Raw genomic sequence first — 57,671 nt, forward strand, 5'->3', positions numbered from 1 at the left:
CTGCAGGCTGTCGCGCACGTCGTCCCCGGCGTCCGAGGCCGGCACGTCGGCCAGATCCTCGATCGCCGCCTCGCAGTGCCCGCGGATCACCGCCAGCGGCGCCTTGAGGTCGTGCGCCACCACCCCGGCGAACACGGCCAGGTCGTTCTCGTAGCGCCGCAGCTCGGTGATGTCGTGGAAGACGGCGACGGCACCGCGCTGGCCGGCGCTGATGTGCAGCGGGCGCCCGTCGACGCTGAGCAGGATGCCCTCGGGCCGGCGCGGATTCTTGATGATCATCTCGACGCCGTCGGACGATTCGCCCCGCAGGGCGCGGATCAGCGGTAGCTCGTCGAGCGGGAACACGGTGCGCCCGTCCGGCTTGTAGATCCCGTAGTGCTGCTGCCAGTTGTCCGGCCCGTCGACGTCGTCCATCCCGCCCAGCAGTTGCCGGGCCGCCGGGTTGTGCAGCAGGAAGGCGCCGTTCTCGTCGACCACGCCCACGCCGTCGCCGATGCTGTTCATGATCGCGCCGAGCAGGCCGGCCTGGCGCCGGCTCTCCGCCTCGGCCTCACGCAGCTCGGCCGTGCCCTCCTCGACCTGGGCCAGGGCCCGGGCCCGCCCGGTGGCCAGGGTGTACACCAGCCCGGACAGGATCAGGGTGACGGCGATGCCACCGAGCAGAACACTGAGCGGGAGCGGGCTGGTCGCGCCGGGCAGCAGCTTGGCGTCGGCCTGGGTGATCAGCGTCCACTGCCGGTCGGCGACCTGGAAGTCACCGCGCCGCTCGAGCTCGGTGTCGGCGCCGACGGAGTAGTCGGCCACCACCGGGCGGTCGCCGTCGCGGTCGGCCGCCAGCAGGGTGGCGTCGAGCTGGCCCTGACTGGCCGTGGCCAGCACGCCGCTGAGGAAGTCCTGCCCGCGCAGGCCGAGCACCACCCAGCCGCGGAAGCTGGGGAACGAGGTGCGGGCCCAGACCGGCGCGGCGAAGACGAACGAGTGCTGCCGCTGGGCCTCGGGCAGGTTGCGGTCGCGCAGCAGGACGTAGGTGTCGGAGACGCTGGGCTGGCCGATCCGGCGCGCGTCCTCCAGCGCCGCGGCGGCCTCGGGCGCGGCCGACACGTCCAGGCCGTTGAGGGCCGGGCCGGCCGAGTTGAGCGTCCGCGTGTAGACCGAGAAGTAGTGCTCGCCCTCGCCGGCCGGCTTGAGCTGGAGCCCGTCCGAGCCCCGGCTGCGCCACAGCTTCTGCACCGCCGGGATCTCGGCCGTGGTGGCCGGCACGACGAAGGCGAGCGAGGCGGCGCCGATCAGGTTGGCCGAGGACAGCGGCGCGGTCGCCGCGTCGAAGTCGGCCCAGGTGAGCTCGTCGTCGGTGCCGAGGCCGGCCGCCGTCGCCTCGGTCAGGGCGCGGAACCGCTCGGTCTCGGTCTGCACGGCGGCCTGCGCCATGGCGGTGCGCTGGTCCATGACGCGCTCGGCGGTCTCGGCCTGGTCGGAGCGCATGCCGGCGTACACCAGACCGAAGATGACGAGGCCGACCAGCGCGACCGAGACGGCCAGAGCGAGGCCCCTCTTGTCCGCCGCCAATCTTGCCACAAATGTGAGCTTAAAACGCAAATCACCCCGGTCGGCCAGGTTCGGCCGACCGGGGTGAGGCAAGCTCACTTCCAGGTGTCGTACTGGTACAGGTTCCGCTGCGCCATCAGGGTCGTGATCTTGGTGTAGTAGTTGGGGTCGGTGGCGTAGCCGGCCTTCCACACGTTCCAGATGAACTTGTTCGCGTCCTTGGTGTAGGTGAAGGCCGGCTTGTAGCGGCTGTTCACCCGCAGGAAGCTGCCGTGGTCGCGGAACGAGTGCGCCATCGAGGCGTACGTCCGGAAGCTGGCGACCGTGGTGAAGCAGGTGCCGGCCTTGGTGCACTCCTGGGTCGTGTAGTTGTGGCAGCCGCTGGCCAGCGTCCCGTACCGGCCGCTCTGGCACTTGATGCCGAAGTAGTTCTTGTCGACCGAGGCCAGGCCGCTCTTGCCCCAGCCCGACTCGAGGATGGCCTGGGCGATCGTGACCGACGCCGGGACGCCGTACTCACGCCAGCCGCGCTGCGCGCCCGGCACGGCCGCGGCCAGGAACTGCTCCGGGGTGACGACGGTGGCCACGGGCGTCTTCACAGTGCCGGGACATTGCGCCAGGGCGGCCGTGACGACGTACGCGTGCGAGATGTAACTGCCGTCGGAGAGCTTGTTCCATTGCGAGGTGGTACGGACGGTGCCGCTCACCGTGGTGCCGACGACGCCGCAGATGCCGTTGACCTTGGCGCCGGTCGTCACCGAGCGCTTGACGGGCGCGGTCGTCGACGGGGCGGTCCGGATGTTGACCTTGCCGTCGGAGCTCTTGACGGTGCCGACCTTGTAGGTGGTCTTCACCGGCGTCTTGGTCTTCACGGGCGTCTTGGTCTTCACGGCCGACGCCTGCGGCGACGCGGTCGCGCACTTCTTGATCGTGGCGCTGCGCAGGTACGAGTGCGTGACGTACCCGCCGGTGCTCAGGCGGTCCCACTGGGTGGTGGTGCGGACGGAACCGCGCACGCTCTGGCCGGTCACCGAGCAGGCGACGGTGACCTTCTGGTTGTCGCGCAGGGAGCCGACGACCTTCGCGGCCAGCGACGGCGCGGAGCGGACCTTCAGCGTGCTGCGGACGTCGACCGTGGCCGTCACCCCAGCCGCGTAGGCCGCTTGGGGTACGGCGAAAAGGCCGGCCCCCACGGCGAGCGCGAGCATCGGCCCGGCGAACCGGCGGGTGTACTGCCCCATGAAAAGATCCCCCTCGTTTCGGTCGTCGTCCGTTTGAAGGTCCCGGCGCGGCGTTGCGGGCCAAGAGCGATCTGGGGTGCAGGAACGTTGCCGAGGTGTCCTGCTGTGGCGAGAATGTGCCGCAGGTGACGTTGTGCCGGATGGTGCGAAGGCTTGAAAATTCGATCGGCTGGGAAATGCGCGTACCGCCGTTGACCGCGACTCGCAGAAGGGCAGCCCGCCGATGACGGCCCTGGCGTCCCCGTCGTTACCCGACACCCGCTCCCGGGGTGCCGGCCATCTGGTCGCGCCGCTGGCCACATTCGTGCTGGCGGTGGCCGCTCTCTACGCGGTGTGGCGTGTCGCCATCCGCTCGTCGCTCGGGCAGCGGGCCGACACGGCCGCGATGAACGGCGCCGACGTGGGCCACCCGAGGGTGGTGGAGGTGCTCGACCGCACGCTGAACGGCACGACGCTGGCCACGCTGGTGCTGGTGTGCCTGTTCGCGGCGGTGTTCGGGGTGTTGCGCAAGCGCGCCGACCTGGCGGTCGGGGCGGCGCTGATGGTGATCGGCGCGAACGCGACGGCCCAGCTGCTGAAGATGGGCCTCTACCGCCCGGACCTGGACGGCACGGACATGCCGAACTCGTTCCCGAGCGGCCACACGGCGGCGGCGGCGTCGGTGGCGTTCGCGGTGATCCTGGTGCTGCCGCAGGCGCTGAGGGGAACGATCGCGCTGGTCGGTTTCGCCTACGTGACGGTGATCGCGGTGGCGACGGTCTGGGCCGAGTGGCATCGCCCGAGCGACACCGTGGCGGGTTTGCTGGTCACGCTGGCGTGGGGTTCGCTCGCGGTTTTCGTCGTACGCCTGTGGCGGCTGCGCACGCCCGGGGCGCCGCGCCGCCCGAGCAGGGTGGCAACGGTCCCGCTGATCCTGGCCGGCGTGGTGGCGGCGATCGCGGCGGCGTTCGGCATCGCGGCGGAGGCCATGCTCGACGACCTGCCGGGCCGTTTCACATTCTTGTCCGGCTCAGCGGCGATCACGGCCGCGGCGGCCGGAGCATTTCTCGTCTGGGTGTGGCTGACGGCCTCGCCCGGCGCCATTCAAGGAGGCACCAAGTGACCACACCAACCACCCCCGAGAATTCCGGAGTGCCTTCGGGCCCGTCCGGGGTGCCCACATTGCCCGCCCAGAACGTGGCCGCCGGCCCGACCCCCACGGTCGTGGTGGGCACGTTCCCCGAGTACGCGCTGGCCCAGCAGGCGGTGGACCTGCTGTCGGACAACAAGTTCCCGGTGGAGCGCACAGCCATCATCGGCACCGACCTGCGCCTGGTGGAGAACGTCCTGGGCCGTCTGACGGTGGCCAGGGCGGCCCTGGCCGGCGCGGCCTCAGGCGCATGGTTCGGCTTGTTCATCGGCTTGCTGTTCGGCTTGTTCAGCGACTCGAACTGGTTCGCCGTGATCCTCTCCACGCTGCTGATCGGCGCCGTCTGGGGCGCCATCTTCGGCGCCATCGCCCACGCGGCAACCGGAGGCCGCCGCGACTTCGCCTCCCGGAGCTCCCTGCAGGCAGGCCAGTACGCCGTGACGGCCGACGCCGAGGTGGCCGCCCAGGCCCAGCAGCTCCTGGTCCAGCTGAACTGGCGAGCCTCAGGCGCCCAGTAGCCCCACGAAGCGGAGGCCCCGGACCACCGGTCCGGGGCTTTTCCTTCGTACCGAGCAGGATCTCCCGCCGCCCCGACCCCGCGCATTCCTACGACCAAGCCTTCCCCCATGCAGCCCTCCCCCATGCAGCCTTCTCCCACGCGGCTTTCTCAGCCCAGCCTTCCTCTCCGGCCGCCCCTTTCCCCAACGGGCCGTTTGCCGGCCGGAACCTCCGAAAAGCTGCATTACACCAACTTGTTTCCGCCCACGCTCCCCGAGACCTCCTTTGCCGTCAGGGCCTTTTCCACCCGACCCGACAGCAATTCGCGCAGTCCAGGATCCGAACAAACGCAAGTCGGCCGACACGCAAAAGACAGCTCGCGGCAATCCCGGCTTACACGGCCGACAGTTTCTCGCCGCCCAGACGACAGCCGCCGAGCAACCTTCATGAGCAGCACCCGAGCGTGAACACCGGCCACCCCGCCCCGGCACGGTCAAAGCAAGCCGGCCGCCCGACCCGTCCTTCCACCGCGAGACTTGCGCAAGCGGGCGCTCCCCGTCAGCGCCGCACCCCAGGGCAGCCCTTCCAAGCACGACTTCCTCGAACGCGGCCCGCTCGGGCGCAAGCGACGGCGCGGATCGCAGCAGTGCGGCCTCCTCGAGTGCTTCCTTCGCCGACGCGGCGCGCTGTGCCGTCGGCGGCATGGGCATGACTGGCTGCGGGCTGATCCGGGCCGCTTCAGCGACCGAGGCTGTCGCGGCGACCGGGGCGGTGACGGCAACCGGAGCCGTGGCGGCAACCTGCACGGTGTCGCCAAGCGAGGCTGCGGCTGCGGCGGCTGGGTGGTCTGGCGCTCGCTCTGTGGTGATCTGCCTCGCCTGGGGCGACTGCGGCGGTGGGATCAATTTTCGCTCGGCGGCTTGCAGGCGGAAATGGGCTTCAGCGGCCTCTACGCTGCCGAACAGACGTCGCAGCTTCTGGGCGTGGCGTGCCTTCAAGCCCCAGTATCGGCGGGTTTCGTGATCGCGACGGAATTCTGCGCGGCTGGCGGAATAGTTCCTCGCCTTGGTCGGGTCACGCATTTCGGCCACTTTCGCCCGGGTGAAGAACTGCAGCTGCGCCATGAGCAATTCTCTCGCGAACCGGATGACTCGCGTCAGTTTCCGATCATGCCAACTTCGGTCGATTACCGACGCCGGTCAACCGCTGATACCAGAATGGAAGGCCACACTCCAGTCCTTATGGCGGTTTCACAGGGAGAGCACAGTTGATTTTCCGGGCAACGCTTCATCTCTCGGATGGATCATGCCGGACCGCATAAAAGGCTGGCCGAGAGCCGGGACAGCGGGCCAGGGCCGGGGAACCTTACCTGGTAGGGACCGCAGGGCGAGGACAGGGAGCTCACAAGGCCGGAAAAGACGGGCCCCAGGCTGATCGCCTGAGGCCCGCACGCGGATGTCACGGGCAGTTCGAGACGTTCTCGCCGGTGGTGCAGATGTCGGTTCCCGGGCCGCCGTCGATCTTGTCGGAGCCGGGGCCGCCGACGAGGGTGTCGTTGCCGGGGCCGCCGTAGAGATTGTCGTTGCCGTTCTCGCCCTGGACCGTGTCGGCGCCGGAGCCGCCGTAGACGGTGTCGTTGCCGCCGAAGGCGTTGACGGTGTCGTTACCGCCGAGCAGGCAGATCACGTCATTACCGGGGCCGCCGGCCAGGATGTTGTTGCCGGCGGTGCCGATGATGGTGCAGCCGTTGGCGTTGTTGACCGCCGTGGTCTGGGCGGCCGTGTTGTCAGCCGGAAGCGGGTCGGCGGTCGTCGTCTCCGCCGTGGCGGTGGCCGTGATCGTGCCGGTGGCCTGTGGCTCGACGGTCAGCGTGATGGTCGCGGTCGCGTTCCGGGCCAGGTTGCCGACGGCGCAGGTCGCGACGGCGCCGGCGATCGTGCACGTGCCCTGGGTGCTGGTGGCGCCCAGGATGGCGCTCGCCGCACCGGTCAGCGTCACCTTCGCCGTGACGGCACCGGCCTGGTCCGGGCCGGCATTGGTGACCTTGCTGGTCGCGACGAACGTGCCGGCCAGGGCGATCGGGTCGGCCGAGTCGGTGACGGTCACGCCGAGGCCGGCCGTCGGCAGCGGGTCGATCGTGGTGCTCTGCGTGCCGGAGTTGTTGCCCGCCGCCGGATCGTCCTGGTCCGCTGAGACCGTGGCCTCCGCCGTGATCGTTCCGGCCGCTTGCGGCCTGACCGTCACGAGGACTGTGGCCGTCGCGTCGCCGCCCAGGTTGCCGATCGTGCAATTCACCGCCGGCGCGGTGATCGTGCAGAAGCCGCCGGTGACCGTGGCGCTCTGGATGATGTGGTTCGCCCCGGACAGCACGACCTTGGCCTTCGCCTCGGTCGCCGTGTTCGGCCCGTCGTTGTCGACCAGCGCTCGGTACGTATAGGACGTGCCGGCTTCGACCGGGTCGGCCGAGTCGGTGACCGTCACGCCGAGATCGGCCGACGGCCTCGGGTCGATCCTGGTGCTCTGTGTGTCGGAGTCGTTCCCCGGAGTGGAATCGGGCCGATCCGACGACACGGTGGCCTTCGCCGTGATCGTTCCGGCCGCCAGCGGCTTGACCGTGACGATGACCGTGGCCGTCGCGTTCCCGGCGATCTCGCCGATGGTGCAGTCGATGACAGGCACTTCCACCGTGCACGAGCCGCCCGCGGCCGTCGCGCTCTGGATGGTGTGGTCGGCGCCGGACAGCTCCACCTTCGTCCTGACTCCGGTGGCCGCGTCCGAGTCGCTGTTCCTGACCTCAGCCCGGTACGTGTAAGCGGTGCCGGCTTCGGCCGGGCCGGGAGAGCCGGCGAACGACACTCCGAGGTTCGTGGGCTGCGGCTCGATCGTCGTGCTGTCCGTGCCGGAGTTGTTGTCCTGCACAGGATCGGCCTGATCGGCCGAGACGGTGGCCTTCGCGGTGACGGAGCCGACCGCCTTGCCCCGGTAGTTCACGGCGATCGTGTTTGTACCGTCCCGGCCGAGGCTGCCGAGGTCACAGGCGATGTTCGACCCGTCGATGGTGCAGGAGCCGGCGTTCACGATGGCGTACTCGATGGTGCGGTCGACGCCGGACAGGACAATGGCGGCCTTGACCCCGGCAGCCGTGTCCGGCCCGTTGTTCCTGACGTCGATCTGGAAGGTGGTGGTGTTGCCGACCTGGGCCGTGTCCTCGCTCCCGGCAACGGTCACGCCGAGGTCGGCCGCCGGCGGCGCCGTGATGGTCGTGGTCGCGGTGTCGGTGTTGTTGAGCGGCAGCGGATCGGGCTCGCCGGCCACGACGGTCGACTTCGCGGTGATCGTCCCCGCGGTCTGCGGCTCGACCGTCACCTCGGCCGTGACTTCGGCGTCCTTGGCCAGGGCGCCGAGGGTGCAGGTGACCTCCGGCGCCGCGACGGCGCAGGAGCCGCCGGGGACGGTCGCGCTCTTGATGGTGTGGGTGGCGCCCGACAGCGCGACAGTGACCTTGGCGCCCGTGGAGGCGTCGGGCCCGTTGTTCTTGACCCGGGCGTTGTAGGTGACGGGAACGGTGGCCGCGACCTGCGCGGCCGAACCCGTGATCGTGGTGAGCAGATCGGTCGAGGGTGTGGTCACCGTGCCCAGTGCGACCGCGTAGGTCGTGTCGAGTCCGGTGTTGACCGCGGCGATCGAGTTGTCCGCGGTGGCGAGGACCCGCGTGCCGCCGAGGCCGGTGAGGTAGACACGTGAGCCGTCCGCACTGACCTCCGCGTCCAGGAATCCGGGGCTGGGGATGGTGACCCGGGCGCCGGTCGAGATGGTGTGGACGGTCACATTGCCGCTGCCATGCCCGATGTAGAGGCGGGCACCGTCCGGGGAGATGTCGATCGCCTGCGGACCCGGGCTCTCGGCGATGGGGCTGTCGAGGGTGAGGGTGGCGGCATCGATGACGGCCACCTGGTTGCCGCTGATGCTGGTCACGTAGGCGCGCGAGCCGTCGGGCTTGATGGCCACGGCGAACGGATAGGTGACCGGGAGCGTCTTGACGACGGTCTCGGTGCCCGTGTCGATCACCGAGACCGTGTTGTTGCCGGCGCTCGGCACGTAGGCCAGACCATTCGGCGCGACCCACACTCCTTGCGGGTTGCCCCCGACGGGAATGCGGTTGGTGATCTCGTCGGTCGCGGTGTCGAGCACGACCACCGTGGCCCCGGTGGGCACGTACAGCTTCTCCCCGTCGCGACTGAACGCGGGGCGATTCGGGGACGGGCCGACAGTGATCGTCTTGACGATGGTGTTGGTCGCCGTGTCGATCTTCGACATCTCCGAGCTGCTGTAGCCCGGGACGTAGACCGTTTTCCCGTCGGGTGCGATCGCGATGCCCTGCGGGCCGGCGGCGACCTGCCCGATGGTGTCGACCACGGTGCCGTCAGCGGTGTCGATCACTTTCACGGTGCCCTTGGCCTGGCCGTTCATCCGGCCGGTGACATAGGCCAGAGTCCGGGTCACGGCTGCGGCCGGGCTGGCGGGCAGTACGGCCACCATCGTGCCGGCGAGTAGCGCCATCACTGCGATGAGCGGCGTTCGCCGCCGCCGAGCTGTATCGCTGTTAATCACATAGCCCCCTCATTCGGAATTGCCCCAAAACCTACTTAAAGGGACATAATTCCGGCGGTACGTCTTCAGGCGCGACCGCTTGCGGGTGACAGGAAAAGCCCCGGGCGCGAGCCCGGGGCTTTCGGAGGGGACCAACAGGATCACAGGCCGGCGCGCAGCTCCTGGCGCAGCTTGGTCAGGGCCTTGGTGAGCAGGCGGGAGACGTGCATCTGGGAGATGCCGACCTGGTCGGCGATCTGCGACTGGGTCAGGTTGCCGTAGAAGCGCAGCGTGAGGATCTTCTGCTCGCGCTCGTCGAGGGTGGCCAGGGCCGGGCCCAGGGCGACGCGGGTCTCGGCCAGTTCGAACTCGTTGTCCTCGCCGCCGAGGGTGTCACCCAGCTCGGTGGTGCCGTCGGCCGAGATCGGGGTCGACAGTGAGGTGGCGTTGTAGGCGCGGGCGCCCTCGAGGCCTTCCAGGACGTCTTCCTCGGTGACGCCCAGGTGGGCGGCGACGTCGGCGACCGTCGGGGAGCGGCCCAGGCTGTGGGTCAGGGTGCTGTTGGCCTCGGTGATGGCCAGGCGCAGCTCCTGCAGGCGGCGCGGCACGCGGACCGACCAGGTGCGGTCGCGGAAGTGGCGCTTGATCTCGCCGATGATGGTCGGGATCGCGTAACCGGCGAAATCCACTCCGCGTGAAGGGTCGAACTTGTCGATCGCCTTGATCAGGCCGACGTTGGCGGTCTGCACGAGGTCGTCGGTGGGCTCGCCGCGGCCGGAGTAGCGGTGGGCGAGGTGACGGGCCAGCGGAAGCCAGGCCTCGATCGCCCGGTCGCGGGCATGAGCCCGGGCCGGATGGCCCGCGGGAAGGTCGGACATCGCCGCCAGCAGGTCGGCTGCGGTCTCCTGGGCAACTGCCTGGTCTGCGTACGACAGGGTCATCGGTGTGGTCCTCCATCACAACGGGCAGAGAGCCGTGCCCGCTAGCGGCGACCGTTCAGTTATTCCACGCTAGCCGATGAGGTGACGGTTGCCTAGCCGAACGTACGAGTGACGCTCGACAAGCCCGGACCCGCGCGGCAGGTGGGTGACGCGGCGGGGATTTAATGTCGGTCCCCCGTGGTAAACAACGGGAAACACACGAAGTCTCCAGACGGGAAACAGGGATGGCCATTCTCGGCATCGACATCGGCGGCTCCGGAGTCAAGGGCGCGCCGGTCGACACCGTCAGGGGCGAGCTGCTCGCGGAGCGGTTCCGCGTGCCCACTCCGCAGCCCTCCGACGTGACCAGCGTCGTCGAGGCGGTCGCCCAGGTGGCGGCCCAGTTCGACGGGTTCGACCGGGTCGGCGTCACCTTCCCCGGCGTCGTGGTCGACGGCGTCACCCGCACCGCGGCGAACGTGGACAAGTCCTGGCTCGACGCGCCCGCCGCCCAGCTGTTCAGCGATCGGCTCGGCATGCCGGTCAGCGTGCTCAACGACGCCGACGCGGCGGGTGCGGCCGAGGTCGCCTTCGGCGCCGGCAAGGACCAGGCCGGGCTGGTCATGATGCTGACTTTCGGTACGGGCATCGGCAGCGCCCTGTTCCTCGACGGCACCCTGATCCCGAACACCGAGTTCGGCCACCTCGAGCTCGACGGGCACGACGCCGAGAGCCGGGCCTCCGACCGCGCCCGCGAGACCGAGGACCTGAGCTGGGAGAAATGGGCCAACCGGGTCGGCAACTACCTGCGTCACGTCGAGATGCTGCTCTCGCCGCGGCTGTTCATCATCGGCGGCGGCGTCAGCAAGAAGGCCGACCGTTTCCTGCCGCTGATCGACATCCGTACGCCCATGGTCCCGGCCACGCTGCTCAACAACGCGGGCATCATCGGCGCCGCGGTGACGGCCGAGACCGACGCCAAGGCGGCCTCCCCCGGCGGCGTGACGCCGCACGAGGCGGGCGCGCGGGTGGCCGGCTGATGGCCCGCACGATCGCCACCAACACCCAGGTCGGCCGGGAGGAGCTGCTCGAGTTCCTGCGCCCGCGCCACCGGGCGATCCTCATGACGACCCGCCGTGACGGCCGGCCCCAGGCCTCGCCGAACACGTGCGGGGTCGACACCGAGGGCCGCATCGTCATCTCGACCTACCCCGAGCGGGCCAAGGCGCTGAACATCCGGCGCAACCCGCTGGTGTCGGTCCTGGTCGAGTCCGACGAGTTCAACGGGCCGTGGGTCCAGGTCGACGGCACGGCCGAGGTGATCGACCTGCCCGAGTCGGTCGAGCCGCTGGTCGAATACTTCCGCGTGATCTCGGGCGAACACCCGAACTGGGACGAATACCGTCAGGCCATGCGTGACCAGGGCAAATCCCTGATCCGCGTCACGATCGACCGGTGGGGCCCGATCGCCACCGGCGGCTTCCCGGCCCGGCTGGCCTGATCGGGTCCGCATGCCAGGCGGGCCGGGGCTCAAGAACGCCAATCGGTGAGGCGGTCGGCCGCGGTTTCGGCCAGGGCGTCGACCGACGAGCGGATCGAGCCGGCGTTCTCCCAGCCACTGGTGTCGAGCAGCGTGACGGCGTCGCCGGAGCGGATGGCGACGATGTAGGTGATCTGGCGTTCCGCGTTCGGGTCGGGCTCGCCCGTCCCGGCGCGGCCCACCTCCGAGCGCTCGATCATCAGGGACTCGTCGCCCAGGCCCGGCGAGCCGAGGGAGCGGTACCGCGGCGGCGGGCTGCCTTCGACGCCGGCCGGGCAGGCTCGGGCCGCGTCGCGGAGCTCGTCCAGGAAGTCCTGGGCCCCGCTCCCCCGGTACACCGTGACCGTGTTGTGGACGACGTCGTCGGGGACGTATTCGGCGCCCAGCTCGGGCCGTTTGTAGGTCAGGCGCACGGAGGCCCGCACGGCCGCGTCGCCCGCGCTGGGGAAGCGGGCGCCGTCGCAGAGGCCGGTGGGGTCCCAGATCTCGGTGAGACGTGCGAAATCGCCCGTGTTGCCGTCGGCCTTGTTCAGCATCGCCCGCGCCGGAATCGACTTCGGCAAGGCGGGCGGTGGGCTGGAGGTCCGGGCCGCGCTCGACGTCCGAGCCGCGCTCGAGGGAGAAACCGGCGGCGCGGAGACCGGCTTCGAGGGCAGGCTGGTGATCGACGGTGACGGCGGAACGCTCTGTACCGGGACGATCGGCCGCTGACCTCGATCGTCACCCCCCAGGGCCCACCCCGTGCCGAAGGCGCCGGCGATCAGGACCGCGGCTGCGGTCACCGTGAGTACGCCTCGGCGTACCGCCCGGCGGTCCGACTGGTGACGTACCTCGGCCGCCGGCAGCAGGCGGCCCCGGCCCGTGTCCGCCGACAGGGCCGCGAAGGCGTTCCTCAGCTCATTCGACATCGGTGGCCTCCGGCAGGCGGGTGGACGCGAGAATGCCGGCGAGCTCGGCCCGGCCCCGGTGCAGCCAGGACGTGACCGTGCCGACGGCGGCGCCCGTCTCGGCCGCGATCGCCGAGACCGGCAGGTCGAACAGGTAGTGCAGGGCGACCGCCTGGCGCAGGTTCGGTGACAGGCGGCGCAGCGCGGCCGTGAGCACGACCGCGTCCTCGCTGGGCGGGGCCACCGGCTCCGGCGGGCCCGCCCGGCGTACGGCCGCACGCCAGCCCGACAGCCGTCGCCAGCGGTCGGTGGCGAGCCGGGCCACGACCAGGCGCAGCCAGCCCTCGGGGGCCGGGTGCGCGGAGACCGTGCGCCAGCTGCGCCAGGCCCTGGTGTACGCCTCCTGCACCACATCCTGGGCTTCGGTGAGGTCACCGGTCATCGCGTAGCCGTAGCGCAGCATCCGCGCCGAGGTGTCCCGGTAGAACTCGTCGAAGCCGTCCGCGTCCCGCATCCGCGCACCCTGCTTCCTGAAGAAGTTATGCACCCCTAACGGCCCGCATGCCCAGAATGCTGCATACAAAAATGGCCGGCACCCCCGAAGGGGTGCCGGCCGGGCGCTGAAGGTCAGACAACAGGCGTCGTCTGCTCCGCATCGAGCAGGTAGAGCAGGGTGTCGCGGTGCATCTCGGCCACCGGCTCGAGCAGGTCGGGGTGGCGCAGCAGCACGGACGCCTCACGGTCGCGCTGGTCGGGCTCGATCAGGCGGCGGAACTCGTTCGGGGTGCCTCCGGCACGGCGGGGGAACGGGAGCGGCCGGTTGTCGGCCAGCGGGACCGCCGCGGCCACCGCGTCCACCGCGCGGCGGGCCAGCGCCGGGTCGGCCAGCAGGCAGGCGGCCCAGCTGACGACGACCTCGTCGACCCACGTACGCCAGCCCTCCTCCTCGGCCTCCTCGTCCTCGGGCTCGCTGCCGACGCGCCAGTCGAGCACCGCCGAGCCGCCCGGGCCGGCGATCGCGACCAGCGCCGCGTCGACCTCGGTCGGGTATCGCAGCCACGCGGCCACCGTCACGGCCTGCCGGGCCTGAAGCTCGGACAGGGTGTGGGCGATGGTGTCGGGGCTACCGGCGGGGTAGGCCCGGGACAACCAGTGGGTGCTGGCCGCGATGACGGGCGACAGCTCGACAGACGGTCCGGCCACGTGGGGTGCTCCTCCGTTAACGGCGCCGGCACCAGGGCGGTGCGGCGTCACGGGGTACCTCTCGGCGGCCGGAAGGGGCAGTCTGAGCGGGGTGACCGGAGTGGGACCGGCCGGCAACCAAGGCACTACCGGAACAGCCGTACGGGAAATTCGATTTTGCCCACCGGTAACGTCCCGATGATCAAAGTCGGTAAGCATGAGCGACGGGCGCAACCGCCTCGCCTGGATGAGGCGGCCGGGCCCGGCTCCGGTAGGTTGAGTCGCATCGGCACGTGACCGTTTGCGGCGCCTCCACAGCGGAGAAGTATGCCCTGACGGCGGTCTGGTTTCGCCGACCCCGCCCGCGCCCTTCTGACTACGGTGGAGATCATGACCGGTCGTTTTCCCATCGAGGACGTCACGCCCTCGGTGTCCTGTGGCCGCTACCCCGCTAAGGCGGTCGTCGGCGAGCTTGTGCCGGTCTCCGCGGTGTCCTATCGCGAAGGACACCACGCGCTCGGCGTGAACGTGGTATGGCGTGGCCCCGACGGCGAGACCGAGCCGTTCACCCGCATGCGGCCGGGCGAGCCCGGCCTCGACCAGTGGCACGCCACCATCCGGCCCGGCCGGGTCGGCCGGTGGACGTTCACGGTGGAGGCGTTCGACGATCCGTACCGGACGTGGCGCGACGCCGTGGTGAAGAAGATCGGCGCCGGGCAGGGCCTGGAGGACCTCGCGAACGACCTCGCCGAGGGCGCCGAGGTGCTCGACCTGGCCACCAAGGTCGTCCCGGGCCACGACGAGGACCGGGTCCGCGACGCCGCCGCTGCGCTACGCGACGAGCAGCGCTCGCTGTTCGCCCGGGTGTCCCCCGCGCTCGACCTGGAAGAGCTGCTCTGGCACAACCCGGTGCGCCAGCTGGTCACGACCACCAGGTCGTACGCCCTCTGGGTCGACCGCAAGCGCGCCCTCTACTCCGCCTGGTACGAGTTCTTCCCCCGCTCCGAGGGCGCCGAGGTCGGCCCCGAGGCCACCCCGGTCAGGCACGGCACCTTCGCCACCGCCGCCGAGCGGATCCCGGCCGTGGCCGCGCTCGGCTTCAACGTGCTCTACCTGCCGCCGATCCACCCGATCGGCAAGGTCAACCGCAAGGGCCGCAACAACACCCTGGTGGCCCGGCCCGAGGACGTCGGCTCGCCCTGGGCCATCGGCTCCGACGAGGGCGGCCACGACGCGATCCACCCGCAGCTCGGCACCCTCGAGGACTTCCGCCGTTTCATCGGCGTCGCCCACGACCACGGCATGGAGGTCGCGATGGACCTCGCGCTCCAGGCCGCGCCCGACCACCCGTGGGTCACCTCGCACCCCGAGTTCTTCACCACCCGTGCCGACGGCACCATCGCCTTCGCCGAGAACCCGCCCAAGAAGTACCAGGACATCTACCCGCTGAACTGGGACAACGACTACAAGGGCCTGCGCGACGAGGTCTACCGCGTGGTCATGCACTGGGTCGGGAACGGCGTCAAGATCTTCCGGGTCGACAACCCGCACACCAAGGCGCTCAACTTCTGGCAGTGGCTGATCGCCAAGGTCAAGGAGACCGACCCCGACGTGCTGTTCCTGGCCGAGGCGTTCACCCGGCCGGCCATGATGAACGGGCTCGGCAAGATCGGCTTCACGCAGTCGTACACGTACTTCACCTGGCGCACCACGGCCTGGGAGATGCGGCAGTACATGGAGCAGCTGCTCACCACGATCGACTGGATGCGGCCGAACTTCTGGCCCAACACCCCCGACATCCTGCACGAGTCGCTCCAGCACGGTGGCCCGCCGATGTTCAAGATCCGCGCGGTGCTGGCCGCCATGCTGACCCCGTCCTGGGGCATGTACTCCGGCTTCGAGCTCTTCGAGCACGTGGCCCGGCCCGGCGCCGAGGAGTACATCGACAACGAGAAGTTCGAGCTCAAGCCGCGCGACTGGGCCGGCGCCGAGCGATCGGGCCGCTCGCTGGCCCCGTACATCGGCCGCCTGAACCAGATCCGCGACGAGAACCCGGCCCTGCACTGGCTGCGCAACCTGCGCTTCCACGAGATCGACAACAGCAACCTGCTGTGCTTCTCCAAGCGCGACCCCGACACCGGCAACACCGTTCTGGTGGTCGTCACGTTCGACTCGGCGAACGTGCAGTGGGGCAACACCGTGCTCGACATGCCGGCCCTCGGCAAGGACTGGCACGAGAAGTTCACGGTCGTCGACCAGATCACCGGCGCGACCTACGAATGGGGCCAGCACAACGCGGTACGCATCGATCCTTACGTGGAGCCGGCGCACGTCTTCGTCGTACAACCGGCGCAGTAACAAGATTCAAATACCTGCGGGTGGGTAGGTGGGGAACCTGATGGACCAGAAAAACGATCTCGATCTCGAGCAGGCCTCCGATCCGACGGAAGGCAGCCACGTCGAGGACGGCGTGGTCGAGCACCCGAGCGCGGAGGACTTCGGTCACGCGCGGGCGCTGCCGGCCGACCGGACGTGGTTCCAGCGCGCCGTCTTCTACGAGGTCCTGGTCCGGGCGTTCTACGACTCGAGCTCGGACGGCGCCGGCGACCTGCGGGGCCTGATCGAGCGGCTCGACTATCTGCAGTGGCTGGGCGTCGACTGCCTGTGGCTGCCGCCGTTCTACCAGTCGCCGCTGCGCGACGGCGGCTACGACATCAGCGACTTCTACAAGGTGCTGCCGGAGTTCGGCACGGTCGAGGATTTCGTGGCGCTGCTCGAGGCGGCGCACAAGCGCGGCATCCGGGTCATCACCGACCTGGTCATGAACCACACCAGCGACCAGCACCTGTGGTTCCAGGAGTCCCGGCGCGACCCCGACGGGCCGTACGGCGACTTCTACGTCTGGAGCGACACCAGCGACAAGTACAAGGACGCCCGGGTCATCTTCGTCGACACCGAGGAGTCGAACTGGACGTTCGACCCGGTGCGCCGGCAGTTCTTCTGGCACCGGTTCTTCTCGCACCAGCCCGACCTGAACTACGACAACCCGGCCGTGCAGGAGGCGATGCTCGACGTCCTGCGCTTCTGGCTCGACCTCGGCATCGACGGCTTCCGGCTCGACGCGGTGCCTTATCTGTACGAGCGTGAGGGCACCAACGGCGAGAACCTGCCCGAGACCCACGCGTTCCTCAAGCACTGCCGCAAGGTGATCGACGACGAGTTCCCGGGCCGGGTGCTGCTGGCCGAGGCCAACCAGTGGCCGGCCGACGTGGTCGAGTACTTCGGCGATCCGAAGACCGGCGGCGACGAGTGCCACATGGCCTTCCACTTCCCGCTGATGCCGCGGATCTTCATGGCCGTACGGCGGGAGTCGCGTTTCCCGATCTCGGAGATCCTGGCCCAGACGCCGTCCATCCCGGACAACTGCCAGTGGGGCATCTTCCTGCGGAACCACGACGAGCTCACGCTCGAGATGGTCACCGACGAAGAGCGCGACTACATGTACTCCGAATACGCGAAAGACCCGCGGATGAAGGCGAACGTCGGCATCCGGCGCCGTCTCGCCCCGTTGCTGGAGAACGACCGCAACCAGATCGAGCTGTTCACCGCGCTGCTGCTGTCGCTGCCCGGTTCGCCGGTCCTCTACTACGGCGACGAGATCGGCATGGGCGACAACATCTGGCTGGGCGACCGCGACGGCGTCCGTACGCCGATGCAGTGGACCCCGGACCGCAACGCCGGCTTCTCCACGGCCAACCCCGGGCGGCTCTATCTGCCGGCCAACCAGGACCCGGTGTACGGCTATCAGGCGGTCAATGTCGAGGCGCAGCGGGACAGTTCCACCTCGTTGCTGAACTGGACGCGTACGATGCTGGCGGTGCGACGCCGCCACGAAGCGTTCGCCGTCGGCACGTTCCGCGAGTTGGGCGGATCGAACCCGTCGGTGCTGGCGTACCTGCGCGAGGACGGCGACGACGTCGTCCTGTGCGTGAACAACCTGTCGCGCTTCCCGCAACCGATCGAGCTGAACCTGCAGCACTGGAACGGGTACACCCCCGTGGAACTGACCGGGCACGTGAACTTCCCGCGCATCGGCCAGCTGCCGTACCTGCTGACGCTCCCCGGGCACGGCTTCTACTGGTTCCAGCTGTGCGGGTCCGAGGAGAAGCAATGACGCTGCCTTTCGCCGAGTGGCTGCCGCAGCAAAGGTGGTACGCCGGTAAAGCACGCACCTTGTCGTCGGTCAAGGAGGCGTCGTCGACGGCGCTCGACGACAACCTCGACCTGGTGCTGATCGACGTGGAGTACACCGACGGCAGTTCGGAGCGGTACCAGGTGCTCGTGGCCTGGGACTCCGGCCCGATCGTCGAGTACAGCGAGGTCGCGACGATCGGCACTGCCGGCAACCGCACCGGGTACGACGCCCTCTACGACCCGTCGATGGCCCGCAAGCTGCTGGCCCTGATCGCGGCCGGCGGCACCAAGGGCGACGTGATCTTCCACGCCGAGCCGGGCGCCGACTTCCCGGTCGAGTCGTGGCCGCGGGTCTTCGACGCCGAGCAGAGCAACACCAGCGTCATCTTCGAGCAGGACGCCATCCTCAAGGTGTTCCGCCGGGTCTCGGCCGGCATCAACCCCGACATCGAGCTCAACCGGGTGCTCGGGCGGGTCGGCAACGTCCACGTGGCCAAGCTGCTCGGCTCGTTCGAGACCACCGAGAGCGGCGAGCCCAGCCCGCTGGGCATGGTCACGCAGTACGCGGCGAACTCGGCCGAGGGCTGGGCGATGGCGACCGCGTCGGCCCGCGACCTGTTCGCCGACTCCGAGTACGGCGCCGACGAGGTGGGCGGCGACTTCCAGGGCGAGTCCTACCGTCTCGGTGAGGCCGTCGCCTCCGTGCACGCCGACCTGGCCCGCGAGCTCGGCTCCGGGCCCTCGCCGTTCCCGGTCGACGCCATGCTGGCCCGGCTGCGCACCGCGGCCAACTCGGTCTCCGAGATCCAGCAGTACGTCCCGGCCATCGAGAACGAGTTCCACGGGCTCACCGGCCAGCAGGTCGAGGTGCAGCGCGTGCACGGCGACCTGCACCTCGGTCAGGTGCTGCGGGTCCCCGAGGGCTGGCTGCTGATCGACTTCGAGGGCGAGCCCGGGCAGCCGCTCGACGAGCGCCGGCTGCCCGACTCGCCGCTGCGCGACGTCGCCGGTGTGCTGCGCTCGTACGAGTACGCGGCCTACCAGCTGCTGGTCGATCAGGACGACGACGAGCCCCTGGCCGCCCGCGCCCGCGAGTGGATCGACCGCAACCGGGCCGCGTTCTGCGACGGATACGCACACGCCTCCGGCGTCGACCCGCGCTCGCTCGGGTCGCTGCTGGCGGCGTACGAGCTGGACAAGGCGGTCTACGAGGCCGCGTACGAGGCCCGGCACCGGCCCGGATGGCTGCGGATCCCCCTGCGGTCCATCGCCCGGCTCGTCGGCTGATCTTTCAACTAAGGAGCTTCCCGTGACCGGCCAGACCGTATCCACCTCGCTCGCCGCGGACCAGCGCGCCCTGAACAGCGTGGTGGCCGGGGACACCCACGACCCGCACGCGACGCTCGGCGCCCACCCCGGCGGCGGCAACACGGTCATCCGCACCCTGCGCAAGGGCGCCAAGGCGGTGGCCGTGGTCGTCGACGGCAAGCGCACCGAGATGACCAGGGTGCACCCGGACGGCGTTTTCGCCGCCGAGCTGCCCGGCACGGTGCTCGACTACCGCCTCGACGTGGACGGGACGACGGTCGACGACCCGTACCGTCACCTGCCGACCCTGGGCGAGCTCGACCTGCACCTGATCGGCGAGGGCCGGCACGAGAAGCTGTGGAAGGTGCTCGGCGCGCAGCCCAAGGGCGACGGCGTCGGGTTCGCGGTGTGGGCCCCCTCGGCCCGCGGTGTGCAGGTCATCGGCGACTTCGTGGGCTGGGGAACGTACGACGGCTGGCCGATGCGGTCGCTCGGCAGCAGCGGCGTCTGGGAGGTGTACGTCCCGGACGCGCACGCCGGCAGCAAGTACAAGTTCAAGATCCTCGGCCGGGACGGGGTGTGGCGCGAGCACGCCGACCCGCTCGCGCAGCACACCGAGGTCCCGCCGGCCACGGCTTCCGTCGTCTATGCCTCTGATTACCAGTGGTCCGACGAGGAATGGATGACCGCGCGGGCCACCAAGACCTGGCACCAGGAGCCGGCCAGCGTGTACGAGGTGCACCTGGGCTCGTGGCGCCCCGGGCTCTCCTATGCGGAACTCGCTGACGAGCTGACGGCGTACGTCGTCGAAATGGGCTTCACCCACGTCGAGCTGATGCCGGTCATGGAGCACCCGTTCGGTGGCTCGTGGGGCTACCAGGTGACCGGATATTTCGCTCCGACCTCGCGTTTCGGAAATCCCGACGAGTTCCGGCATCTGGTCGACACGCTGCACCAGGCGGGCATCGGGGTGATCCTCGACTGGGTGCCGGCGCACTTCCCCAAGGACGAGTGGGCCCTCGCCCGCTTCGACGGCACCCCGCTCTACGAGCACGGCGACTGGCGTCGCGGCGAACACCCCGACTGGGGCACGTACGTCTTCGACTTCGGCCGCAAGGAGGTCCGCAACTTCCTGGTCGCCAACGCGCTCTACTGGTGCGAGGAGTTCCACGCCGACGGCCTGCGGGTCGACGCGGTCGCCTCGATGCTGTACCTCGACTACTCGCGCAAGGACGGCGAGTGGACCCCGAACCAGTACGGCGGCCGGGAGAACCTCGACGCGATCAGCTTCCTCCAGGAGATGAACGCGACCGTCTACAAGAACAACCCCGGCGTCGTCACGGTGGCCGAGGAGTCGACGGCGTGGCCCGGCGTCACCCGCCCGACCCACCTCGGCGGGCTCGGCTTCGGCTTCAAATGGAACATGGGCTGGATGAACGACACCCTGTCGTACATGGAGCACGAGCCGATCCACCGGCAGTGGCACCACCACCAGATGACCTTCGCGACGGTGTACGCCTGGAGCGAGAACTACATCCTGCCGATCAGCCACGACGAGGTCGTGCACGGCAAGGGCTCGCTCACCGGCAAGATGCCGGGCGACCTGTGGCAGAAACTGGCCAACACGCGCGCCCTGCTCGGCTTCATGTGGGCCTTCACCGGCAAGCAGTTGCTCTTCATGGGCGGCGAGATGGGCGACCTGCGCGAGTGGAGCGAGGAGCGCGGCCTCGACTGGGACCTGCTCGACGACCCCCAGTTCGGCGGCATCAAGACCCTGGTGAAGGACCTCAACCACGTCTACCGGGACACCCCGGCCATCTGGTCGCAGGACACCGAGCCGAGCGGCTTCCGCTGGATCACCAGCGAGGACTCGCAGCACAACACGTTCTCGTTCGTGCGCTTCGCCCCCAACGGCGACGCGATGGCCTGCGTGGTGAACTTCGCGGCGGTGCCGCAGGAGGGCTACCGGATCGGCCTGCCCCGGGCGGGCCGCTGGGCCGAGGTCATCAACACCGACAGCGAGTCGTACGGCGGATCGGGCGTGGGCAACCTCGGCGAGGTGCACACCGACGAGCTGCCCTGGCACGGCTTCGACCACTCGGTGTCGCTGCGCGTGCCGCCGCTGGGCGCGGTCTGGCTGCGCCACGAGGCCTAGTCGTCCCGGGTGACCTCCAGCTGGGGGGCGCCGTTCACGCAGCGAAGCTCGACCTCGATACGGTCGTCGCCGTTGCGGAACTCGCCCTCCCGCTGGTCCTGGTCGTGCACGGAGAACCCCTGAGCGGGCGCCATCGAGATGATGCGGATGCAGTCGGCCACGACCGTACCCCCGCGGGTGTTGAAGGTCCGGCTCTCCGCTCGGCCGGCCGCCGCACTGGCCGCGGCGCTGGCGGCAGCTGCCGCGCTCGCCGCCGCTCCCGCTGTTCCCTCACCCACTGTCCCCTCGCCTGCCGCCCCCTCTTCCGCCGATTTCGAATTTGTCGGATTTGTCGCGGGTGCCGAGCCGAGGGCACGCTCGACGTCGTCCTCGTCGAGCACGGTGGCGGCGCGCTCCGAGGTCAGGCCCGAGCCGACGAGGCCGATGCCGACCACGCCGACCAGCACGGCCAGGATCGCGGCGGCGGCCCAGCCGGCCACGATCACCGGCTTCCGGTCGAGAATGCGCATGAGGGAACTATGCCCGCCGCCCGGCTAAGCCTGACGCCGGGCAACGCTAAGGGAGGGTTAAGAGCCTCCGTTTCTGTCGGACCCGGCGGATAGCGTTCATCCGTGGCGAGACTCCTGTTGATCGAGGACGACCCGGCGATCCGGTCCACCCTGCTGCGCGCCCTGCGCGAGCGCGGCCACGCCGTGGCCGCCTCCCCCACCGCGATGGAGGGCCTGCAGGCCGCCCTGGCCGACCGCCCCGACCTGATCGTGCTCGACCTCGGCCTGCCCGATCTCGACGGCCGCGAGCTGCTGCGCATGCTGCGGGCCATCAGCCAGGTCCCGGTCATCGTGGCCACCGCCCGCGACGAGGAGCGCGAGATGGTCCGGCTGCTCGACGCGGGCGCCGACGACTATGTGGTCAAGCCCTTCACCGCGGCCCAGCTCGACGCCCGCGTCCGCGCCGTGCTGCGCCGCTTCTCCCCCGCCGAGACGCCGTCGGTGCTGGCCGTGGGTGGGCTGCGGATCGACCCGGCGGCCCGCGTGGTCACCCTCGACGGCGCGACGGTCGAGCTCACCCCGCGCGAGTTCGAGCTGCTGCACCATCTGGCCCAGCGGGCCGGTCAGGTCGTCACCAAGCGCGAGCTGCTCACCGAGGTGTGGCAGGTGCCCTACGGCGGAGCCGACAAGACGGTCGACGTCCACCTCTCCTGGCTGCGCCGCAAGCTGGGCGAGACGGCGCAGGAGCCGCGCTATCTTCATACCGTCCGCGGCGTCGGCGTCAAGCTGAGCGGGCCCGCGTGAGGGCCCGGCTGACCCTGCTGGTGGGCGCCACCACGCTGCTGGTGCTGCTGGCCTTCCTGGTGCCGCTGGCGCTGCTGGTGCGCCAGGTCGCCGAGGACCGGGCGATGAGCCGCGCCGACGACGTGCTGCGCACGGTGGTGCCGCTGGCCGGCTCCGGCGACCGCGACGCCATCCGGCTGGCGGTCACGGCACAGGCCCTCGAAGTGTCGGTCTTCCTCCCCGACGGCAGCGTTCTGGGTCAGGAGACAGACCCCAGTCCGGCCGTACGTCTCGCGGCCGCGCGCGGCGAAGCCCTGACCGTGGCCGTGGACGACGACCGGGAGATCGTCGTCCCGGTGGTCGGCGCGTCCGGCACCGCCGTGGTCCGCACGGTGGTCGACGACGACGACCTGCGCCACGGCGTCGACCGGGCCTGGCTCACCCTGACCGGGCTGGGCGTGGTGCTGGTCGCGCTGAGCCTGCTGGTGGCCGACCGCCTGGCCCGCGCCATCACGGCCCCGATCACCGAACTGTCGGCCGTCTCCCACCGCCTGGCCCGGGCCGAGCTGACCGTGCGGGCGAGCCCGTCCGGCCCAGCCGAGCTGCGCGAGGTGGCCGGCGCCCTCAACCACCTGGCCGACCGCATCCAGGTCCTGCTGAACGCGGAACGCGAACGCGTGGCCGACCTGTCCCACCGGGTCCGCACACCGCTGACCGCCCTGCGCCTCGAGACGGAGTCGCTGCGGGACCCGGAGGAGGCGGCCCGCGTCTCGGCCGCCACCGACGAGGTGGCCCGCGCGGTGACGGCCCTGATCCACCAGGCCCGCCGCCGCGACGAACCGTCCGGCCCGGCCGAGTGCGACGCCGCGGCCGTGGTCCGCGACCGGGTGGCGTTCTGGGCCGTCCTGGCCGAGGACACGGGCCGCGCCCTGACCCAGGAGATCCCACCCGGCCCTCTCCCGGTCGCCGTGGCGGCCGACGAGCTGGGGGCGGCCCTCGACGCCCTGCTGGGCAACGTCTTCGCCCACACACCGGACGGCACGGCCTTCGAGGTACGCCTGTCCGCCCACCCGTCCGGCGCCGAGCTCACGGTGACCGACGAGGGTCCCGGCTTCACGCCCGAGGCGGCCCAGCGCGGCGTCTCAGCCATCGGCTCCACCGGCCTGGGCCTGGACATCGCCCGCCAGGTGGCCACCACCTTCGACATAGGGGCCAAGCCGGGCGGCGGCGCCACGGTGCGCCTCCAACTGGCCGCCCCGCAGGCATGAGAAAGCCCGGCGGCCCGCATGCGGGCGGCCGGGCTGTTCACGGGCCGTACGTCAGTCGTCGTCGTTGTCGTCGTCGCTGTCGTCGTCCCGGTTGTCGGTCTCGTGCTGGACGATCCTGCCGTCGGCCGGGTCGATCTCGATCTCGTGCTCCTTGTCGCCGACGTGCACATCGACGTCCCACACCTGGCGGTCGTTGTCGTCGTCGTCCAGCTCCACCTCGTGCACCTGGCCACCCGGCACCGCGCGCAGCGCGATCTCCCGCGCGCCGTTCGCGTCGACGGTCGCGCCGGCCGGCGCGGCGGGGTCAGCCGTGGCTGCGCCGCTCGAGGTGGTGGCTCCGCCGCTCGGAGTGGCTCCGCCGCTGGGGGTGGCTCCGCCGCTCGCGGTTCCTCCCGTGGCCGGGGCCGGGCTGGTGGTGTCGCTCGGCGTGGCCGACGGTGTCTCGGCCTGGGCCACCGCGGCGGTCCGGGCCGGGCTCTCGCCGCCGGTGGCGGCCAGCGCGGTGCCGGCGATGCCCAGGGCCGCCAGGACTCCTACGCCGGCCACCACGACGGTGCGAGTGCTCTTCATCAGTTGACCTCCCAGTCGTTTCGGACTGTCCCACCATCGCGGGAGATCACCTATGGGCACGCTGTGCCGCCGTTAAAGGAGTCCTAAGGATGGTTCACCGGCGGCGCCCAGCCCGGGCGCGGGATCAGGCAGAACGGATGCCCGGCCGGATCGGCGAACACGTAGTGGCCGTCCAGCTGCCGCGCGCCCAGCGCCCGTACGGCCTCGGCCGCCGACGGCAGGTCGTCGACCATGACGTCGAGGTGCATCTGCTGCGGCACGGCCGGGCCGGGCCACGTCGGCGGGCGCTGGTCGGGCGAGCGCTGAAAGGCCAGCCCCGACGTGGTGGTGTCGGCCGAGACGACCGCGAAGTCCCCGTCGTCGTACGTCACCGGCTGCCCGAGCACGCCGCTCCAGAACCGCGCCGAAGCGCCCGGATCGGGACAGTCGACGATCAGGTGGTGAAGGCGTCCGACCGGCACGCGGCTCACCTCGTTCGGGTCAGCGCAGGCGGGAACCCGCGGTAGGGCTGAGGCGCAGATGTCGCGTCGAGTCTGCCAGCCGGGGGAAGCGTTTCACGTGGTCGGCGACGGCGTCCTCGCCGGCGAAGCGCGCGAGCCAGACGAGCACATGCTCGCCGGCACGAACCGGGAGGGCCGGAAAGGTGTTCTCCGCGTACTCGGTGGTCAGCACGGCCAGCGGCACGACCCCGGACTCGGCGGCCCGCGCGGCCACCAGCTCGGCGAACGTCTCGTCGAAGGGACGGTCGCCGAAATAGAGGGTGGCCAGGAACAAGGAACCGGACGAGACCGGGTCGGCGGATCCGGCCACAGCTGAGGCGGAAGGGGCGGCTGGGCGCAGGAGGAGGACGTCGTCGCTGTCGATCATCGTGGCGTTGGCCTCGGCGCGGTGGGTGCGCCAGGTGGGGCCGGTGTAGAAGGCGTTCAGGGAGGCGGCCCGGGACGGCATGTCGGGGAAGGAACGCAGCCAGACGAAGCGGTCGGGGTCGTCGAGGTCGCGGAACTGGCCGATGACGCGCATGCCGGTGGCTTCCTGCGTCTCGACGAACTCCCGGTCGAACAGGGTGATCAGGTCGTCGCGGCGGCCGGGGTGCAGGGTGTACTGGCGGAGCTCGACGATCATCACGCCTCCAGGGAGCGGTGCAGGACGTCGGCCACGGAGGTGCGGGCCAGTTCGCGGCGCAGCGCCTGCTCGGCGCCGGCGTAGACGTCGCTCAGGGCGGGCCGGATGCCGCGGCCGACGGGGCACTCGAGGTTGGGCTCGGTGTGGTGCAACGCGAAGATCGGCGGGCCCTCGACGGCGTCGTGCACCTCGCTGAGCGCGATCTCGCCGGCCGGGCGGGCGAGCTGCCAGCCGGCGCCGGCGCCGTGCCGGACGGTCACCAGCCCGGCCCGCCGAAGGTCACCGAGGCTGCGGCGCACGATCACCGGGTTGACGTTGACGCTGGCGGCAACCTCGTCGGAGGTGAGCACGTCGCGTCCGCGCCGGTGCGCCAGGGCCAGCCAGGCCAGAGCGTGCACGGCGATGGTCAAGCGGCTGTTCGCGGCCATCGATGCCTCCTCGCTGTAACAGCGTCGGTTACAGCAAGGAGGGCGTCAAGCGGATCAGGCCGAAGGAGGAGTGGGCTGATCAGCGGGCGGAGAGGCCGGCGCGGGGCTGGACTGGTCGGCGGCCGGCGCGGGGCTGGACTGGTCGGCGGCCGGCGCGGGTGAAGGGCTGGACGGTTCCGCGGGCGGAAAGTCCAGCGCCCGGCCAGGCTGGTCGGCGTCCGGCGCGGATGAACGGCCGGACGGCTCAGTGGGCGCGGACCCCGGTGCGGCGCTGGACTGGTCCGGTGCGGGGAAGGCCGGGGGCGGCGGGGCATACGGCGAGGGCGCGCCGAAGGGCACGGGCGGCTGGGGAAAGGGCACGGAAGCCTGCGGAAAGGCGGAGCCGGGGTAGACAGGCGCCGGGAACGCCGCGCTGGGGTAGCCGGGCGCGGGGAACGCCGCGCCGGGGTGGCTGGGCGCCGGGAACGCCGAGCTGGGATAACCAGGGCCGGGGAACGCCGCGCTGGGATGGACGGGCGCGGGGAAGGACGGGCCGGGGTGCGGGGGTGCCGGGTAGGGCGACGCGGGATAGGCGGGCGGCACGCCGTAGCCGTAGGGCAGAGGTGGCCTCGGGGTGATGGGGCGGCCCGGGCGGAAGAAGCGGTTCGAAGGGCCGACCAGGAGCAGGACCACCGTGACGATGGCGCAGGCCAGGGCCAGGACCAGCGCCGAGAAGCTGATCACCTCGTAGGCGATGGTCCAGCCGGAGGAGTCGAGGGCGGACAGGCGGTCGTAGAAGGCCTCCCCGGGGAACGTCTCCGAGTAGTAGTCCGTGTCGTCGGGGAAGGGCTCGTCGTCAAACGGGTCCTCCTCGTCGATGCCGCCCGCGGCCAGGCTGCCGGCGAACAGCAACACACCCATCCCGCCGAGCAGGCAGCCGCCGAAGAACAGCGCCACCGGGGCGCCGATGCCGGCGAACGTGAGGATACGGCCCACGTTGTTGCCCCTGCGCACCAGGAACGCCGTGATGCCGAGCCAGATCGCCAGGATCAGCGCGGGGATCGCCGGGAACAGCGTGTCCGAGACGTTGAACGAGCGCTCGCCGGCCACGGACGCCTGGTCGGTGCCGGGGGCCAGGGCGGCCTCGGTGATCAGCCCGTCGTAGTGGACGGCCCGGGCGATGGCCGTTCCGACGAACAGCAGCAGCATCGCGGCCACCGCGAGCTGGAACCAGAAGGCGACCCGGACGGTCGTGGGGATCGGAGGCGCCGCCGTGGGGTTCGGCGGGAGGGGCTGTGTCACGCGGGCACTGTACGGATCGCGGACTAGTTGATCAATCGAGAAGCCACTCCGAGGCGAGCAGGCCGAAGATCAGGTCGTCGGTCCATTCGCCCTTGATGAACGTCTGCTGCCGCAGCAGGCCCTCGCGGGTGAAGCCGAGCCGTTCCATCAGCGAGGCCGAGGCGACGTTGCGGGCGTCGCACTCCCCCGCCACTTTGTGCAGACCCTGCACGCGGAAAAGACGGTCGAGGACGGCCCGTACGGCCTCGGTGGCGTACCCCTGCTTCTGATGTTGCGAAGCCAGGGTGAAGCCGATCTCGGCCTGCTTGGCGTTGTCGTGCAGGTGCACCGCGACATCGCCGATGAGGTCGCGCTCGGCGACACGCTCGATGGCGTACTGGAACCAGCCCGGCTTGTCGGGGTCGGAGCCGATGAAGTTGGCGACCGCGGTCTCGGCCCGCAGCAGCGGGAACGGCGCGTCCCACGACTGGTAGCGCGCGACCGCCGGATCGGAGCGGTACTCGGCCAGCACCGGGGCGTCCGTGGGGCGGAAGCGCCGCAGGATGAGCCGTTCCGTCGCGATCAGCATGGAACGAGGTTATCCGGCCGGGTAACGCAGCGACCGCGCCCTATACAGTGCACCCATGCCTGGGGAGCATACGGAACCGTTGCGTCCTCGCGACCCGGCGCGACTCGGCTCCTACGAGCTGGTCGGCCGGCTCGGCGAGGGTGGCATGGGCACCGTCTATCTGGCCACGTCACCAGCGGGAGTGCTGGTGGCGGTCAAGGTGGTGCGCGCCGACCTGGCCCACGACGACGAGTTCCGGCGCCGCTTCCGCTCCGAGGTGGCGCGCGTGCGGCAGGTGCCGCCGTTCTGCACGGCCGAGGTGCTCGACGCCGACCCGGACGCCGAGCATCCCTACCTGGTCTGTGAATACGTGGACGGGCCGACGCTGGCCGAGGTGGTCGAGGAGCGCGGGCCGCTGACCGCGGCCAACCTGCACAGCGTGGCCATCGGGGTGGCGACCGCGCTGACCGCGATCCACGGCGCCGGGGTGATCCACCGCGATCTGAAGCCGCGCAACGTGCTGCTCGCGCCGGGCAGCCCCAAGGTGATCGACTTCGGGATCGCGCGGGCCATGGGCGCGCCGAGCGACAACACGGCCGCCTCGCAGATGGTCGGGACCGTGGCCTACATGGCGCCGGAGCGGTTCGGCGACGCCGATGTGCCGATCACGGCCGCGGCCGATGTGTTCTCGTGGGGCAGCGTGGTGGCGTACGCGGGAATCGGAAAGACCCCGTTCGGCGGTGACTCGCCGCCGGCCACGGCCGGCCGCATCCTCACCAGCCCGCCCGATCTGGAGGGCCTGAGCGGTCCCCTGCGCGACCTGGTGGCGTACACCCTGGAGAAGGACCCGAAGAACCGGCCGACCGCCCGCGAACTGCTCGATCTGCTGGTGGCCGGGCCGACGCGGCCGGCGGCGACGGCGGCCGCACTGAGCGACCAGCCCGATCTGCGGGTGGCGGCGGCCAAGGCGCAGTCGGTGACCGGCCTGATGCCCAAGGGCTACGAGGAAGACTCGATCATCACGGTGCCGATCTCGGCCGCCGGGGCGCCTCCGCCGGAGGAGGAGACAAAGCCGCGGCGCCGCTGGTTCATGCCGGTCGCCGTCGCTTTCCTGGTGCTGGCCGTGATCGCCGGCGCCATGATGGTGATCTTCGGGCGGGAGCCGGAGACGGCCGCGGTCGAGCCCGGCGCCGTGGCCGTCGACGCCCCGACGATCATCAAGGACGATCTGGCCGCGTCCCGCTACTGGCTGGCCAAGACCGAGCCGGACGGGCACTCGGCCTGCGAGTTCGCCGACGGGTCCCTGGTGGCCCGGGTCGACAGCCGGCGGCTCTACAAATGCCCGGGCCCGCAGGACCAGCTGCCGGCCGAGATCAGCGCCGAGGTCGGCGTGCGGCTGCTCAGCGAGGACTCGTGCGCGGCCATCTGGTTCCACTTCGGAGCCAACAAGGGCTATCTCGTACGGGCGTGCTCGACCAGCGTCTACGTCGGCACCCACAAGGGCACCGAGGTCAACGTGACCCGCACGCTGCCCCTCGACAAGCCCATCGGCGTCGACGGCGAGCCCACCCGGATCGGGTTGAGGATCGACGACGGCCAGGTGACGATCACCCGGGACGGGACCGTGGTCGGCTCGGCGCCCATGACCGACCCGCAGATCACCGGCGCCCGGCTGCTGCTCGGGGTCTACCCGGACCGGGACGCTCCGGAGAGCGGCCCGTTCCGGGTGGCCTTCGACCACATCGCGATTACTTCTGGTCCTTAGTGAGGCCCGCGCGGCGCAGCGCGTCGGCCATGGCGCCGCCGTTGAAGCTGCGCTGATCCTGCTGCTGACGGGGACGCTGCGGCTGTCCACCCTGGCGCTGCTGACGGGGCTGGCCCTGGCCCTGACGCTGGCCCTGGCCCTGGCCCTGGCGCTGCTGCGGGCCGCGGTCCTCGCGCGGCTTGCGCACGGGCTCGTCGGTCAGGCGCATGGTCAGCGAGATCCGCTTGCGGGCCTCGTCGACCTCGACCACCCGCACCTTGACCACGTCGCCCGACTTCACGACCTCGCGCGGGTCCTTGACGAACGTGTTGGACAGCGCCGACACGTGCACCAGGCCGTCCTGGTGGACGCCGATGTCGACGAACGCGCCGAACGCGGCCACGTTGGTCACCACGCCCTCGAGGACCATGCCGGGCTTCAGGTCGGCGATCTTCTCGACGCCCTCGGCGAAAGTGGCCGTGGTGAAGCCGGGGCGCGGGTCGCGGCCGGGCTTCTCGAGCTCCTTGAGGATGTCGGTGACGGTCGGCAGGCCGACGGTGTCGGTGACGAACTGCTCGGCCTTGACCTTGCGCAGCACCTGCGTGTTGCCGATGACGCTCTTGAGGTCGGCGCCGACGGTGGACAGGATCGTGCGGACCACCGGGTACGACTCGGGGTGCACGCTGGACGAGTCGAGCGGGTCGTCGCCACCGGGGATGCGCAGGAAGCCCGCGCACTGCTCGAACGCCTTCGGGCCGAGCCGCGCCACCTTCTTGATCTCGGAGCGGTTCTTGAACGGGCCGTTCGTGTCGCGGTGCAGCACGATGTTCTCGGCCAGACCGGCGCCGATGCCGGAGACCCGGGTGAGCAGCGGGGCCGAGGCCGTGTTGACGTCGACGCCGACCGCGTTCACACAGTCCTCGACGACCGCGTCGAGCGAGCGGGACAGCTTCACCTCGGACAGGTCGTGCTGGTACTGCCCGACGCCGATCGAGCGCGGGTCGATCTTCACGAGCTCGGCCAGCGGGTCCTGGAGGCGGCGGGCGATGGAGACCGCGCCGCGCAGCGACACGTCCATGCCGGGCAGTTCCTGCGACGCGTAGGCGGAGGCCGAGTAGACCGACGCGCCGGCCTCGGAGACCATCACCTTGGTCAGCTTGGCCTCGGGGTGCCGCTTGATCAGGTCGGCCGCGAGCTTGTCGGTCTCGCGCGAGGCGGTGCCGTTGCCGATCGCGATCAGGTCGACGTTGTGCTTGCTGGCCAGGGCGGCCAGCCGGTGGATCGACTCGTCCCACTTGTTCTGCGGCACGTGCGGATAGATCGTGTCGGTGGCGACCACCTTGCCGGTGCCGTCGACCACGGCGACCTTCACGCCCGTACGGAATCCGGGGTCGAGCCCCATCGTCGACCGCGTGCCGGCCGGCGCCGCCAGCAGCAGGTCGCGCAGGTTGGCCGCGAAGACCCGGACGGCCTCGTCCTCGGCCGCCTGCCACAGCCGCACCCGCAGGTCGGCGCCGAGGTGGATGAGGATGCGCGTACGCCACGCCCAGCGGACCGTGTCGGACAGCCACTTGTCGCCCGGGCGGCCGTGGTCGGTGACGCCGAAGCGGGCGGCGATGCGCGGCTCGAAGGTGGACTCGTCCTCGGGCTCGGGCTCCATGGTCAGATCGAGCACGCCCTCCTTCTCACCGCGGAACATGGCGAGGATGCGGTGCGAGGGCAATTTGGCGTACGGCTCGGCGAAGTCGAAATAGTCGGCGAACTTGGCGCCCTCGGTCTGCTTGCCCTCGGTCACCTTGGCGACCAGGCGGCCGCGGGTCCACATGCGCTCGCGCAGCTCACCGATGAGGTCGGCGTCCTCGGCGAACCGTTCGATCAGGATGGAACGGGCGCCGTCGAGGGCGGCGGTCTCGTCGGCCACGCCCTTCTCAGCGTCGACGAAGGCGGCCGCGGTGGCCCGCGGATCGAGCGACGGGTCGCCGATCAGCTGGTCGGCCAGCGGCTCCAGGCCGGCCTCGCGGGCGATCTGGGCCTTGGTGCGGCGCTTCGGCTTGTAGGGCAGGTAGATGTCCTCGAGCCGGGCCTTGGAGTCGGCGGCGAGGATGGCCTGCTCCAGCGCGTCGTCGAGCTTGCCCTGCTGCCGGATGGACTCGAGCACGGCGGCGCGGCGCTCCTCCAGCTCCCGCAGGTATCCCAGCCGCTCCTCGAGCGTGCGCAGCTGCGTGTCGTCGAGGGTGCCGGTCACCTCCTTGCGGTAGCGGGCGATGAACGGCACGGTGGCGCCGCCGTCGAGGAGCTCGACCGCCGCGGTTACCTGGCTCTCGCGGACACCGAGCTCGGAGGCAATGCGCTGATGGATCGCTGTCGTCACGCCGACGATTGTCTCCGATGCCCGGATCGCCTGTCTCGCCACCCCGCACGACGCACCCTCTGTACCGCTCCCGGGGGACATCAACGGTGGCGGAGGAACCGCCACGCGATGGGCAAATCATCAAACACTAGGCCATCGTCATCCAGGCTTGGTGGGAGGTACTAGAGACATCCGTTTCGGCCTTTGGCAGTCTTATCGTCATGACGCTTGTAGTGCGGGCGGTCGCGGCCACCGATCAGGGCCTCGTGCGGTCCAACAACGAGGACGCCGTCTTCGTGGGCAACCGCCTCCTCGTGGTGGCCGACGGCATGGGTGGACTCCCCGCCGGCGAGCTCGCCAGCGACATCCTCGTGCAGGCCCTCGCCGTGGTCGACGACGAGCCGGACACCGGCGAGCCGTTGCAGGACCTGCTGGGCGCCCTCCAGACGGCCAACGGCCGGATCGAGGCCGCGGTGGCCGACGACGACGCCCGCGACGGCATGGGCACGACGGTCACCGCGATCATGCTCTCGGGCGACCGGGTGGCCGCGCTCAACGTCGGCGACTCCCGCTGCTACCTGGTCCGCGACGGCGAGATGCAGCAGGTCACCCGCGACGACACGTACGTGCAGGCGCTGGTCGACCAGGGCGTGCTCAGCGCCGAGGACGCCCGCCGCCACCCACAGCGGGCGCTGGTGACCCAGGCGGTGCAGGGCGGCCCGTTCCGCCCCACCGGCCGCATGATCCCCGTGCAGGCGGGCGACCGCTTCCTGCTGTGCAGCGACGGGCTGAGCGACTACGTCGAGGACGCGGTGATCCGGCAGACCCTGCTCGACAACGCCGACCGCAAGACGGCGGCGGCCGAGCTGGTGCACCGCACGCTGGAGAACGGCGCCCCCGACAACGTCACGGTGATCGTCGCCGACGTCACTGAGGACTAGGCAGCTCCTTCATCGAGCGGATCGGCGAGAACAGGATCCAGACGACGCCGAGCAGCGCGCCCACGGTCGCGATCCACAGGGCCGGGCGTACGCCGATGAGCGTGCCCAGCGCTCCGCCGAGCAGGGCTCCGATGGGGCGGATGCCGTAGTTCACGGTGCGCTTGAAGCCGGAGACGACGGCCAGCATCGTGGGCGGGGTGGCTGCCGTCTGCACCGAGCCGACGGCGATGTCGAGGATCATGACGCCGCCGGCGGCCAGGAACTCGGCCGTGACCAGGGCGGCGATGGTCAGCGGCCCCTCGGCCCAGGGAACCAGGATCAGCGGGGCCGGGAAGAGCACGAACCCCACGATCACGGCCGGGCCGATGCCGATGCGGCGGCTGAGCGGGCCGGCCAGGGCCGCGCCGAGCAGGCCGCCGATCGAGCCGATGCCGATGATCAGGCCGAGCGTGCCCGGCGAGATGTGCAGCGACGTGGTCACGTACAGCACGAACAGGGCCGCGAAGATGTAGTTGAACAAGTTCAGCGTAGTGGCACCGAGCAGGGCCGCCCGCAGGATGGCCGACCGGGCGACAAATCCGACACCAGCGGTAATGCCATTTTTGTCGCCAGAGGCGGACGGCGCGGTCTCGGCCACCTGGACGCGCCGGAGGAAGATCGCCGACCACAAATAGCTGGCCGCGTCGATCACGAGGGCGACCGGGGCGCTGAGCCACTGCACCAGCGCACCCGCGATCGAGGGCCCGACCACGTAGGAAGCGGCCCGGCTGCCGTTGAGCAGCGTATTGGCGTCGACGTAGTCCTCGCGGCGCACCAGCGAGGCGAACAGGCTGGCGTGCGCGACCTCGAAGAGCAGCGAGAACACGCCGACCGCGAAGGCCACGGCGGCCAGCAGCGGCAGGGTGAGGGCATCGGCCCACCAGAGCAGGGGTACGGCGAGGAGCAGCACCGCCCGGCTCAGATCGGCCACGATCATGACGCGCCGCTTGATCGGGCGCCGGTCGACCCAGGCCCCGGCCGGCAGCGACAGGAACAGGTTGGGCAGCAGCGCGGCCGCGGTCAGGAACCCCATCTGGGCCGGCCCGGCGCCGACCACGAGCACGGCCACCAGCGGCACCGCGATGATCGTGATCTGATCGCCGACCAGCGACACGGTCTGCGCCGACCAGTAGCGCCGGAACGCCGCCTCCCGCAGCAGCCCGCGTGGCCCAGTGGCGGCTCGAGCGCCCGACTCCCCCGCCGCGGTCGGCTCCCCCGCGGCGCCCGATTCCCCAGGCCCGGCCGATTGCCCCGTGACGGTCATGAGCGCGGCACCGCCATCTGGATCAGCTGGATCAGGCGCGAGCCCTCGGGGCGCAGGGACGGATCGGCCGAGCGGTCGGCGAAGCGCTCGAACAGCGCCTCCATCCGCTCGGTGAGCTCGTGCAGCTCGGCCGCCGTCACGTGCACCAGGGCGTCGCCGAAACCGGCGGCGGCCCGCCACTCGGCCGGCTCGTCGCCGCGGACTGCCAGATAGTTCTGGGCCTGCTCGACGTACGAGCCGAGCAGCACGCTGTTGAGCTGGTCGGCGGCCGCCCGCATGTCCGGGTCGTCGGAGTCGTCGTCCCACGACGTCTCGGGCGCGGTGGCCTGCCAGGGCCGCTCGCGGCCGTCGGCACCCGGCACCCGCTCGGCGAAGCCGTACTTGGCCAGCTGGCGCAGGTGGAACGAGCAGTTCGGCACGTTGTCGCCGAGCGCCGCCGCGGCCTGGGTGGCCGTCTTCGGCCCCTCGGAGCGGAGCAGGCCGATGAGTCTCAGGCGCAGCGGATGGGCGTACGCGCGAAGGCTTCTGGGATCGTCGAGCTTCACACTCTAGAGCATGCTTTAGAAAGACATCTCTAGCAACCCCTCAGGGTGGTGGATCAGGGTCGCCCCAGGGGACTTCCGGATGTCCGTACGACGGAAAGAGGCCGACGATGGATACATCGACGACCTCTTCGAGGGGAATGTGAGAGATCAATGAACGCCGTGCACGACAGCCTGTCCCGTCAGGGCCTCACCCGTCCGCGGGAGGGCCGGATCCTCGGCGGCGTGTGCGCCGGACTCGCCCGCCGCTTCGGCATCGACGCCTGGCTGGCCCGCCTGCTCTTCGTAGTGGTCCTGCTGGCCATCCCGGGCAGCCAGATCCTCGTCTACCCGATCCTGTGGATCGTGATGCCGTCCGAGAAGCCGGCCTACGCGACGCCGTATCCCCCAGCCGCCTGACAACAGCACCAGGGCGACGGCGAACGGCGCCACGCCGGCGCCGGCCACCAGATCACTCAGCCACCGCTGCACCTCGCCGGCGGCGTTGATCACCGGGTCGGTGCCGGCCAGCCGGAGGTTGCCGGCCAGCCGCAGCTCGTACCAGCCGTAGTAGGCCACGTAGAGACCACAGACGATCAGGATCGCGCCGCCGAGCCGGGGCACCACCCCCAGCAGGCGGCGCGTCCGCGTGATCAGCCCGGTCCGGGCCAGCGCCACGGCCACGGCGGTCACCGCGACGATCAAACCCATTCCCAGGCCGTACGCCAGGAAGAGCCCCAACCCCGCCAGGAGCGAGCCGGACCGCAGGCTCGACACCACGAGCGCCAGGAACGGCCCCACCGCGCAGCCCAGCGAGGCCACGGCGTACGCCATCCCGAAAAGCACCATCGAAGCGGCCGACCCGGTCACCCGTGGCGCCCGTACACCCGCGACCGGGAGAGAACGGCCCGCGAGCAACCACACACCGAGCGCGGCCAGTGCGAGCCCCAGCACCACCGTCAGCCAGGGCAGACGCGGCTGGAGAACCGTCGCCACCGGCGCCAGCAGCAGGCCGAACGCCCCGAACACGGCGACGTATCCCACCGTCAGCGCGGCGCTGCAGACCAGCGCCCGCCGGACCGGGCGCCGCTCGTCCCCCGAGATCAACACCGAGAGGTACGCCGGCAGCAGCGCGAAGCCGCAGGGGTTGACCGCGCCGAGCATGCCCGCGGTGAGCGCCAGCAGCATCGCTCAGGCCGCCAGCGACTTGACCTCGGCGGTCAGCTGGAGATCGTCCATGTATCCGGTCTTGCGGACCTTGCCGTCGCGGTCGAGGACGACGTACAGACTCTGTTGGGTGATCTTGAATTTCTTCCAGATCACGCCGGCCTGGTCGTCGAGGTGCGGGACCGTGCGCAGCTCGAAGTCGTCGACGAACTCGTGCATGGCCTTGTTGTCGCCCATGCCCGCGACGCCCACGAAGTTGATCTTGCCCCGGTACTGCTCCTCGAGGTCGCGGACGCTCTGCGCCTCGCTCGCGCAGGTGGCGCACCAGGGCGCCCAGAACCACAGGATCGTCGGAAGACCGGCCAGCAGGCTCCCGTCGTACGGCTTGCCGTCGATGGTCTTGCCGGTGAAGGCAAGCGCCGCCGGCACGGCCTTGGCCTCGGCGTCGGGCGGATCCCAGGCCGCCGTCGTCTCCGAGGGCGCGCCGCACCCGGCGGCGAGCAGGGCCGAGGCCGTCGCCAGCAGGATGGCGCGCCGCTTCACTTCGTCGCCTCGGTCAGCCGCAGCGCGAGCGCCGGGCAGACGTTTACCGCCTTGCGGGCGCCGGTCTCCAGCCACGGCGGCAGCGGGGTCTGCGGGAAGGCCGGGAAGCCGTTCGAGTCGAGCCGGATGATCTCGGGCGCGACCGCCGAGCAGAGACCGTGACCGTCGCAGCGCGACCAGTCCACGGCCAGCTTCCGGGCGCCCTGCTCCGCCGTGTACGGCAGCGGCAGGATGCCGCGGACCTGCTTGCCGCAGCCCTCGCCGTTGGTGTGCGCCTCGACGTCGCGGGCGAAGACCTCCAGCGCCGACAGGGCGAACCGGGCCGTGCCGTCCGGGTGGCTGCACGCGCCGCGGCCCTTGACCACGCCGGCCGCCTGCCGGACGTTCTCGACCGCGTTGCCGCCGAGCGAGACCAGCGTGACCGCGCGGGCGAGGTCGGGCAGGCCGAGGCGGCACGGGCCGCACTGACCGGCCGACTCACCGGCCAGATATTGCACGACCTGCGAGACCTCGCCCAACGGGCAGGTCTTGGAGCCGATCGGGATGAGCATGCCCGCGCCGAGCGTGCCGCCGACGCCGGCGAAGCCCTTCCGCGAGATCGTCACCGTCTTGGCGGCCTCGGCGGTGATCCACTTGCCGTGGTAGCCGCCGACCAGCAGGCCGGGGCCGATGTCGGCGCCGCACATGTTCAGCACGTCCATCAGCGGGGTGCCGGTCGGCGCCTCGACCACGGCCGGGGCCGACGACGCGCCGCCGACGGTCAGCATGACCGTGCCCGGCTCCTCCGGGATACCGACCGCGTTGTACTCCCACGGCCCGAGCCGGGCCGCGATGGCCAGCTGCGAGTACGTCTCGGCGTTGGAGAGCAGGGTGGGCAGCCCCATCACGCCGTTGTCGCTGGAGCGGACCTTGCGGCCGGGCGGGATGTGCGCCTCGCCGTTGATGCCGCGCACCAGTGCGCCGCCCTCACCCGAGATGAAGCGGTGCGGCACGGTCACGATCCGGGTCGGGCAGGGCATGCGCCGCTCGGCCAGGGCCGCGGTCAGCGACTCCTGCCCGATGCCGTCGTCGGCGATGCCGATGACGATCTCCTCGGCGTCCAGGGCGGCGGCGGCCAGGGCGGCGCCGTCCAGGATCAGGTGCGGCCCGCGGGTCAGGATCGCCTTGTCCTTCCAGGACGGCGGCTCACCCTCGGTCGCGTTGACCACGATCACCGGCGGCAGCTCCTGCCGGCGGCAGGAGTCGAGCACGGCGCGGACCTTGCGGGCGAACGGGAAACCCGCGCCGCCGCGCCCGCGCAGCTCGATCCGGTCGGCCAGGCCGATCAGCTCGCCCGAGGACAGGGCGGCGAAACCGCCGTGCACCTCCTGGTGGGCGAGCAGGTCGAGGCGACCGTACTCGTCGAAACCCGCGGTGATCCGCGGCGTGCCGATCGAGGTGACCGGCGGAACCTGCGACGCGCTCAATTCGCTTCCCCTCGCAGCTGCGACCAGTACGCGTCGTCAGCCACATCGTCGTCCGCCCGGCCGCGGCCGTCGCGACGGGCCCCCCGGCCCGCCTGGACGCGTACGGGTTCCTGCTGGTCACGCCGGGTCCGGCGGGACGCCATGTCGACCAGGGTCGGCGTCTCGTCGTCGCCCGCGAACTCGACGAAGCCACTGCGGCTGTGCCGGCCGGAGTCGGCCCGGTCGACATCGGCCCGCCGGCTCTCCCCGCCACGGCCGCGACGGGCCGGCGGCTCGTCGTCGATCTCCCGGCCGCGGGAGCGGGGCGCCGCCGGCTCGTCGTCGTCGTACCGGCCACGCTGCCGGGGCACCTCGTCGTAGTCGCGGTCGTCGGACAGCGGCATGTCGCCCTGGCGCCGGGAGCGGCGCGGCGGGGGCATGTCGTCCTCGTCGGCGTAGCGGCCACGCTGCCGGGGCGCCGGCGGCTCGTCGTAGTAACCGCGGTCGTCCGGCTCCACGCGGCGCATCCGGGTGCTGGTGTCCTCGAGGTCGTCGCGCCGCATCCGGGTGCTGGTGTCCTCGTAGTCGGGACGGCGCATCCGCGTGCTGGTGTCCTCGTAGTCGGGGCGCCGCATCCGCGTGCTGGTGTCCTCGTAGTCGGGACGGCGCATCCGGGTGCCCGTGTCCTCGGCCGGGTAACGGCGGCCGCGCGGCTCGTCGTACTCGATGTCGTCCTCGACCCGGCGCCGGCCCCGCGGCATCTCGTCCTCGAAGTCCGGGCGGGCCATCATCCCGGTCGGCTCGTCGAAGCGGGCGGCCGGGACCACCAGGTCCTCCATCGGCGGCGCGGGCGGCGGGGTGACCGGGCGGAACGTGTCGACCACGGCCACCGGGCCCAGCGTCTGCGGCTCGGGCTCGGGCGCCCGCTCACGACGGCCCGGGCGCTTCATCGCCGGGGAGCTGGTCGGCACCAGCGTGCCGACCGGCTTCAGGCCACCGGCGCCGGCCTGCGAGGCGAAGTCCTTGTTGCGGTTGAGGCTGACCGACAGCCGCACGGCCAGGCCGATCAGCACGCCGAGGATGCAGACGATGTAGCTGACGACCACCCAGGTGGCCGCCGGCCGCCCGGCCGAGAGGCCGTGGACCAGGGCGATCGGCCACATCAGGTAGGAGATCGCGTGGATCGAGCGCCACATCCAGGGCTTGCCGCGGCCGACGAAGCGCGACCGGGCGATGCCGGTCCACATGACCAGCACCATGATCCAGCCGGAGATGGTGCCGAGGCCGACGTAGAGCTTGTTGCCCGCGGCCAGGAACGGGATGAAGGCGTCGATGATGCTGATGTGCGCCTCGACGACCTTGGTCCAGACGTGGACGAAGAGCGCGGCCACGGCGATCACGCCGGTGGTCCGGTGGGCCGACTGCAGCAGCACCCGTTGCCGGATCGAGAGCACGAGCCGGTCGGTGGCGACCAGGCCGATCATGATCGTGATGGACAGCGACACCAGCGCCACCACGCCCATGTAGAACTCGGCGTAGATGAAGAAGTAGTAGTAACCGACGCGCCCCGGCGCGGTCATCATGGCGACCGCCCACATCGCCGCGAGCACGCTCACGGTGAGTATGAGTACCGCGCCCCGGGAGGCGGGTTTCGTACCGGTAGCTCCGACATCGACGGCCACACGATTGGCGGATCGCTCTTTGTTCTTCGTCTTGGCCATTGACTCCTCGTTCTCCGCAGCGGTCACGTCCCGTGGGCGGTGGGACGCCGGCACCCGTGGGGAGTGCCCCGTGCTCTTGGTCTCGGGCAGCGGCCGGTGTCGCTCCGGTCCCTGCCCATCCCCCATCTACGTGCCGGGCACGAGTTCGGATGAACACTGGACGGCGATTTTGTCGGCTACTTTCCAGTCACTTTCGGCAAAGCGGCCTTGAGCTGGGAAGACACGCCGAGACGGCGAAGACCTAAGAAAAATTTAAGTTATCCGTACGGAGTGACCCGGCCCACCCGGTGAACCTTTCGGCCCCCGCCTGCGAACCCTCCTACGCGCGGGGCGTATCGACGCCCGTGCGGAAGGAGATGATCGGCATGCGACACCTGGCGGCAGGGGGCGCCGTCGCGCTGGTCGCGATCGGCCTTTTCGCCACGCCGGCCCACGCCGACGTGGACGGTTTCTCGGTCAAGCTCGACCAGGCGCCCGCGACGTTCACGATCGGCAAGGCGGCGAAGACGCTGACGGCGGTGGTCTCCACCGACCGGGACAGCCGGCGCTGCCTCAAGGTGCGGTGGGCGCTCACCGTGGAGACCAAGGGCGTGAGCCTCGACCAGGTCCGGGTCGGCCGGATCGAGAACGACGAGGACTTCGGCGTACGGGCGCAGATCGAGAACGACGCGGCGCAGATCGTCGACCAGCGTCTCGACCCGGGCCAGCTCTGCCGCGACCGCACGGTGACCGGGCAGTGGACCGTCGCCTTCACCGGCCCGGACGACGGCGAGGTCACCTTCACGGCCCGCGCGCTCGACGCGACCGGGCGGGTGCTGAGCACGACCGGCGGGTCGGCCCAGGTCGTCACCCCGGTGGCCGCCTCCTCCTCACCGTCCGCTTCGCCGTCACCCTCGCCCTCACCCACCGAGGCTGCCATCGTCGACGAGAACCAGGACGAGGCCGTCGCCGAGGACCCCGAGCCTTCCCCCGCCGCCCTGGTGCCGGCGTCAAGCAGCACAAGCGTGCTCGGCATCGGGCTCATCGTCGGCGCGCTGATGGTCTTCCTGGGCGTCGGCATGCTGCTGAGGCTGCGCGCCCGCAACCGCCGCAACGCGGCCCTGGCGGCCGAGCTGCCGACCGGCTTCTACACAACGCCACGCCGCCGGTAGTAGTTACGGATCGTGTCGCTGATCCGGCTGACCGTAGGGACGTAGCGGGCTTACGTTCGCATCGATTCCCGGTACGCCCCTGGCGCTAGGCGGTCACCGGATCTGCAGGAGATGCAAAGGAGCATCGCCATGACCGATCGCTTCGATCCCAACATCCCACCCACCGGGCCGACCGACCCCGCCATCGAGGGCGAGTTCCTCGGCATCGTCGGCATCACCGAGAGGCCCACGCTCGGCAAGTCCAACCTCGTCGTCAACCGCGCGAAGCCGTTCGACATCGAGGTCCGCTGGCGGGTCTTCGGCAACCTCGTGCCGCTCTGGCTGACGGCGCTGTCCGTCCGCACCCAGGACTGGGTCGTCACGGCCTTCGCCGAGTCGCAGGGTCCCGGCGACGAGGTGTCGCTGGGCGAGGTACGGGTGCCGGTACGCGGCCCGTTCTTCACCCAGGACGAGAGGTACGCGGCCAAGCTGACCGTGCCCGCGTTCACGCTGCCCGAGGGCGACCCGGGCAACACGATCCAGGCCGGCGTCTACAAGATCGTCGTCACGACGTTCCTCGACTCCGATCTGGGACCGGTCGGCTACGACATGATGGGTTACGCCGAGGGCCCGATCATCAAGGTCGAGGACCCCGAGTAGGAGCCGGGCCGGTCGCCTGGACAACGGCGTCCGGGCGGCCGGCCTTCTCACACGACGTCGACGCCCTCGATGCTGATGCCACCGAGCGAGCCGACGTGCCGAGCGAAGAAGTCGCCGCGATCGATGACCGTCAGCCGCGGCCTCGATTTACCGACCACGACGCGGCGTCCGCACGAGTCGTCGGTGCAGACGAAGAGCACCTCGGTGGCGTTCTCCGCCTCGCAGATCATCTCGTGAAATGACATGTCGACCTCATCTCTGGCCGGGCTGCTGGCATACCCCGGCGGATCGGCTTCAATCCATCGTCCCTCCTTCCACCGCCTTCTCCTCGGAGCACACCGTGGACGAAACCTCGCGCATGACCCCGGCGGCGCGCGCCGCCCTGGTCGCGCTCTCCCAGGGCAGCTGTGACTTCCCCGGCTGCCGCACACCCGTGATGGTCTTCCTCGGCACCGAGCCCGAGGTCAACGTCGAGCCGGTCCGCATCCGCGGCACCAACCCGAACGCCCCGCGCTACACACCCGGCCTCGCCGCCGGGGAGCGCGATTCCTTCGACAACCTGCTGTTGCTGTGCGTCCCGCACCGCAAGACGATCGACCGCGACGAGAAGGCCCACCCGGTCGAGCTGCTCGAAACATGGAAGCCGAGACCACAGGGCCCGCTGTCATCGTTGCGCGACCTGACCGAGCAACGCCTGGACGCGCTGCTGACCACGGCCTTCAGCACCGCCCACGACCAGATCGACGAGGCGCTGACCGCTTTCGAGAAGACCGACCCGGCGTCCGCGCAACTACTGCGCGAGCTGACCGACACCTTGCACGACCAGCGCTCCCGCTACGGCGCCGACCCCCGGTTGACCACAGCCTTGACCACCATCAACGACCGGCTCGACGCCCTACTGGCCGGCGACCAGCCACCCCGCCCCCCACAGCGGGTGAACATCGGCTGGCGCTCCTAGAGCCGCTGCCCCTCAGAACTGCTGGACCACGGTCTGGCGGCGGGCTTCCTGGACATCGGCCATGAGCTCGTCCCAGACCGGATCCGCGCGCAGCGGCGCCACACCGGCCGGCCCACCCACGCGGGAGTGCGAATACTCCCACCACGCGGCCACCCGCACCGGCCAGAGACCGACCTCGACCGCCCCCGCGATGAAGCAGCGGTGGGCCAACAGGGTGGCGGCCAGGGTCTCGGGGTCGAGATCGAGCGTCTGGTCGTCGACCGCCTTGCCGAGGGCCCGCACGTCGCGGTGCATCTCGGAGTACGCGATCAGTCCCGGCATCGCGGGCAGCCGCCGGTGCGCCCCCGGCGCGACCAGGTCGTCGGCGTAGGCCGGGTTGAAGACCACGTCGTCCACGGTCACGATCACCGGCAGCGACTTGCGCCCGCGGCGCACGTCGAGCTGGACCGCCGGCGCCCGGGTGGGCACGAAGACCGACTGCGCGTCGAGCACGTCGTCCGGATCGAGCCGCACGGTGTCCCCGATGGCCGGAATGTGCACGGTGAGAAGACCGCGATGGATGGCGACTTCGGCGTTCGGGACCTCGCCCAGCGCCTCGACGATCTCGAAAACCTGCACGCTCCCGTTATACGCCATGGCCGCCACGACCAGGCCAACCGCCCGGTGTTAACACATCATTTCTGATCTATAACTTGGACATTGCGGTGGGAGCGCTCCCATGCCATGCTGTCGGAACAGCCGGGGAGCGATGCCCCTCGATGCCTCACCCGGCCATCCCCCGCCACCGCATGTCTCGAGGAGCCACCACATGAGACCTGTCCTCACCCGCGGTCTGACCGCGGCCGCCGCGGCAACGCTCGTCTCCGGTCTCGGCGTCGCCGTCGCGACCAGCGCGAGCGCCGCCGCCGGCTGCCGGGTCGACTACACCGCCAACAGTTGGAGCACGGGGTTCACCGGCGCGGTGACCGTGACCAACCTCGGCGACCCGATCTCCGGCGGCTGGCGCGTGACCTGGGCGTTCCCGGGCAACCAGCAGATCACCCAGGGCTGGAGCGCGACCGTCTCGCAGTCCGGCCAGAACGTCACGGCGACCAACCCCTCCTGGTCGACCACGATCGGCACCAACGCCAGCGTCAACTTCGGCTTCAACGCCAACTACTCCGGCACCAACACCAACCCGGCGAGCTTCTCGCTCAACGGCACGGCGTGCACGGGCGCGACCACCCCGACCACGCCACCGCCCACGACGACACCGCCACCCACCACACCGCCACCGACCACGCCGCCGCCGACCACACCCCCGCCGAACAACGGGAGCAAGGTCGACAACCCGTACTCCGGCGCCCGGGGTTACGTGAACCCGGAGTGGAAGGCGAAGGCCGAGGCCGAGCCCGGCGGCAGCCGCGTCTCGAACAACCCGACAGCGGTCTGGCTCGACCGGATCGCCGCGATCGAGGGCACCGACAACAGCAGCTCCAACGGCTCGATGGGCGTACGTGACCACCTGGACGCCGCTCTCGCGCAGGGCGCCGGCTACATCCAGTTCGTCATCTACAACCTCCCCGGCCGCGACTGCGCCGCCCTCGCCTCCAACGGCGAGCTCGGCCCGAACGACCTGCCGCGGTACAAGGCCGAGTACATCGACCCGATCGCCGCGATCCAGGCCGACTCCAAGTACGCGAGCCTGCGCATCATCAACATCGTCGAGATCGACTCGCTGCCGAACCTGGTGACGAACACCTCGGGTCAGGCCGGCGGCACCGCGGCCTGCGACACGATGAAGGCCAACGGCGGTTACGTGCAGGGCATCGGCTACGCCCTGAACAAGCTCGGCGCGCTGAGCAACACCTACAACTACGTCGACGCCGCCCACCACGGCTGGATCGGCTGGGACTCGAACTTCGGCCCCACCGCCGACATCATGCTCCAGGCCGCCCAGGCGTCCGGCAGCGTCAACAACGTGCAGGGCTTCATCACCAACACGGCCAACTACTCGGCCCTGCGTGAGCCGTTCGTACAGCCCAGCACCACGGTCAACGGCCAGAGCGTCCGCCAGTCCAAGTGGGTCGACTGGAACCAGTACACCGACGAGCTGACCTTCGCACAGGCCTTCCGCACGAAGCTGGTCTCGGTCGGCTTCAACTCCAACATCGGCATGCTGATCGACACCTCCCGCAACGGCTGGGGCGGTTCGCAGCGGCCCACGGCGGCCAGCACCTCGACCGACGTGAACACCTTCGTCGACGCGTCCCGCATCGACCGCCGGATCCACGCCGGCAACTGGTGCAACCAGTCCGGCGCCGGCCTCGGCGAGCGCCCGACCGCGGCCCCGGCCAGCGGCATCGACGCCTACGTCTGGGTCAAGCCCCCGGGCGAGTCGGACGGCTCGAGCTCCCTCATCCCGAACGACGAGGGCAAGGGCTTCGACCGGATGTGCGACCCGACCTACACGGGCAACGCCCGCAACGGCAACAGCCTCAGCGGCGCCCTGCCCAACGCCCCCATCTCCGGGGCGTGGTTCTCCGCGCAGTTCCGCCAGCTGATGACGAACGCGTACCCGCCGCTCTCGTGATGCGGTAACCATGGCAGCCGGGCCCCGCTCTAACCCACGAGGAGCGGGGCCCGGTGTTTTCCGCACGCTTGGGCGCCGAAGTCCGATAAGAAAGAACGGTGGAAATCACCAAGGTCGCCTGGACCGTCACCGGCCGCCGCCTCACCGCGGCGGCCGGCTCCGTGATCGGCAACCACTACACCGAGAACTACGACGTCCTGCACCTGGACCCCGGCGACCCGCTGGCCGTGGTGGCGGACGGCATGGGCGACGGCCCCGGCAGCACCGTCGCCGGCAGCACGGCGGTCGAGGTCTTCGTCCGCTCCCTGGGCGAGCCCGTCCTCTCCCCCGAGCCGGCCGCGCTGAGGGCCGCGGTCGCACAGGCCTCCCAGGCCGTACGGCAGGCCGGCACCAACCTGCCGCAGCTGACCGGCACCACCATGACGGCCTTCGCCGCGGCCGACACCGACGCCTGGATCGTGCAGCTGGGCGACTCCCGCGCCTACCGCCTGCGCGACGGCCTGCTCGACCTGCTCACCATCGACCACACCATCGCCTGGGTCGGCGTCCTGAACGGCTGGTTCGCCGCCGACTCGGACGAGGCGGCCGCCGCCCGTTACCGCCTGACCCGGTATGCCGGCCACCCCGACGCCCCCGAGCCCGACCTGCTCAACGTCACCCTGCACCCCGGCGACGTCTATCTGCTCTGCACCGACGGCGTCTCCGACCAGCTGACCTACGAGCGCCTGACCCGCATCCTGGCCACCGACGACCCGGCCGCCGCCGTGGCCACCCTGCTCGACGACACCCTGTCCGCGGGTGGCGCCGACAACGCGACGGCGGTCGTGATCCGTGTGGAACGAACGGTCTGACACCCTCATCGTTCTGCCCTCCTCGTGGCGGCGTTCGCAGCTCGCCAAGCCTCGCGTCATCCGTGAGGCAAGCCTCGCGTCATTTCGTGAGGCAAGCCTCGCGTCATCCGTGAGGGATGTCGTCAGCCTCCGGGTTGTCAGACCGTGGGCGGACGCGGGCCCGGAACGCTTGCACCATGATGGATCCCTCGGCCGCCTCAGCGAGGGAGTCCACCGATGGCCAAGACACTCAGCTATGCCGACGCCGCGCGCCTGCTCGGCGGCGGTGACAGCAAGCTGATCACGGCCCTCGACACCGTGGCCGGCGGCCTGCTGCTGGCCACGGTGCCCGCCTTCCCCGCGGTGCTCGGCCTGTTCGACGCCAAGGCCGAGTTCGCTCGCCTCGGCCGCGACCTCGTCCGCGGCGCCGCCGAGAAACGCAGCGGCCTGTCCCGCCACGGCCGCACCAGGCGGATCGAGGCCGCCCACTCGGTCCTGGTGGTGACCGCCTTCTTCGAGGAGCTGGCCGAGGCCGACCTGCCGTTCCGCTTCGCCGACCTCGAGCTGACCCGCGCCGAGCAGGAGTCACTGGCCGGCGCCCGCGCCGCGGCGGCCGCGAGCGGGCTCGCCGGCAGCAGCCTGACCTCGTCCGTGCCGCTGCCCTCGCCCCGCGAGCCCGAGCAGGACTTCCGGCGCCGGCTCCACCAGTTCTACGTGACCCTTTCCGCGGCCACCCTCACTTTCGTCACCGGCCTGGCCACCGTGGACCGCCTGCCCGACGACGCCCACCTCCGCACGGCCGAGGTCCTCGACGCGCTGCCGTCGAGAGCGGTCGAGCGCTACGACGACCTGATCCGCCGGCTCGCCGCCGACTTCCCCGAGATCGCGCTCTGGTCGGCCGGCCGGCGGCACGCCGCCACCCAGGCCCGGGTCGATGAGCTCGCCACCGGCATGTCCAGCATGCAGCGCCTGCTGACCGGCATCTCGACCGGCCGCCTGCCCGACGAGCGCCGGGCCGCGCTGGCCAACGCCTATCGGGCGGCGCTCGACCGCCCGATCGTGGAGTCCTCCGACGCCCCGGCCGGTCTGCGCATCCCGACGCTCGACGAGGCCTACGTGCAGCCCCTGTTCCGGGTCGCGCGGGTGCGGCCCGGTGTCCCGCCCAGCGACGAGCAGTGGTGGTCGGCCCGGGCCGTCCGGGCCGACATAGACGAGTTCCTCGCGGGCTTCCTGACCTCACCCGGGGCCGTCGTCGCGCCGCTGCTGGTCCTCGGCCAGCCCGGCTCCGGCAAGTCCGTGCTGACCAAGGTCATGGCCGCCCGCCTGCCCGCGGCCGACTTCCTGCCGATCCGGGTCGTGCTGCGCGAGGTGCAGGCCGACGACGAGTTGCAGGACCAGATCGAATACGCGGTCAGGTCCGCCACCGGCGAGCGCGTGGAGTGGCCGGCCCTGGTCCGTTCGGGCCCCGACACCCTGCCCGTCGTGATCCTCGACGGCTTCGACGAGCTGCTCCAGGCCACCGGCGTCAGCCAGACCGACTACCTGGTCCGCATCGCCCGCTTCCAGCAGCGCGAGGCCGACCAGGGCCGCCCGCTCGCGGTGCTGGTCACGAGCCGCACCAGCGTCGCCGACCGGGCCCGGGCTCCGGAGGACACGATCGCGCTGCGCCTGGAGCCCTTCGACGACGCTCGCGTGGATGCCTGGCTGCGGGTCTGGAACGCCGCCAACGCCGGCTGGCTGACCACCCGGGGCCTCGCGCCCCTGCCCGCGCCCGCCGTCCTGCGACACCGTGACCTGGCCGGGCAGCCTTTGCTGTTGCTGATGCTGGCCCTGTACGACGCCGACGGCAACGCCCTTCAGCGACTGACCGGCAACCTGGGTCAGGGTGAGTTGTACGACCGCCTGCTCCGCAACTTCGCCACCCGCGAAGTCGCCAAGCACCGGCCCGGTCTGGACGATCGCGGCCTGACCCGAGCCATCGACGAGGAGTTGCACCGCCTGGCCGTGGTCGGCCTGTCCATGTTCAACCGGGGCATCCAGTGGATCACCGAGCCCGAGCTGGAAGCCGACCTGGCCGCCCTCCTGGTCCCGTCCTCCCCGCTGAGCCGTTCCGACTTGCGCGCCCCTTTGACCGCGGCCGAGAAGGCTCTGGGCCGCTTCTTCTTCATCCACCGCTCGAAGGCGTCCCGAGACGGCGCCGACCTGCGGACCTACGAATTCCTCCACGCGACGTTCGGCGAATACCTGGTCGCCTGGATCGTCTGGCGTGCCCTCCGCGAGATAGCCGCCCGCGAGGCCGTCTCGGAGTTCTCCCTGAGCGCCGCCCCCGCCGACGACGACCGCCTGCACGCGCTGCTGTCGTTCGCCCCGCTGTCCAACCGCCTGCCGATCCTCACGTTCCTGGCCGAGAGCACCGCGGCGCTGACTCAGGATCAGCGCGGTTCCCTGACCGGGCTGGTCATCCGCCTCTTCCGGGCCGCGCATCTCCCCCGGGCCGCCCGCACCTACGAGGCCTACCAGCCACGCCATCAGTCCGTGCCGGCCCGGCATGCCGCCTACAGCGCCAACCTGGTCTTCCTGGCCACCTGCCTGTCCGGCGGGCTCACCGCCCGGGAGCTGCTCGGCCCGGTCACCGATCCGGTCGGTGCCTGGCACCAGGAAGTGCTGTTGTGGCGCTCGCAGCTCACCAGCGACGAGTGGTCGGGCATCAGCACGGTTCTCGATCTGGAACGGACGTGGGAGGGCGAAGAGCGAGGCTTCCGGCTCTCGTTGACCCAGGACGAGATCACTCCGGTACCGGTCGACCCGGCCTGGACCTACGGGTTGCCCTACACCGATGGCCGGCGGGACATCTACGCGCAACACGGCGCGCCTCAGCTCGTCCGCAAGGAGTACCTCCAATGCGGAAACCTGGACGACGTGCTGATGCACACCGTGGAGCCGTTGTTCGACCGCCTCGGCGAGACCGTGAACCTCTTCGTGGGCGTGCCGGGCACGGGCTACGTCTCCGCCGCCAACCTTCTGATGCGGATCTGGTTCCTTCCGCTGCACGACATGACCCAGGACGAACGGGCGACCGCCTACCTGAGGTGTCTGGAGGCGTCCGCCCACCTGACCGCCGACGTCCGGGCGGATTACCTCAGGCTGTTCTTCGACCGCCTTGCCACCGACACGGCGGCGAGCGTCGGGACAGCCCTGAAAGTCCTGCGGCAGTACGGCCCGATGGAGACTGATCAGCTCGATGCCGCGGTTGCCGCCTGCGGCGCCGCCTTCCTGCAACGGGCGGAAACCGACGACGCGGGCAGCGATGCAAATCTCCTCGGCGCGGTGCTCTATGCCGTTCTTCCTCCACCCGAGGAAGGCAATCCGGAGCCGGTCGCGCACACCTGGGTCGTTCTGGCCGAGCGCGGGGTTCCGGTGCGCCGCCGGACCTCCCACCGCGGATGGGAGGCCTTTCCCGCGCTGACCGAGCGCTGGCGGAGGGCGGTTGCGGCCGAGGTGAGGGAGGTCAGCTGAAGTCGAAGGTGGCCACGACCGGGGCGTGGTCGGACTCGGGGAACTTGATGTCGGTGGCGAAGGACTGGGACTCGTCGTGGAGGAGTTCGTTGTGGATTTCTGAACCTCGGTAGTGGGCCAGCATGTTGCGGGTCACCAGCATGTGGTCGAGCATGTCGCCCTTGCCCTGGTGGAACAGGGTGTAGCGGGAGGACTCGGGGATGGTGGTCTCGATGGGTACCAGGACCCGGCCGGCCAGGGCGCCGTTTCCGGTGTCCTCCACCTGGCCCCTGATGGCCAGGACCGGGACCTCGTCGGGGGTGGCGTTGAAGTCGCCGGCCACGACGATGCGGGCGTCCGGGTTGGCGTCCAGGAGTTGGTCGGCCAGGCGGCGGATCTCCAGGGCCTGGGCCATGCGCTTCATGGATGAGATGAAGCTGCCCTCGGCCCAGGAGTCGGCGCTGCGCCAGGTGTAGGCGTCGATGGTCTGGCCGGGGATGTCGGACGGGATCTTGCTTTTCAGGTGGACGTTGATGATGTGGAGGGGGGTGCCGGCGACGTTCAGTTCCACGTGCAGGATGGGGCGCTCTACGTTGATCTCGATGGGGAACTGGTCGGGCGGGTTCGCCGTCAGGCGGCGGTAGGTGGGCGCGTTGACCAGCTCGTTGCGGAGCTGGTGGCGGGCCAGGACCGGCAGGTGGGTGGCCACGACGAGGTTGCGCTCGTTGTAGACGCCGTCGTCCTTCGGTTTTGTGCTGACCAGTTCGGCGCCCTCGAGGTTGGTGCCGATCAGGAGTTCGCGCAGGGCGTGCAGGTCTCGGGGTTTGCCGGGGCGTTCCTGGCCGTGGACCTCTTGGAAGCAGGCGATGTCGGCGCGCAGCCGCTTGATCTGCGGGCGCATGAGGGCTATGCGGTCGGCGAGCGACGGGCGGGTGCCGGCCGGGGTCTCGTCGAAGTTCTCCAGGTTGAACGTCGCGATGCGCATGGGCCGAATTTAGGCGCTGAGCTGGGGAAACAGGAGTCGAATGTCCTAGATCCAGCAGCATGGAGGCGGGTCGATGGACCCGCCCCCACCTGCGGGTCAGTTGCCGGATTCGTAGAGCGAGGTGATCTCGGTGGCCGAGAGGGCCCGGTCGTACAGGTGGACCTGGTCGACCGTGCCGTCCAAGTAGTCGACCGGGTTGCCGCCGTACTTGCCGCGGCCGATCACCGTGTTGCCGGTCGGGGCGGCCTGCGGCAGGCACGCGCTGACCGAACCGGCGAGCGTGCCGTCGACGTACAAACGCAGCTCGCCCTTGACCGTGTCCCGGACACCGACCAGGTGGTACCACTGGCCCGGGTTCGGCTTGAACGACGCCAGTGCGCGGACGCCGGCGAAACTCATCGCGAAACGCTGGTCGGCGCCCGAGTACTGGAGGAAGAAGTCGCTGTTGGACGGGCCGTCCTGGCTGACCACCGTCTGGAAGGCGCCGTCCGCCTTGTCGAGCTTCACCCAGGCGGCGGCCGAATAGTCCGAAGCCGTGTTCAGGATCGGCGCGCCCGCGTCGAGGAAGTCCGACGAACCGTTGAGCGCTACGCCCTGACCGTTGTGCCCGTCGACGAAAGAACCGGCCGGCGTCAGCGAACCGTACGAGCCGTCCAGCGGCCAGAACGCGATACCGGTCAGCCCCGGCGTGCCGGGCGGCGGCTGCGGCACCGAGGCGCCCGAGCCGTTCGCCTCACGGATGATCTTCTGGTTGATGGCCTTGACCTTGCGCAGGTCCATCTTGGTGACCTGCCGGTCGTACGTGAAGAAGCCGTTGAGCTCGCCCTCCACGTCCGAGAGCTGCGTGTAGATGGCCGCGCTGATCCCGCAGTACTGCGCGGAGGTCAGCACGTCCTCCTGGTTGGCCACGTACTTCGCGGTCAGGGTGGCCGAGTCGGGCGTCATCTCGTACGCCTGGCCGTCGCCGAACCACATGTGGTTGGAGGTCTTGAGGCCGTAGCCGCCGTGCTCGCCGTCGATCGACACCCTCGTCTCCGACGGCGCCGGGGAGGCCGGGCCCAGGTACTGATGGAAGTCGATCACGTCGCCGGCGCCGGAATCGCCCTTGGAGTTGCAGCAGTTCACCCCGCTGTGCGCGTTGACCAGGCGCGACGGGTCCTGCTCCTTCACCGAGGAGGCGATCCGGCCGGTGGCCGCCCGGTCCCACTCGCCCCAGCCCTCGTTGAACGGCACCCAGGCGACGATCGACGTCCACGACGCGTGCTCGCGGACCATCTCGTGCAGCTCGGCCTCGAACTGGTCACGCCACTCGGGCGGGATCGGGCCGGTGTTCGCCGACGGCATGTCCTGCCACACCAGCAGGCCCAGCTTGTCGGCCCAGTAGTACCAGCGGTCCGGCTCGACCTTGATGTGCTTGCGGACCGCGTTGAAACCCATCGCCTTGTCCTGCTGAAGGTCCCACTTCAGGGCGGCATCCGTAGGCGCGGTGTGCAGGCCGTCCGGCCAGAAACCCTGGTCGAGGTTGGCCATGTTGAACACGATCTTGCCGTTGACGGTGATGCGGAGCTTGCCGTCGGCGCCCTTGGCGGTGCCGACCGTGCGCAGGCCGAAGTACGAGCCGACCGTGTCGACCGTACGGCCGTTGTCGATCAGGGTGACCGTCAGGTCGTACAGGAAAGGATTGTCCGGGCTCCAAAGCTTGGGTCTGGCGATGGGCAGGCGCAAATCCGCACCGGCGGCGCCCGTCACCGTGCCGACGACACGCGAGCCTTCGCGCGCCACCGCCTTGACCGTCAGCCCGCTTCCGCCCGAGGTGTTGGTCTTGATGCGCAGATCCGACAACGAGGGCGTGGAGACCAGTTCGGTGATCGAGGCGGTGGGGACCGGTTCCATCCAGACCGTACGCCAGATGCCGCTGCTGCCCTGATAGAAGATGCCGCGGTCGCCGGTGCGGCGCTGCTTGCCGATCGGCTGGCCGGTGGCGTCGGTGAGGTCCTCGGCCCAGACGATCAGCTCCTGCGGCCCGGTGCCGGTCAGCGCGTCGGTGACGTCGGCGTCGAAGCCGTCGTAGCCGCCGCGGTGTGTGGCGACCTGCGTGCCGTTGACGTACACCTTGGCGTCGTAGTCGACGGCTCCGAAGTTGAGGCGCAGGCGGTTGCCCTGCCCGACCTTCCAGTTCGCGGGCACGGTGAAGGTCCGGCGGTACCACATGCGGTCTTCGTGCCGCTGGATGCCACTAAGGGCAGATTCGATGGGGTACGGCACCAGGACGCGCTCGCCGAGGCTCTGCCCGGTGGGGACGGCCTGGCCGGCGTCGGCCTTCGCGAACTCCCACACGCCGTTGAGGTTCTGCCACTTGTCGCGGGTGAGCTGCGGCCGGGGATATTCGGGCAGGGCGTTCGTGGGACCGACCTTGTCGGTCCACGGCGTGGCCAACGGCGGAATGCCTGGATGCCAGATCGGGGCGGCGCTGCTGGGTGCGGCACTGGCGGGGGCGGCCAGGCCGAGTGAGGCGGTGATGAGGAGGGCGGCTAGCAGGGCATGTCTTCTCACGCGCGAAGTCCCTTCGGTCGCTCGTGTTACGCCATGAGCCAACACATTTCAACAATGTTTCACAGGTAGCGTCAAGGACTCATGAACGTCGATGTTTGCCCGAAGAGGCAGGAACCGAGGTGCACCCGGCTCGCACTCCTCCGGCTTTCAAGCGCCGCCGTCCGGTGCCGACTCATAAGGGCATGAGCGTGAGCAGCGAAATCCGGTCCCTGGGGCCGGAGTCCGTCGACGAGCCGCAGGACGCGCTGCTCGCTGCCCTGGTCGCGTTCATGACCAAGGACACCCCGTCCGTGCAGCACGTCCTCGACCTGACCAGGCCCCACCTCGAGCGGGCGGCCGGCCTCACCGCGGCCACCGTCTTCGAGCTCGACTCCGAGACCGGCCTGCTCTTCCCGACCGCGCAGCTCGGCGAGCCCGGCAAGCGCGACGCCCTCACCGCGGGCAAGGTGTTCCGCCTCGCCGCCGGCGCCGCCCCCAAGGTCACCGGCGAGCAGATGCCGATCCGCCTGCGCATCGGCGGGCAGACCGTCGGCGTGCTCCTGCTGACCGGCGACAACCTGGCCGAGCTGCGCCCCGACGTGCTGGCCGTGCTCGCCCTGCACTTCGCCACCACCCTGCAGGGCCTGGCCGCCGAGAAACAGCGGCAGTGGGTCTCGCACGTCTCGGCGATGATCCGCCGCCTGTTCGAGGAGGGCATGGCCGCCACCAGCGTGCAGGCCGCCGGCCGGGTGCTCGCCTCGGCGGCCGCCGAAGGCTTCCGCACCGAGCACGGCGCGGTCGGACTGGTCGACGAGAACGGCCGGGTCAGCTACGTGCACGCGGTCAACATGGCGGACAACGACGCGGCCCTGGCCTCGATGATCGGGCAGGCCGTGGCGCCGTTCCAGTCGTGGCGTGCGGTCCAGGACGGCAAGGTCGCGATGGTCAACGACGCCGCCGCCGACCGCCACGAGCCGATGGGTCTCGTGCCGGCGCTGGGACTGAGGTCGTACATCGCCATGCCGTTGATGTCGGCGACCGGACCGGTCGGCCTGATCCTGTGCGGCGACTCGTCCGGCACCCGCGAATGGACCAGCCGGGACCGGATCTTCGCCGAGCAGCTCTCGGTCGAGGGCACCCTCATCGTGGACAGCGCCGGCATGCGCCAGGCGGCCCAGGCCCACGTCGCGCAACTCAGCCACCAGGCGTTCCACGACTCGCTGACCGGCCTGCCCAACCGCAGCTATCTGATCGACCGCGCCGAGCGGGCGGTCGCCGGCGCGGCCGGGCACGGCGGTCAGGTGGCGCTGATGGTGCTCGACCTCAACGGCTTCAAGCAGGTGAACGACACCGAAGGCCACCAGGCCGGCGACGTGCTGCTCCAGCAGGTGGCCAAACGCCTGCTGGGCGCGGTCCGCGACGACGACGTGGTATCCCGGCTGGGCGGCGACGAGTTCGCGATCCTGCTGACCCGCGACCCCGACGACGCGGCGGCCGCGGCCGTGGCCGACCGCATCTGCGATCGCCTGCGCCAGCCCTTCACCATCGACGGTCAGCAGGTGACGGTGGGCGGGAGCGTGGGATATGCGCTGTTCCCGGAGGACGCCACGGATTACGAGGCCCTGATGAAGGGGGCCGACGCCGCGATGTACGAGGCCAAGCGGGACACCAAGAAGTACGGGGGCGGCAAGCGCCGCGCCCGCCCGCAGGTCAGCTGAAGATGCCGGCCACCGAGACGCCGACGACAGCGCCGGCGGCCAGGAAGCCGGCGCCGAACTTGCGCGTCTCGGGGAGCCAGGCGGAAGCGCCGATGAGCAGGTAGAGCGGGACCCAGCCCCAGTACGGGGCGGAGAGGCCGGCCAGGGACGGGAAGGCGGTCATCGGGCCGAGCGAGCACAGGCACGGGCCGCCGCAGCCGAGGGCGATGCCGGCGAGCAGGCCGGCGAGCAAGCCACGGTCGATGACCTCGGCCGGGACCCGCGGTGAGGCGACGGTGAGGGTGGGGTCGGCGTCGCCGGGCAGGTGGGTCAGGGTGATGACGTAGCCGGCGGGGTCGTGGACGACGAGGACGCGGCCGTCGGGGCCGGGGCCGTCCTCGACGCGGCAGCCGGACTCCTCCCAGAAGTGGCGGATCTCGTCGTAGATGGTGTCGGCGGTGTCGCCCAGGTCGGGCAGGTGGCCGCCGCGGAGGATGCGGGCGCCGGGGCCGGGCGGTGGGCGCAGGAAAGCGGTCGGGAGCGGGACCAGGCGCAGGCCGGCGTGGGCGTGCAGGGTGGCTTCGAGGCGCTGTTCGACGCCGCGGGTGGCCGCCGCTCGGCTGAGTCCCTTCACCCCGCCGACGATGCCAGCCTTTCGCCCGAAATTTCGTGAAATGCGCCCGGAGTGAATGGGCGCTGGGCGGGTGAGCGGCGCAAGGGGCGGGGTCGCGGCGCAAGGGCGGGGTCGCGGCGCAAGGGGCGGGGTCGCGGCGCAAGGGACGGGGTCGCGGCGCAAGGGACGGGGCGGGCGCGGGGTGGCGCGGGCGCGGGGTGGCGCGGGCGCGGGGCGGCGCGGGCGCGGGGCGGCGCGGGCGCGGGGCGGGGCGGGCGCGGGGTGGCGCGGGGTGGAGCGGGGCGGGGCGGGCGCGGGGTGCGGCGGGCGCGAGGCGGGGCGGGCGCGGGGTGGCGCGGGCGCGGGGTCAGGCGGCGCCGTCGGCTACTCGGGTGGCCCGGCCTCTCAAGGTGTCGCCCAGTTCGTGGCGGCCGGTCAAGTCGTCGCGCAAACCCAGGAGCCAGACTCGCAGGTCGGCTATGACGTACAGGTCCTGGCCCAGGTCGTTGGGCCACGGGACGGGCACCGGCGGGGGCACCGCCGGGAGCGCCTCGCCCCGGCCCAGGCTGGAAGCGGCTCGGGTGAAGCACCCGGCCACGTCCTCGGCCGCCGCCGTCAGCTGAGTTTCACACGGGAGCAGGCCTCCGGCGGGGCAGGAACGGACCAGCGCCTCCGCACCCCGTACCGCGTGATGGCCCGCCAGCAACGTCGCCTGCCAGTCGACCGGGGAGTCCGGGTGGTGCTCGCTCTGGTACAGCGCGAACGACGCCTCCGCCAGCAGGCTCGCTCCCCGGGCCGCCGGCAGCGCCGTGCCCTGCTGCGATCCTCGCGCCATCACCGCCACCGTCTCGCGGACCACCGACGCCGAGGCCGTCATGAAGTTCGCCGCCGCTCGGCGCAGCTCGCCCGCTCCTCCTCGGGGCCAGGCAAACAGGCCGATCAGCACGCCGACCACCGCGCCGATCACCACGTCCAGCACGCGCACCTCGGCCAGCCGCCAGTCGACCGGCGTCACCTGGGCGAACACCAGCGTGATGACCAGCGTGAACAGCGCCTGCGACCAGCCCAGGCCGAGCAGCGGGCCCGAGGCGAAGCCGGCGATCATCACCAGCGGGAGCACCACCACGTACACCGTCGGGTCGACGTTCAGCAGGAGCAGGCCGGCCGCCACGACCGAGCCGCCGATGGTGCCGATCAGGGCCGGCTTCAGCGTCGAGCGGGTCTCCGCGGCCGACGCCCGCAGCACCGTCAGGATGGTCAGCAGGACCCAGAAACCGTGCGACAGGTCGAGCCCGCCCGCCACCAGCCGGGCCACCGCCAGCGCCGCCGCCAGGCGCAGCGCGCCCTGGAAGGCCACCGACCGGGGTGTCAGGTTCTCCCTCAGGCGGTGCCACCACAGGTACGGGGTGCTGCGTCCCGCGTACCAGAACGAACCCGGAACCAGCGTCGCCGGCCTCTCCCCGGACGCGATCCGCACCGCGAGGACCAGCGATTTCGTCCACTCCCCGAGGGTCAGCGCGAGCGCGCCCAGTTCGAGCCGCTCCGGCGGCAGGCCGCTCGGGTCGGTCTCGGTGCGCGCCCGGCGGAAGTCGGCCAGCGCCGCCGCCAGCCTGTCGGTGTCGGGCAGCGGCCCCCGGCCGTACAGCCACTCGGCGACCGTGTCCGTGCAGCCGGCCGCCGCCCGCAGCAGGCGGGCCGACGCCGGGAGGGTGACCGCCTGCCGGTCCTCCAGGAAGTACAGGTCGGCCGTCCTTCCCACCAGCAGGCGGGCCGTGCCGGCGGCCGCGCTCAGCGCCCGGTCCCGCCGCGAGGCCGACGCCGGGCGCAGGCCGGGTGGCAGCCGTGACGGGCGCAGCGCCTCGGCCGCTTCGGTGACCTCGGGCAGCAGGGCGGCGAGCCGGGACCGGCCGGGCGGCGTCGACGAGGACCAGTCGTCGGCCAGCGCGTCGAAGCACGAGGACAGCAGCGCCACCGCGCGGGCCAGCCGTTCCCGGTACGGCGTCGGCGTCGGATCGGGCCACAGCAGCAGCTCGGCCGCGGCCAGCAGCACCACGGCCATCGTCACGCCGGCCAGCCTCTGTGGGAGCGACCCGGGGTCGTACGGCGGAAAGCACGGCAAGATGTAGAGCAGTTGCATGCCCGCCGCGAGCCCGACCAGGCGGGGGCCGCCGACGCCGACGAAGCTGACCGTGAAGCCGAGGACGAACATGCCGGCGGCGGCCGCCCAGTTGCTCACCGACAGCAGCGTGCCCACGCTGACCAGCGCCCACGCCACCGGCAGCACGGCGATCAGCGTCATCGCCCGCTGTCGGGGGCTGCCCGGGATCTGCGAGAGCGCGCCCAGGGCGACCGTGCCGAAGAGGGCGTACGGCGCCATGGCCGGCAGGTCGAAGACGTACCGGCAAAGGTAGAAGCCCAGGCAGGCAACCAGCGTGACCCGCACCGCCCGCCGAGTGGTGAGAAGCTCGGGGTCCCGCCGCCGTAACCAGTCCATCCAGGGATTATCAGACGAAGGCGCTCTCCCCGGTGATGGCCCGGCCCACAATCAAGGTGTTGATTTCCCGGGTGCCCTCGTACGAATACAGGGCCTCCGAGTCGGCCACGAAGCGCCCGATGTCGTAGTCGAGCACGATCCCGTTGCCGGCCAGCAGTTCCCGGGCCCAGCCGACGACCTCGCGCATGCGGGTCGTGCAGTAGGCCTTGGCCAGCGCCGAATGCTCGTCGCGGTACTGCCCCGCGTCCTGCAGTTGCGCCAGCCGCACGCACATTCCCAGCGAACCGGTCACAT

The 57,671-nt window shown here is 70.9% G+C and carries 48 protein-coding genes and 1 pseudogene (2 of these 49 only partly in view); 21 read left to right on the top strand and 28 right to left on the bottom strand.

Features of this window, described 5'->3' with window-relative positions; translation table 11 throughout:
* Positions 1–1,575, bottom strand: partial view of an ATP-binding protein gene (locus ACFY36_RS07900; protein ID WP_499745160.1) — the 5' portion only. 759 nt of this gene lie to the left of the window's left edge; 1,575 of the gene's 2,334 nt are visible here — the first part of the coding sequence; its start codon is at positions 1,573–1,575; its stop codon lies beyond the left edge, outside the window.
* A 65-nt stretch (positions 1,576–1,640) separates the two neighbouring features.
* A complete protein-coding gene (gsmA, locus tag ACFY36_RS07905; RefSeq protein WP_499745161.1) occupies positions 1,641–2,786 on the bottom strand; it encodes a sporangiospore maturation cell wall hydrolase GsmA in 1,146 nt (381 codons plus the stop codon).
* 223 nt (positions 2,787–3,009) lie between these two features.
* On the opposite strand from gsmA, the gene ACFY36_RS07910 reads away from it, so the two are divergent.
* The 3 genes from ACFY36_RS07910 to ACFY36_RS07920 all read left to right on the top strand — a co-directional run bounded on the left by ACFY36_RS07910 (position 3,010) and on the right by ACFY36_RS07920 (position 5,684).
* Complete coding sequence (locus tag ACFY36_RS07910; protein WP_499745162.1) at positions 3,010–3,888, top strand: phosphatase PAP2 family protein; 879 nt, start codon at positions 3,010–3,012, stop codon at positions 3,886–3,888.
* A complete protein-coding gene (locus ACFY36_RS07915; RefSeq protein WP_499745163.1) occupies positions 3,885–4,433 on the top strand; it encodes a YflT domain-containing protein in 549 nt (182 codons plus the stop codon). Before ACFY36_RS07910 ends, ACFY36_RS07915 begins: the two co-directional genes overlap by 4 nt.
* A 516-nt stretch (positions 4,434–4,949) precedes the next feature.
* On the top strand, positions 4,950–5,684 hold the full coding sequence (locus ACFY36_RS07920) for a hypothetical protein (RefSeq protein WP_499745164.1): 735 nt from the start codon (positions 4,950–4,952) through the stop codon (positions 5,682–5,684).
* 187 nt (positions 5,685–5,871) lie between these two features.
* Here the strand turns inward: ACFY36_RS07920 and ACFY36_RS07925 are convergent, their stop codons facing one another.
* Both ACFY36_RS07925 and ACFY36_RS07930 read right to left on the bottom strand, forming a co-directional pair.
* Positions 5,872–8,973, bottom strand: a complete 3,102-nt coding sequence (locus ACFY36_RS07925; RefSeq protein WP_499745165.1) for a CARDB domain-containing protein — start codon at positions 8,971–8,973, stop codon at positions 5,872–5,874.
* A gap of 191 nt (positions 8,974–9,164) precedes the next feature.
* Complete coding sequence (locus tag ACFY36_RS07930) at positions 9,165–9,944, bottom strand: RNA polymerase sigma factor SigF (RefSeq protein WP_499745166.1); 780 nt, start codon at positions 9,942–9,944, stop codon at positions 9,165–9,167.
* A 224-nt stretch (positions 9,945–10,168) separates the two neighbouring features.
* Between ACFY36_RS07930 and ppgK the strand changes: the two genes are divergently transcribed.
* Positions 10,169–10,963: a polyphosphate--glucose phosphotransferase gene (ppgK, locus tag ACFY36_RS07935; RefSeq protein ID WP_097329081.1), complete on the top strand. Its 795-nt coding sequence runs from the start codon at positions 10,169–10,171 to the stop codon at positions 10,961–10,963.
* Positions 10,963–11,424, top strand: a complete 462-nt coding sequence (locus tag ACFY36_RS07940) for a PPOX class F420-dependent oxidoreductase (RefSeq protein ID WP_498688323.1) — start codon at positions 10,963–10,965, stop codon at positions 11,422–11,424. The genes ppgK and ACFY36_RS07940 overlap by 1 nt, the downstream gene beginning before the upstream one ends.
* Before the next feature lie 29 nt (positions 11,425–11,453).
* On the opposite strand, the gene ACFY36_RS07945 is transcribed toward ACFY36_RS07940, so the two are convergent.
* The 3 genes from ACFY36_RS07945 to ACFY36_RS07955 form a co-directional block, all read right to left on the bottom strand.
* Positions 11,454–12,371, bottom strand: coding sequence for a hypothetical protein (locus ACFY36_RS07945; protein ID WP_499745167.1), 918 nt, complete (start codon positions 12,369–12,371; stop codon positions 11,454–11,456).
* Positions 12,361–12,864 (bottom strand): SigE family RNA polymerase sigma factor, encoded by a 504-nt coding sequence (locus ACFY36_RS07950; protein WP_499745168.1) that lies wholly within the window; start codon positions 12,862–12,864, stop codon positions 12,361–12,363. Before ACFY36_RS07950 ends, ACFY36_RS07945 begins: the two co-directional genes overlap by 11 nt.
* A 113-nt stretch (positions 12,865–12,977) precedes the next feature.
* On the bottom strand, positions 12,978–13,553 hold the full coding sequence (locus ACFY36_RS07955) for a hypothetical protein (RefSeq protein ID WP_499745169.1): 576 nt from the start codon (positions 13,551–13,553) through the stop codon (positions 12,978–12,980).
* Positions 13,554–13,922: 369 nt separating this feature from the next.
* Between ACFY36_RS07955 and ACFY36_RS07960 the strand changes: the two genes are divergently transcribed.
* From ACFY36_RS07960 to glgB, 4 genes are read left to right on the top strand one after another with little or no spacing between them, the layout of a single operon-like run.
* Entirely contained in the window at positions 13,923–15,890 is a 1,968-nt protein-coding gene (locus tag ACFY36_RS07960; protein WP_499745170.1) for an alpha-1,4-glucan--maltose-1-phosphate maltosyltransferase, read from the top strand.
* A 40-nt stretch (positions 15,891–15,930) separates the two neighbouring features.
* On the top strand, positions 15,931–17,706 hold the full coding sequence (treS, locus tag ACFY36_RS07965) for a maltose alpha-D-glucosyltransferase (RefSeq protein ID WP_498688330.1): 1,776 nt from the start codon (positions 15,931–15,933) through the stop codon (positions 17,704–17,706).
* Positions 17,703–19,013 carry a maltokinase N-terminal cap-like domain-containing protein gene (locus ACFY36_RS07970; RefSeq protein ID WP_499745171.1) on the top strand — a complete coding sequence of 437 codons (1,311 nt, stop codon included), beginning with the start codon at positions 17,703–17,705 and terminating at the stop codon, positions 19,011–19,013. Before treS ends, ACFY36_RS07970 begins: the two co-directional genes overlap by 4 nt.
* 22 nt (positions 19,014–19,035) lie before the next feature.
* Positions 19,036–21,189 carry a 1,4-alpha-glucan branching protein GlgB gene (gene glgB, locus ACFY36_RS07975; protein ID WP_499745172.1) on the top strand — a complete coding sequence of 718 codons (2,154 nt, stop codon included), beginning with the start codon at positions 19,036–19,038 and terminating at the stop codon, positions 21,187–21,189.
* Here the strand turns inward: glgB and ACFY36_RS07980 are convergent.
* Complete coding sequence (locus ACFY36_RS07980) at positions 21,186–21,698, bottom strand: hypothetical protein (RefSeq protein ID WP_499745173.1); 513 nt, start codon at positions 21,696–21,698, stop codon at positions 21,186–21,188. The genes glgB and ACFY36_RS07980 overlap by 4 nt on opposite strands.
* Before the next feature lie 102 nt (positions 21,699–21,800).
* Between ACFY36_RS07980 and ACFY36_RS07985 the strand changes: the two genes are divergently transcribed.
* Positions 21,801–22,481, top strand: coding sequence for a response regulator transcription factor (locus ACFY36_RS07985; protein ID WP_499745174.1), 681 nt, complete (start codon positions 21,801–21,803; stop codon positions 22,479–22,481).
* A complete protein-coding gene (locus ACFY36_RS07990; RefSeq protein ID WP_499745175.1) occupies positions 22,478–23,728 on the top strand; it encodes a HAMP domain-containing sensor histidine kinase in 1,251 nt (416 codons plus the stop codon). The genes ACFY36_RS07985 and ACFY36_RS07990 overlap by 4 nt, the downstream gene beginning before the upstream one ends.
* Positions 23,729–23,779: 51 nt before the next feature.
* Here the strand turns inward: ACFY36_RS07990 and ACFY36_RS07995 are convergent, their stop codons facing one another.
* The 6 genes from ACFY36_RS07995 to ACFY36_RS08020 form a co-directional block, all read right to left on the bottom strand.
* A complete protein-coding gene (locus ACFY36_RS07995) occupies positions 23,780–24,298 on the bottom strand; it encodes a PepSY domain-containing protein (protein ID WP_499745176.1) in 519 nt (172 codons plus the stop codon).
* Positions 24,299–24,381: 83 nt separating this feature from the next.
* Entirely contained in the window at positions 24,382–24,768 is a 387-nt protein-coding gene (locus tag ACFY36_RS08000; RefSeq protein ID WP_499745177.1) for a VOC family protein, read from the bottom strand.
* A 10-nt stretch (positions 24,769–24,778) separates the two neighbouring features.
* Positions 24,779–25,420 carry an NIPSNAP family protein gene (locus tag ACFY36_RS08005; RefSeq protein WP_499745178.1) on the bottom strand — a complete coding sequence of 214 codons (642 nt, stop codon included), beginning with the start codon at positions 25,418–25,420 and terminating at the stop codon, positions 24,779–24,781.
* The gene (locus ACFY36_RS08010) at positions 25,420–25,848 is read right to left on the bottom strand and encodes an Rrf2 family transcriptional regulator (protein ID WP_499745179.1); all 429 of its coding nucleotides are present in this window, start codon (positions 25,846–25,848) and stop codon (positions 25,420–25,422) included. Before ACFY36_RS08010 ends, ACFY36_RS08005 begins: the two co-directional genes overlap by 1 nt.
* Before the next feature lie 54 nt (positions 25,849–25,902).
* Entirely contained in the window at positions 25,903–27,129 is a 1,227-nt protein-coding gene (locus ACFY36_RS08015; RefSeq protein WP_499745180.1) for a hypothetical protein, read from the bottom strand.
* 31 nt (positions 27,130–27,160) lie between these two features.
* Complete coding sequence (locus tag ACFY36_RS08020; RefSeq protein WP_499745181.1) at positions 27,161–27,697, bottom strand: GNAT family N-acetyltransferase; 537 nt, start codon at positions 27,695–27,697, stop codon at positions 27,161–27,163.
* Between the two features lie 55 nt (positions 27,698–27,752).
* On the opposite strand from ACFY36_RS08020, the gene ACFY36_RS08025 reads away from it, so the two are divergent.
* Positions 27,753–29,441: a serine/threonine protein kinase gene (locus ACFY36_RS08025; protein WP_499745182.1), complete on the top strand. Its 1,689-nt coding sequence runs from the start codon at positions 27,753–27,755 to the stop codon at positions 29,439–29,441.
* Here ACFY36_RS08025 and ACFY36_RS08030 read toward each other — a convergent pair.
* Positions 29,425–31,791 (bottom strand): Tex family protein, encoded by a 2,367-nt coding sequence (locus ACFY36_RS08030; RefSeq protein ID WP_499745183.1) that lies wholly within the window; start codon positions 31,789–31,791, stop codon positions 29,425–29,427. The two genes, ACFY36_RS08025 and ACFY36_RS08030, sit on opposite strands and share 17 nt — an antisense overlap.
* Before the next feature lie 200 nt (positions 31,792–31,991).
* Here ACFY36_RS08030 and ACFY36_RS08035 point away from each other — a divergent pair, with 200 nt between their 5' ends.
* Positions 31,992–32,711 carry a PP2C family protein-serine/threonine phosphatase gene (locus ACFY36_RS08035; protein WP_499745184.1) on the top strand — a complete coding sequence of 240 codons (720 nt, stop codon included), beginning with the start codon at positions 31,992–31,994 and terminating at the stop codon, positions 32,709–32,711.
* Here the strand turns inward: ACFY36_RS08035 and ACFY36_RS08040 are convergent.
* Positions 32,698–34,014, bottom strand: a complete 1,317-nt coding sequence (locus ACFY36_RS08040) for an MFS transporter (protein ID WP_499745185.1) — start codon at positions 34,012–34,014, stop codon at positions 32,698–32,700. The genes ACFY36_RS08035 and ACFY36_RS08040 overlap by 14 nt on opposite strands.
* A complete protein-coding gene (locus ACFY36_RS08045) occupies positions 34,011–34,559 on the bottom strand; it encodes a winged helix-turn-helix domain-containing protein (protein WP_499745186.1) in 549 nt (182 codons plus the stop codon). The genes ACFY36_RS08040 and ACFY36_RS08045 overlap by 4 nt, the downstream gene beginning before the upstream one ends.
* A 150-nt stretch (positions 34,560–34,709) precedes the next feature.
* Between ACFY36_RS08045 and ACFY36_RS08050 the strand changes: the two genes are divergently transcribed.
* Positions 34,710–34,955 (top strand): PspC domain-containing protein, encoded by a 246-nt coding sequence (locus ACFY36_RS08050; protein WP_179855695.1) that lies wholly within the window; start codon positions 34,710–34,712, stop codon positions 34,953–34,955.
* On the opposite strand, the pseudogene ACFY36_RS08055 reads toward ACFY36_RS08050, so the two are convergent.
* From ACFY36_RS08055 to ACFY36_RS08070, 4 genes and pseudogenes are all read right to left on the bottom strand, one after another.
* Positions 34,860–35,723, bottom strand: a pseudogene (locus ACFY36_RS08055) (cytochrome c biogenesis CcdA family protein); the annotation flags it as partial. The gene ACFY36_RS08050 and the pseudogene ACFY36_RS08055 overlap by 96 nt on opposite strands.
* Before the next feature lie 3 nt (positions 35,724–35,726).
* A complete protein-coding gene (locus ACFY36_RS08060) occupies positions 35,727–36,245 on the bottom strand; it encodes a TlpA family protein disulfide reductase (protein ID WP_499745187.1) in 519 nt (172 codons plus the stop codon).
* The gene (locus tag ACFY36_RS08065; protein WP_499745188.1) at positions 36,242–37,711 is read right to left on the bottom strand and encodes an NADH-ubiquinone oxidoreductase-F iron-sulfur binding region domain-containing protein; all 1,470 of its coding nucleotides are present in this window, start codon (positions 37,709–37,711) and stop codon (positions 36,242–36,244) included. The genes ACFY36_RS08060 and ACFY36_RS08065 overlap by 4 nt, the downstream gene beginning before the upstream one ends.
* A complete protein-coding gene (locus ACFY36_RS08070; RefSeq protein WP_499745189.1) occupies positions 37,708–39,306 on the bottom strand; it encodes a ferric reductase-like transmembrane domain-containing protein in 1,599 nt (532 codons plus the stop codon). Before ACFY36_RS08070 ends, ACFY36_RS08065 begins: the two co-directional genes overlap by 4 nt.
* A 470-nt stretch (positions 39,307–39,776) precedes the next feature.
* Here ACFY36_RS08070 and ACFY36_RS08075 point away from each other — a divergent pair, with 470 nt between their 5' ends.
* Both ACFY36_RS08075 and ACFY36_RS08080 read left to right on the top strand, forming a co-directional pair.
* On the top strand, positions 39,777–40,562 hold the full coding sequence (locus ACFY36_RS08075; RefSeq protein WP_499745190.1) for a hypothetical protein: 786 nt from the start codon (positions 39,777–39,779) through the stop codon (positions 40,560–40,562).
* Between the two features lie 129 nt (positions 40,563–40,691).
* Positions 40,692–41,201 carry a hypothetical protein gene (locus ACFY36_RS08080; protein WP_498688371.1) on the top strand — a complete coding sequence of 170 codons (510 nt, stop codon included), beginning with the start codon at positions 40,692–40,694 and terminating at the stop codon, positions 41,199–41,201.
* Positions 41,202–41,248: 47 nt separating this feature from the next.
* Here ACFY36_RS08080 and ACFY36_RS08085 read toward each other — a convergent pair whose 3' ends face one another.
* Complete coding sequence (locus ACFY36_RS08085) at positions 41,249–41,446, bottom strand: hypothetical protein (RefSeq protein ID WP_499745191.1); 198 nt, start codon at positions 41,444–41,446, stop codon at positions 41,249–41,251.
* 95 nt (positions 41,447–41,541) lie between these two features.
* Between ACFY36_RS08085 and ACFY36_RS08090 the strand changes: the two genes are divergently transcribed.
* On the top strand, positions 41,542–42,159 hold the full coding sequence (locus ACFY36_RS08090) for a hypothetical protein (RefSeq protein WP_499745192.1): 618 nt from the start codon (positions 41,542–41,544) through the stop codon (positions 42,157–42,159).
* Between the two features lie 12 nt (positions 42,160–42,171).
* On the opposite strand, the gene ACFY36_RS08095 is transcribed toward ACFY36_RS08090, so the two are convergent.
* Positions 42,172–42,777, bottom strand: a complete 606-nt coding sequence (locus tag ACFY36_RS08095) for a hypothetical protein (RefSeq protein ID WP_499745193.1) — start codon at positions 42,775–42,777, stop codon at positions 42,172–42,174.
* Positions 42,778–42,967: 190 nt separating this feature from the next.
* Between ACFY36_RS08095 and ACFY36_RS08100 the strand changes: the two genes are divergently transcribed.
* The 3 genes from ACFY36_RS08100 (at position 42,968) to ACFY36_RS08110 (ending at position 49,077) form a co-directional block, all read left to right on the top strand.
* Positions 42,968–44,731: a glycoside hydrolase family 6 protein gene (locus ACFY36_RS08100; RefSeq protein WP_499745194.1), complete on the top strand. Its 1,764-nt coding sequence runs from the start codon at positions 42,968–42,970 to the stop codon at positions 44,729–44,731.
* A gap of 98 nt (positions 44,732–44,829) precedes the next feature.
* Positions 44,830–45,582 carry a PP2C family protein-serine/threonine phosphatase gene (locus tag ACFY36_RS08105; RefSeq protein WP_499745195.1) on the top strand — a complete coding sequence of 251 codons (753 nt, stop codon included), beginning with the start codon at positions 44,830–44,832 and terminating at the stop codon, positions 45,580–45,582.
* 216 nt (positions 45,583–45,798) lie between these two features.
* Entirely contained in the window at positions 45,799–49,077 is a 3,279-nt protein-coding gene (locus ACFY36_RS08110; protein WP_499745196.1) for an NACHT domain-containing protein, read from the top strand.
* On the opposite strand, the gene ACFY36_RS08115 is transcribed toward ACFY36_RS08110, so the two are convergent.
* Together ACFY36_RS08115 and ACFY36_RS08120 are read right to left on the bottom strand one after the other, a co-directional pair.
* The gene (locus tag ACFY36_RS08115; RefSeq protein ID WP_499745197.1) at positions 49,070–50,041 is read right to left on the bottom strand and encodes an endonuclease/exonuclease/phosphatase family protein; all 972 of its coding nucleotides are present in this window, start codon (positions 50,039–50,041) and stop codon (positions 49,070–49,072) included. The two genes, ACFY36_RS08110 and ACFY36_RS08115, sit on opposite strands and share 8 nt — an antisense overlap.
* Positions 50,042–50,137: 96 nt before the next feature.
* Positions 50,138–52,594: a LamG-like jellyroll fold domain-containing protein gene (locus tag ACFY36_RS08120; protein WP_499745198.1), complete on the bottom strand. Its 2,457-nt coding sequence runs from the start codon at positions 52,592–52,594 to the stop codon at positions 50,138–50,140.
* 182 nt (positions 52,595–52,776) lie between these two features.
* On the opposite strand from ACFY36_RS08120, the gene ACFY36_RS08125 reads away from it, so the two are divergent.
* Positions 52,777–54,291, top strand: coding sequence for a diguanylate cyclase domain-containing protein (locus ACFY36_RS08125; protein WP_499745199.1), 1,515 nt, complete (start codon positions 52,777–52,779; stop codon positions 54,289–54,291).
* Here the strand turns inward: ACFY36_RS08125 and ACFY36_RS08130 are convergent.
* From ACFY36_RS08130 to ACFY36_RS08140, 3 genes are all read right to left on the bottom strand, one after another.
* A complete protein-coding gene (locus ACFY36_RS08130) occupies positions 54,284–54,904 on the bottom strand; it encodes a hypothetical protein (protein ID WP_499745200.1) in 621 nt (206 codons plus the stop codon). The genes ACFY36_RS08125 and ACFY36_RS08130 overlap by 8 nt on opposite strands.
* 346 nt (positions 54,905–55,250) lie before the next feature.
* Positions 55,251–57,377 carry an FUSC family protein gene (locus ACFY36_RS08135; RefSeq protein WP_499745201.1) on the bottom strand — a complete coding sequence of 709 codons (2,127 nt, stop codon included), beginning with the start codon at positions 57,375–57,377 and terminating at the stop codon, positions 55,251–55,253.
* A gap of 10 nt (positions 57,378–57,387) precedes the next feature.
* Positions 57,388–57,671 carry the final stretch of an acyl-CoA dehydrogenase family protein gene (locus ACFY36_RS08140; protein WP_499745202.1) on the bottom strand. It continues 859 nt past the right edge of the window, so the window shows 284 of its 1,143 coding nt (coding positions 860–1,143); its start codon lies off the right edge, out of view; its stop codon occupies positions 57,388–57,390.

This window comes from Actinoplanes sp. NPDC000266 (assembly GCF_042899005.1).
Classification (GTDB): domain Bacteria; phylum Actinomycetota; class Actinomycetes; order Mycobacteriales; family Micromonosporaceae; genus Actinoplanes.

Bases quoted from the DNA above. Each gene is read 5' to 3' on its own strand.
- gsmA (WP_499745161.1), bottom strand. From the start codon at position 2,786: ATGGGGCAGTACACCCGCCGGTTCGCCGGGCCGATGCTCGCGCTCGCC.
- ACFY36_RS07910 (WP_499745162.1), top strand. From the start codon at position 3,010: ATGACGGCCCTGGCGTCCCCGTCGTTACCCGACACCCGCTCCCGGGGT.
- ACFY36_RS07925 (WP_499745165.1), bottom strand. From the start codon at position 8,973: ATGGCGCTACTCGCCGGCACGATGGTGGCCGTACTGCCCGCCAGCCCG.
- ACFY36_RS07930 (WP_499745166.1), bottom strand. From the start codon at position 9,944: ATGACCCTGTCGTACGCAGACCAGGCAGTTGCCCAGGAGACCGCAGCC.
- ppgK (WP_097329081.1), top strand. From the start codon at position 10,169: ATGGCCATTCTCGGCATCGACATCGGCGGCTCCGGAGTCAAGGGCGCG.
- ACFY36_RS07940 (WP_498688323.1), top strand. From the start codon at position 10,963: ATGGCCCGCACGATCGCCACCAACACCCAGGTCGGCCGGGAGGAGCTG.
- ACFY36_RS07945 (WP_499745167.1), bottom strand. From the start codon at position 12,371: ATGTCGAATGAGCTGAGGAACGCCTTCGCGGCCCTGTCGGCGGACACG.
- ACFY36_RS07950 (WP_499745168.1), bottom strand. From the start codon at position 12,864: ATGCGGGACGCGGACGGCTTCGACGAGTTCTACCGGGACACCTCGGCG.
- ACFY36_RS07960 (WP_499745170.1), top strand. From the start codon at position 13,923: ATGACCGGTCGTTTTCCCATCGAGGACGTCACGCCCTCGGTGTCCTGT.
- treS (WP_498688330.1), top strand. From the start codon at position 15,931: ATGGACCAGAAAAACGATCTCGATCTCGAGCAGGCCTCCGATCCGACG.
- ACFY36_RS07970 (WP_499745171.1), top strand. From the start codon at position 17,703: ATGACGCTGCCTTTCGCCGAGTGGCTGCCGCAGCAAAGGTGGTACGCC.
- ACFY36_RS07980 (WP_499745173.1), bottom strand. From the start codon at position 21,698: ATGCGCATTCTCGACCGGAAGCCGGTGATCGTGGCCGGCTGGGCCGCC.
- ACFY36_RS07995 (WP_499745176.1), bottom strand. From the start codon at position 24,298: ATGAAGAGCACTCGCACCGTCGTGGTGGCCGGCGTAGGAGTCCTGGCG.
- ACFY36_RS08005 (WP_499745178.1), bottom strand. From the start codon at position 25,420: ATGATCGTCGAGCTCCGCCAGTACACCCTGCACCCCGGCCGCCGCGAC.
- ACFY36_RS08010 (WP_499745179.1), bottom strand. From the start codon at position 25,848: ATGGCCGCGAACAGCCGCTTGACCATCGCCGTGCACGCTCTGGCCTGG.
- ACFY36_RS08020 (WP_499745181.1), bottom strand. From the start codon at position 27,697: ATGCTGATCGCGACGGAACGGCTCATCCTGCGGCGCTTCCGCCCCACG.
- ACFY36_RS08025 (WP_499745182.1), top strand. From the start codon at position 27,753: ATGCCTGGGGAGCATACGGAACCGTTGCGTCCTCGCGACCCGGCGCGA.
- ACFY36_RS08035 (WP_499745184.1), top strand. From the start codon at position 31,992: ATGACGCTTGTAGTGCGGGCGGTCGCGGCCACCGATCAGGGCCTCGTG.
- ACFY36_RS08040 (WP_499745185.1), bottom strand. From the start codon at position 34,014: ATGACCGTCACGGGGCAATCGGCCGGGCCTGGGGAATCGGGCGCCGCG.
- ACFY36_RS08050 (WP_179855695.1), top strand. From the start codon at position 34,710: ATGAACGCCGTGCACGACAGCCTGTCCCGTCAGGGCCTCACCCGTCCG.
- ACFY36_RS08075 (WP_499745190.1), top strand. From the start codon at position 39,777: ATGCGACACCTGGCGGCAGGGGGCGCCGTCGCGCTGGTCGCGATCGGC.
- ACFY36_RS08080 (WP_498688371.1), top strand. From the start codon at position 40,692: ATGACCGATCGCTTCGATCCCAACATCCCACCCACCGGGCCGACCGAC.
- ACFY36_RS08085 (WP_499745191.1), bottom strand. From the start codon at position 41,446: ATGTCATTTCACGAGATGATCTGCGAGGCGGAGAACGCCACCGAGGTG.
- ACFY36_RS08100 (WP_499745194.1), top strand. From the start codon at position 42,968: ATGAGACCTGTCCTCACCCGCGGTCTGACCGCGGCCGCCGCGGCAACG.
- ACFY36_RS08110 (WP_499745196.1), top strand. From the start codon at position 45,799: ATGGCCAAGACACTCAGCTATGCCGACGCCGCGCGCCTGCTCGGCGGC.
- ACFY36_RS08115 (WP_499745197.1), bottom strand. From the start codon at position 50,041: ATGCGCATCGCGACGTTCAACCTGGAGAACTTCGACGAGACCCCGGCC.
- ACFY36_RS08125 (WP_499745199.1), top strand. From the start codon at position 52,777: ATGAGCGTGAGCAGCGAAATCCGGTCCCTGGGGCCGGAGTCCGTCGAC.
- ACFY36_RS08135 (WP_499745201.1), bottom strand. From the start codon at position 57,377: ATGGACTGGTTACGGCGGCGGGACCCCGAGCTTCTCACCACTCGGCGG.